This window comes from Nocardioides pollutisoli (genome assembly GCF_040045055.1).
Taxonomy (GTDB): Bacteria; Actinomycetota; Actinomycetes; order Propionibacteriales; family Nocardioidaceae; genus Nocardioides; species Nocardioides tweenelious.
Genome location: NZ_JBDZDU010000001.1, coordinates 1,349,910 through 1,405,385 on the forward strand (window position 1 = coordinate 1,349,910; position 55,476 = coordinate 1,405,385).

A 55,476-nucleotide genomic window follows, 5' to 3' on the forward strand; every position below is an offset into this window, starting at 1 on the left:
GACAACCGGGAGCGACTGCTCGACGGCCTGCCCCGGCTCGGGATCACCGAGCTCGCCCCGGCCGACGGCGCGTTCTACGTGTACGCCGACGTCGGCCACCTGACCGACGACACGATGCGGTTCTGCCACGAGATGCTGGCGACCACCGGGGTCGCGATGGCGCCGGGGATCGACTTCGACACCGTCGACGGCAGCAGGTTCGTCCGGCTCAGCTTCGCGGGCCCCGGTGCCGAGATCGACGAGGCTCTCAGGCGGCTGTCCACAGCCCTCGACCGCTGACGTTTCTCCACAGCCGCTCGTCGGCGACGCTCCTCGGCAACCAACCCGAGGGGGCGACATGTACGGAGATCCGGACGCCATCCGTGGCCTGGCCCGCGCGCTGCGCGACCGCGCCGACGAGATCCGCGACCACGCAGCGCGACTGTCCGCGAGCGCGGTCGAGGTGCCGTGGGAGGGGTGCGCCGCCGACGCGATGCGCCACCACCTCCGGGACCAGGTCGGCGCGCTCTTCCGCACCGCCCGGCTCCACGACGACGCTGCCGAGGCGCTCGACCGGCACGCCCGCGAGGTCGAGCGGCTCCAGGACCTGATCGCGGCGATCGAACGTCGTGCGTTGCACCTGCTCGATGCCGCCCGCGACACGATCACCGGCCTGGTCGACAAGGTCACCGGCGACGACCTGCTCGACCGGTTCGTGCCACCCCCACCCGGCAGCCGCGAGTGGCTCACCGTCGACCTGCAGGCCCTCGCATGAGCGCCGACATCGCCGACGTCCGGGGCGGAGTCGCCGGCGTCGCTGCGACGTACGACGCCGTGCGGGCCCTCGCCGACACCTGCGACGCGGCCGGCAGCGTGCTGCGCGGCTGGGCCGGCCTCGGCGCGCGGGTCATGGCCGACCCCGACCTCGTCGCCTCCGCGATCCTCTCGCCGCTGACCTTCGCCGAGGCGGAGCACGCCGTGGTCGCGGCGACGACCGGACCCGACGGCCTGCTGCCGGAGTCCCTGGGCTGGGAGGCCGATGCGGCGCTGGTGCGTTGCGCGGTCGACCGCCTCCAGCTGGCGGACGCGCTCGTCAGCGCCACGGTCGGCTCGCTCGACCGCGAGGTCTGCCTGGCCGTCGTACCCGCCGCCCTCGGCATCGCAGCCGTCCTCGGGCCCGACGCCCTCGAGGACCAGGTCGTCGCCCATCCCGGCCTCGTCCAGCACGCCGTCCACGGCGCCGGCGCGGGCACGACCGGAGCCCTGCTCGCCCTGGCGTACGGCGACGACGGCACGCCCCGGACCACCGCCCGTCCCGACCTCGTCGTGCCGTCCGGCGGCGAGCAGCCCCACGACCTCACCGGCCTGATCGACCACCTCCACCAGGTCGCACTCTTCTCCCAGGGGCCGGACTCCCCCGACAACGGCACCATCGAGATCCAGTCGTACGACGCCGGGACGGACGGGGCGCGCCACGTCGTCTACCTGCCCGGCACCGACGACCTGGCGACGTTGCCGTGGACCAAGGACGACGACATCCGCGACCTGCCCACCGACCTGCGCTCCGACGCGGGTCTGCCGACCGGCTACCAGCAGGGCATCCTCGACGCGATGCACCAGGCCGGCATCGGACCGCACGAGCCCGTCCTGCTCGTCGGTCACTCGCTCGGCGGCATGGACGCGGCGGCGCTCGCGAGCCACGCGCACGGCTTCGACATCACCAACGTGGTCACGGCGGGATCACCCACCGCACAGGTCCACGGCTTCCCCGAGGGCACCCACGTGCTGTCGCTGGAGCACCAGGGCGACATCGTGCCGACGCTCGACGGCGCACCCAACCCGGACACCGTCGGCCAGGTGACCGTGACCTTCGAGGACGGGGGCACGAGCATCGTCGACCACCACGACTACGGGCACTACCTCGCGGGCGCCGCAGCGGTCGACGCATCGACGGATCCGTCCGTGGTCGAACAGCTCGACAGCCTGTCCACACACGGGTTCCTGGCCACCGACGGACGGCCGCCGAGTGTGACCAGTCACGTCTTCCAGGTCGTCCGCGCACGGTGAGAGCGCGTTTCACGAGGAGTGGTTGGGGGCATGCGACGAGACATGTACGGCGAGACCGAGGTGATGCGCAGGCGCTCGGGAGAGCTCCGCGAGCAGGGTGTCGACCTGCGCGCGCTGGCCGACCGGCTGGTCGCCCAGACCGAGGGCGCTCGGTGGACCGGCCGCGCCGCGGCCGCCCTCGGCGAGCGGATCCGCGAGCGGGCCAGCCGGCTGCGCGACCTCGCCGGTCGACACGACACCGCAGCTGACTCGCTCGACGCGCACGTGGTCGAGGTCGAACGGCTCAAGGACGCGATCGCCGGCATCGAGCGCAAGGCCGACTCCCTCGTCGCCGACGCCCACACCCGCATCGCTCGCACCGACGCCGCCACGCACGACGTACGCATCGCGCCGGCTCCCGAAGACGCACTGCTGGCTGCCTTCACCCGACCGCCCGCGGGCCACCGAGACTGGCTCTCGGTCGAGCTCCCCGGGCTCTGAGGACCCATGCCGACCATCGACCTGGGCGCACCGCCGCCCACCCGCCGTCACGCACCCGGCACGCTTCCGGCCCTCCCCCGGCGGATCACGGTGACGCTGCCCGAGCTGTGCCTGGTCGCCGAGCGCGCCGGCGGCGCTCCCCTGCCCTTCGAGGTCTCCGACCCCACCACTGCCGACGCCACGGGTCTCGGCGGGCGGCTCGGCGTCTCCCCGGCGGCCGTCGACGCCGAGGCGTACGCCGCGGCCCGCAGCGCGCTCCACGACCCGCAGTCGTCGCTCTCGCGCCGTGGCCTGCTCGTCGACACCGTCCTCGACGAGGGCCTGCTCGGCGCGGTCGGGCTGCTCGCGAAGGCAGACGTCGCCGTCGACCTCGACGTCCGAGCCGGCACCTCGCGCGTGGTCGCGTGGCACCGCCAGCGCGGCGGCGCGGTGGCCTCGCTCGCGACCGCCGACGGACTCGTCTACGAGATCGCCTGGTTCGCCAGCGACCAGTGGGCCGGCGAGCTGGCCCGCGTCGCCCGGCTCCCCGAGGACGTCGCGCTCCGCAGCTCCGTCGTCCCCGACCGCGCCGACCTGCCCTACGAGCTGCTCGACGCGGCCGTCGAGGCCGGCCGCACCGGCCGCAGCGACCTGCTCTCCGTGCTGGTCTCCGACCTGAGCGTGATCACCGTGCTCACTGCTCTCACCAGTGAGTCGCAGGGGCGGCTCCGGGCGATGGTCGCCGACGTGTCGGGCGACGACACCTCCGTCGTGGGCGTCGTGTCCTGGGTGCTGCTCGCCGACGGCTGGCGAGCCCTGCGGCCACGACGCGCTGACGGTGTCGACCGCGTGGTCGTCGACCGCGTCGAGCCTGCCGACCTGGCGAGGGAGCTCGCGCCCGTCCTCGCCGAGGTGAAGCGATGACCTCCCTCGACGAGCGCTACGACGAGATGCTCCGACTGGCCGACCTCTTCGACGCGGCCGGTGCTGACATGCGCACGCGCGCCGGGCTCGGGGAGCAGCTGACCCGCGACCCGGCGGTCGCCGAGTCGGCGGAGCTCGCGCCCGCGACCTACGCCCGCTTCGACGACGACGTCCGCGCGGCCACGACCGGACAGGACGGGCTCCTGTCCCGGTCGGCCGAGCTCGACGCCGACGCGCTGGTGGTGCGCGCGACCGTGCTCACCTACCGCTGGATCGACCAGCTGCGGGACGCCGCCTACCGCACCATCGGCTCGGTCGCCGGCCGCGCGCTCGGCTACCTCGCGCCCGAGGTCGCCCTCGGCGGCGCGGTCGTCTCCGCCGGACTGATCGAGACCGACGCGCTCGACCGCGACGGCGTCACGGCCTATCTCGACGAGCTCGCCGCCAACAACCCCGAGCTGATGGAGCACGCCACCAGCGGAGGTGGCCTGCTCGACGGGCTGCAGATGCGCTCGCTGCTCACCTCGCCGGCCCTGGCCGCCGACTCCGGACCGTCGGCAGCGCGCGGCGGGCTGGCGGCGATCGGCGTGCTGCCGTTCACGATCGACCTGGGCGCGGCGTTGCGCGACGTCGCCGGAGGGGTCGTCGACCCACCGCCTCCTGACGGCCCTGACGACCCGGACGGCGGCGACGAGGCCCCCGGCGACCGGCCGCCCGGCCTCGAGGGCCTGATGACCACGCTGTTCTCGCAGACCCGCGCGATCGGCGTCGACCACGTGGCGCCGGGGCGCTACATCGTCTACCTGCCCGGTCCCCACGGTCGGTCGGGCTCCGGCCTGCGCCTCGTCGGCGGTGACCACGTGCCGTACGCCGAGCGGGTGGAGCGCGCGATCGAGGTCGCCGTACGCCAGCACGACGACGGCCCTGCCCACGTGATGCTCGTCGGCTGCGCCCAGGGTGGCCCGACCGCTCTCGACATCGCCGGCATGGCCGAGTCCGAGCTCTTCGACGTCGACCGGGTCGTCACGGCGGGCGCCCCGTCGGCCCTGGTGCCGCGCGTCCCGAAGGACACCCGGATGCTGTCGATCGAGGACCGCGACGACCCCGTCGCGCTGCTCGGCTCACTCGTCAACGCAGCGGCCGACAATCGGCTGACCGTGGTGTTCGACGGCGCCGAGATCGAGGGGACCGAGCGCTACATCGCCGGGGCCCGGGTGGCCGACCGCTCCGACCACCCCGACCTGCGCGCCGAGCTCGACGCGATGCGGGAGGACGGTTACCTGCACTAGCCGGTGCGGTTCACTGGTTCCGTGGCCGCACACGAGCAGCGCTGGGGCACGGCGCACCTGGACGACGGCACCGAGATCGCCTACGCGCTCACCGGCAGCGGGCCTCTCCTGCTGGTGGTGCCGGGATGGCTGAGCCACCTCGAGCTCGGCTGGTCGATCCCGGCGGAGCGCATGTTCCACGAGGCGTTGTCGTCGGGCCGGACGCTGGTGCGCTACGACCGCCCGGGCTGCGGTCTCTCCGGTCCCTACGAGGGTCCCCGCACCATGGCGCTGGAGCTGGCCACCCTCCGCGCGGTGACCGAGGCGCTCGACGCCTCCCGCTTCGACCTGTTCGGCTGGTCGCTCGGCGCCGCCGTGGCCGCGCAGTGGGCGGCCGAGCGGCCCGAGACCGTCTCGACGCTGGTCCTCTACGGCGGCTGGGCGACCGGCGCCGCGATCGGTGACGACGACAGCCGACGCCACGTGCTCGGCCTGCTCGCCACCCACTGGGGACTCGGCTCGGACCTGCTCACCGATGTGTTCGCACCGGACACGGACGCCGGGACGCGGCGCGCCCTGGCGCAGTACCAGCGCGCCGCCTCCTCGGCCGACACCGCGGTCGCGCTCCTCGGGCTCGCCTACGACCTGGACGTGCGCCCCGCGCTTGCGGAGATCACCGCGCCGACCCTGGTGCTGCACCGGTCGCACGACCGCGCCGCCCCGATCGCTCAGGGCAGGGCGCTCGCCGAGGCGATCCCCACCGCCGAGCTGGTCGAGCTCGAGGGCCGCTCCCACCTCCCGGCCCTGGGCGACGCCGACGCGGTGGTCGACCAGGTCCGCCGATTCCTCGGGCTGCCGCGCCTGCGACGTGCCGTGCCCACCGGCCTCACCCCCCGCCAGCTGGAGGTCGCGGCGCTCGTGGCGGACGGCCTCACCAACCGGGAGCTGGCCGACCGTCTCGGCATCTCCGAGCGGTCGGCCGAGTCCCACCTCGAGCGGATCCGGCTGCGGCTCGACTTCCGGTCCCGGGCCCAGGTGGCCGCCTGGTACGTCGCCCGCGAGCCGGGCAAGTGAGGTAGTTCCACGCCTGCGCCGGGTGGTCGGACCGCCCGAGCATGAGGGCATGACCCGATTCCTCTCCGCCGTCGCCTGGGCCGGCTTCAACGCCGTCATGGCGTGGACCGTCCTCTTCCTCGCCGACGTCGTGGTGCCGCGGACCGTCGACGGCCCCGCCCGGACCGGCACCGCGGCCGCGGTGGGCACCGACCTCGCCCTCCTGCTTCTCTTCGCCGTCCAGCACTCGCTGATGGCCCGCCCCGGCGTCAAGGCGGTCCTCCGTCGCTGGGTCCCGACTCGCCTCGAGCGCACGACGTACGTGCTCGCCACCGACCTCTGCCTGGCCCTGCTCCTCCTGCTCTGGCAACCCTTCGGCGGCGAGGTCTGGCACGTCGAGGGACCGGCCGCCGTCGTGCTCTGGGTCCTGTGCGGTGCCGGCTGGCTGCTGGCCGTCGCCGCGACGTACGCCGTGGACCACTTCGAGCTGACCGGCCTGCGTCAGGCCGGCTGGTTGGGGCCGCGCGCGGCGAGCGACGAGCTGCAGGTCGGTGGGATGTACGCCGTGGTGCGGCACCCGCTGATGACCGGGCTGCTCCTGGCCTTCTGGGCGACACCGCACCTGGGCGCCTCGCACCTGCTCTTCGCCGCCGGCGCGAGCGCCTACGTCGCCATCGGCATCCACTTCGAGGAGCGCGACCTGCGACGGACGTTCGGTCAGGCGTACGACGACTACGCAGCGCGCGTCCCCGCCCTCGTCCCCGGTCTGCCCCGGCGCCGGGCCTACGTCTAGAGGATGTCGTGGACGAACTCCTGGAGCTGCACCAGGTTGCGGCACTCGACCATCGGCACGACCTCGCCGTACCTCGTCGCGACGGAGTCGCCGGTGTCCCAGTGGCGCCGGTGCTCGGGGTTGAGCCACCACGCGTGCTTCGAGGACCCGGCCAGCCGCTTGAGGACGTCGAGCTGCAGGTCGGCGTAGTTGGACCGGGCGTCGCCGAGGATCAGCAGCGACGACTTGGGGCCGAGCGCGTCGGCGTACGACTCCTCGAACTTCACGAGCGCGCGGCCGTAGTTGGTCCGTCCCCACAGGGCGGCGTGGGCGGTGCTGGCGGCGAGGTCGGCCATCACGTCGGCCACGTCGGCGCCCGGCTTGAAGTGCTCGGTCACCTCGTGGACGTGGTCGATGAAGGTGAACGCGCGGACCTTCTCGAACTGGTCGCGCAGCGCGTAGACGAGCAGCAGCGTGAACTGCGCGAAGTTGGCGACCGACCCGCTCACGTCGCAGAGCACGACCAGCTCGGTGCGGTGCGGACGCTTCGGCTTGTGGTGGGTGACGAGCGGGACGCCGCCGGTGGAGATCGAGGCGCGGACCGTACGCCGGAAGTCGAGCGGACCGCGCCGCTTCGCATGGTGCTCCTGGGTGAGCCGCGTCGCGAGCCGCCGGGCGAGCGGGTAGATCTCGCGCCGCATCTCCTCGAGGTCGGACTTGCGCGCAGCGGTGAAGTCGAGCCGGTCGATGGACGGGCGGATCGCCACGTTGGCGACGTGCTCGGGCCCCTTCTCCTCGGCGATCCGTCGGCGCGCGTCGGCCTCGACCATCGAGGTGAACGAGCCGATCCGGCGGCCGGCCTCGCGGCGTGCCTCCTCGTCGAGGCGACCGTCGGCCATCAGCGCCTGCACGATCTTGTCGACGAGCTCGGACGGCGAGACCCGTTGCAGGGCGGTGTACGCCGACCACGACGAGAGACCCGGTCCGCGACCGGGCATCGCCCCGAAGCGGGCCACCATCTCAGCGGCCATCTCCAGCAACGCCTGCTGGTCGCCCTCGGCCAGTGCGTCGAGCAGCTGGTCGCGGAACCCGGCCAGCGCCTCGGCGTTGTCGCGCACCCCCGGGTCGGTGTCGTCACCCTCGTCGCGCTGACCGGCCACGCCGTCGCCGACCATCCGCGGGAAGTAGACGTCGAAGAGCGCGTCGAAGGTCGGTCGCTGCGACTGCTTCTTCACCAGCGTGGCGGCGTACCCCGCCTGGACGACCGACCGGTCGTCCCAGTCGAGCGCGGAGAGCGCGGCCACCGCGTCGAGGTCCTCGGCGAGCGACACCGACAGCCCGGCGGCGCGGAGCGCCTCCAGGAAGGAGATGTGACGGTCGACGAGTCCGGAGGTCATGAGCGGAGCCGCAGCTCCTTGATCGCCCGCTGCTGGTCGGACACGTGCTTGAGCACGACGCCGAGGGTGTCGGCGATCGCCTTCTCGTCGAGCTCGCCGATCTCCAGCGAGACCAGGGTGCGCGCCCAGTCGACCGACTCGGCGATCGACGGCGCCTTCTTGAGGTCCAGGTCGCGCAGGCGACCGATCGTGGCGACCAGCTGGCCGGCCACGCGGTCGTCGAGGTCGGGCACCTGCGAGGTGACGATCTCGCGCTCGCGCTCGGCATCGGGGTACTCCAGGTGGAGGTAGAGGCACCGCCGCTTGACGGCCTCGGAGAGCTCCCGGCTGGCGTTGGAGGTCAGCACCACGAAGGGGCGGCGTACGGCGGAGACGGTGCCGAGCTCGGGGATCGTCACCTGGAAGTCGGAGAGCACCTCGAGCAGCAGCCCCTCGACCTCGACGTCGGTCTTGTCGACCTCGTCGATGAGCAGCACGGTCGGCTCCTCGCGCCGGATCGCGGTGAGCAGCGGCCGGGTCAGCAGGAACTCGTCGGTGAAGATGTCGTCGTGGGTCTCCGACCAGGTCTGGTCGTCGCCCTGGGACGACTGGATGCGCAGCAGCTGCTTCTTGTAGTTCCACTCGTAGAGCGCACGGGCCTCGTCGAGACCCTCGTAGCACTGGAGCCGGACCAGCTCGGCGTTCGTCACCGTCGCGACGGCCTTGGCCAGCTCGGTCTTGCCGACACCGGCTGGTCCCTCGACCAGCAACGGCTTCTCGAGAGCGCCGGCGAGGTAGGCCGTCGTCGCGGTCGCCGGGTCGGCGAGGTAGCCCGCCTCCGCGAGGCGGGCGGCGGCGTCGTCGGGCGAGGAGAACCAGGAGCTCGGCTGCGGCATGTGACCATCCTCGCTCATCGAGGTGCGTCACCTCGCGGTGCCCACCGTCGTTTATGGAACATGTTCTACCGACCGACCCGCACCGTGCGGCTGACCCTGACCGCGGCGAAGGCCGCCGTCGTGGCGGCGATCGTCGCCGTGGGGCTGCTCAGCTCCACGGGCGGGAGCACGCCGGTCGGGCAGCAGTCGCGGTACGTCGTCGACCAGCCCACCGCGGTGGAGCGCCTCGTGGCGCGGCACCACTGCTCGCCGAGCGGGTTCGGCTCCTCCGCGCAGCCGCGGTCCGCGATCGTCCGCTCGGCAGGGGGCACGCTCCGCTACGTCGACTTCGAGACCGGCTGGGAGGTCTACACCCGCCACGGCGCCGCGACCCTGGTCGCGGTGTGCCTGGACGACCCGCCCGCGCGGGGCTGAGGCGTAGACCACGCGGGGCGGACGGTTGGCGATCCGGCGAACTGGGTACGACGACCGGCGATGAGCATCAACGCTGACACCCAAGACCAGGCCGGTTCCCCCGCGGCAGCCCGCCTGCTCGAGATCACCGCCCGCGAGACCGATGAGTGGCGCGCCGAGGCCAGGCGCGACGCGGACGCGATCTTGGCCTCCGCCCGCGAGGAGTCCGAACGTCTGTTGGAGTCGGCGCGCCTCGAGGTCGCACACCTGCGACAGCTGGCGACCGAGCACCGCGAGCAGATGCGGCAGCACCTCACCGACATGCTCGGCCGGGTCGAGGCCTCGCCGAGCGGCGACGACCGCTAGCCACCTCGGGCGACTCGCCTAGAACGTCCCGTGCCGGCCCTCGCCGGACCCGAAGCGGGCGATCCCCTCGATCGCGTGCTCCAGCGACACGACGCCGTGCCGCAGCTCGCCCGCCATCGCCTCCTCCACGGCCAGACCCTCCTGCTCGAGCAGCGAGAGCCGGTCCTGGCGCAGGCACTCCTGGGGGAAGTCCGCCAGTGACCGGGCCAGCGCCTCGGCCTCGACACGCGCCTGGCCCGCTGGCACCACCCGGTTGACCAGTCCGATCCGCTCGGCCTCCCACGCGTCGACCGGTCGGCCCGTGAGGATCAGGTCCATCGCGCGGCTGGTGCCGATCAGCCGCGGCAGCCGGACCGTGCCGCCGTCGATCAGCGGCACTCCCCACCGTCGGCAGAAGACCCCGAGCACCGCGCCGTCAGCAGCCACGCGGAGGTCGCACCACGCGGCGAGCTCGAGCCCGCCGGCCACGGCGTACCCCTCGATCGCGGCGATCACCGGCTTCGACAGCCGCATCCGGGTCGGCCCCATCGGGCCGTCCCCGTCCTCGGTGACCTGGTTGCCGCGCTCGGTGCCGATCGCCTTCAGGTCGGCGCCCGCGCAGAACGTGCCGCCGTCGCCGTACAGCACGGCGACGGCCTGGGTCGGGTCGGCGTCGAAGGCGCGGAACGCCTCGACCAGGGCGACCGCGGTCGGCCCGTCGACCGCGTTGCGGGCCTCGGGCCGGTCGATGACGACGGTCGTGACCGCCCCGTCGACCTCGACCCGGACGCTCATCCGACGATCTCCGGGGCTCCGGCGCGGTGGCGCTTCGCGAGCTCCTGGTAGTACGGCGGGTTCTGCTCGACCCAGAACTCCGACGAGGTCCCCTCGATCGGCTTGGTCGGCTTCGCCGGGATGCCGGCGGCGACCATCCCACCCGGGATCTCGGTGCCGGGGGTGACGACCGATCCGGCGGCGACCAGGGTGCGCGGGCCGATCTTCGCGCCGTCGAGCAGCGTGGACCCGTTGCCGATCAGCGCCTGCTCACCGACCTCCGCGCAGTGGACGACGCAGCCGTGGCCGACGGTGGAGTTGCGGCCGACCACCAGGCTGGTGCCGGGCGCAGCGTGGAGCACCGAGTTGTCCTGGATGTTCGCGCCCTCGCCGATGACGATCGTGCAGATGTCGGCCCGCAGCACCGCGCCGTACCAGATGCTCGCACCGGCGCCGACGGTCACGTCGCCGATCAGGGTCGCGGTCGGAGCGACGAAGGCGTCGGGGTGGACGACGGGGCGCTTGCCCTCGAACTCGAAAAGAGGCATGGGGTCATTCCACACCCCTGGCCGGATGTCAGCGGACGCGGACCACCACCGGCTGCGCGCCGGGCGCGTGCAGCACGGCTCGGCCGGGATCGACGCCGCCGGGAAGCCGGAAGTGCCAGGTGACCCGGTTGCGCTTGTCGGCGTCAGCCGTGTCGAGGAGCCAGCGGTGACCGTCCTGGGTGATCCGCAGACGCACGTGCTTGCGCGGTGACGTCTCCTCGTACGTGCAGCCGTCGGGGGTGCAGACACCGACGTCGGCACAGCCCTTCTGGAAGTAGCGGCCCTGCACCGTCTCGTCGCTCGCCCGGTCGAGCACGACCGAGCCACCGCCGATCATGGGTCCGACGCACGAGGCATTCGCGGGAGCCGCGGCGTACGGCGTGACGGTGATCGCGAGCGGGGCGATGAGCAGGAGGGCCAGGCGCATGGGGGTGTGACGCGCCGCCGTCCGTCGAAGTTCCATCCGCGATCGAGTGGAAACGACGAAGGCCCCGGATCGAGATCCGGGGCCTTCGGCTGGCGGTGGCGGTGGGATTTGAACCCACGGTGGGTTTGACCCCACACAACATTTCGAGTGTTGCACCTTCGGCCGCTCGGACACGCCACCGCGCGGAAGATTACCGGAGGGGGTCGGCGGTCGAGAAATCGGTCAGGGCGTCCAGCCCGGATCGCGGCCGGTCGCGCCAGCCAGCCGGTCGAGGGCGGGGGCATCGGACGGGACCGCGACGGGCGGTCCGAAGGGGCCGCCGTCGGGAGCTCCCGCAGGCACCTCGAAGGACTGCGCGAAGGACAGGCTGGCCAGCACGGCCGCCGGGTCCGGGTCGTAGGCCTGCCCGGTGGCGCGGGCCAGGTCCCAGCCGTGCACGGTCACCTCGTCGAGCGCGACCAGGACCGCGATCTCCGCAGGCATCTCGATCGGACCGGCCATGGTGAGCCCGGCGTACGCCGCAGGGTCGCGCCACGCGTCGGCGAGCGCTGCCAGGTCGCGGGTGATCCGGTCGCGGAAGCCGGGCTCGAGCCGCGAGGCGTCACCGGACGCGTTGCCGCCGCCGGGCGCGGGCTCCTTGGTGGCCGCGCACCGGAAGGCGAGCGACAGCCCGCCGATGTGGTCGAGCAGGTCGCCGACGGTGTACGCCGGGCAGGGGGTCGGGTTGCCGAGCTGGTCGTCACGCACGCCGGCGACCAGCTCCGCGACGGCGGACGTGACGGGACCGAAGTCGATGATCTCCATGGGTCCTCCGACCGGGCTCGGCCGCAGGACTCATCGGTCACCCGATCGCGGGGATCGTCAGCGTCGACGGCCACAGTGGGCCGGTGCGGATGGTCAGCCCGGTGAGGCTCTTCGGCAGGGTCGGCGCGGTGGGGAGCAGGTGCGGGGCGTCGAAGGCCTGGATCGCGATCCGCAGCCGGTGGCCGGGCGCGATCTGAGCAGCTGTCGGGAAGATCTCGACGTCGACCGGCGCAACCTGACCGGACTCCAACGGCCGGACGGACGCCTTCGTGAAGGGGTGGTAGGGCTGGATCAGCTTGCCGTCGAGGTAGCGGCTGCGCTTCTTCTCCAGCGCTCGCATCGACACGACCTGCCAGCCGCCGGTGAGGCGGGTGACGGTGCCGTCGGGCGCCACGTCGGACACCGAGACCGACAGCATGCCGTCGCCGCTCGGGCTGGAGGTGAAGAGGTGGGCGTTGATCGGGCCGCGCAGGCGCACCGCGTGGGTCAGCGGGTCGGTCTGGAAGACGACGCCGGACTTGTCGTTGGGGGCGTTGTCGCTCCAGCACGGCAGGTCGGCGAGCGCGGCCTCGGGCAGCCCGGCGGTCCACTGGTTGGTGGAGCGGGTGCAGAGCCCGGAGACCGGGACCGGCGGGACGTAGGCGCGGCCGTCGACGGCCTGGCCGTCGGTCAGCACACCGATGCCGCCACCGGCCGCAGCGGAACCCGAGAGGTTGAAGGTCTCGGCGTGCTGGTCGCCCATCCAGTGCTGGGCGTGCGTCCAGTCGCCGCTGCCCTGCTCGTAGTAGGTGACCGGCGGGATGTCGGAGTCGAGCGTCGGGTCGGCGATGCCGCGCACGTAGCGGTCGAACCACCGCAGCTGCAGCTCACCGAGGCTGCCGTAGCCGGCCTGGTCGATGTCGGCGGCGGACGAACCCTCGAGGTGGTCCCACGGGCCGATGATGATCTTGGTCGGGACGTCGCGGCTCTGCAGGTTCTCGAAGAGCAGCGGGGTGCCGCGCTGGAAGATGTCGAACTCGCCGCTCACCAGGAAGGTCGGCACGGTCACCTTGTTGATGACCCGGTTGGGCGAACGGTCGCGGTAGAACGTGCCGTCGTACGCCTCGTCACCACCGGCGAGCGCCTTGAGCATCAGCGGGATCGTGAACGTCGCCGCCGCGGAGAGGTGGTCGATCAGCGCGCCGAACCCGGACTCCGGGTCGGTCGCGGTGACCGCCGGCGGGATCACGCCGGTGCCCGTGACCAGGCCGAGCCAGAGCGGGATGAACCCGACGTCGATGGCACCACCGGACGCGACGACGTCGCGGTAGACGTCGGCCGCGGGCACCTGCGGGAAGATCGCCTTGAGCCCCTTCGGCTGCGAGCCGGCGGCGAAGATCTGGCTCATGCCGAGGTACGACGGACCGCTCATGCCGATCTTGCCGTTGCTCCACGGCCGCTTGTGGGAGTGCGCCCACTCGACGATCTCGCCGGCGTCCTTGTCCTCGCGACGACTGAACGCGGCCCACTCGCCCTCCGAGCTGCCGGTGCCGCGGGCGTCGACGGTCAGCTGCGCGTAGCCACGCTGCACGAGGTAGCTCGGGCTGGGCCCGGTCAGCCCGCCGCTGACGCTGCCGGACGACTTGTTGTAGGCGGTGATCGTGACGATCACCGGGAACCGGCCCTGGACCACGTTGCCGTCGGCGTCGGCCGGGAGCTCGAGGTCGCCGCGCAGGACCACGCCGTCGTCCATCGGGATCGCGAGGTCCTTGCGGGTGACCGTCCCGGGGTAGTCGGCCGGGCGGGCCGTCCAGCCGCTCTTCGTGGTGGCCTTCGCAGCGGCCGGCGCGGCGTGGGCCGAGCCGCTGAGCGACGTCAGCACGGGCAGCGGCCCGATGAGAGCGCCGGCGACCAGGGCGGTGGCGACGCGGGCGAGGATCGTGTGGGTGCGGTTCACACGGGTGAAACGAGAACGTGTAACAGGGAGTTACGGCCCCACGACGAGGACGTGCAGGATCCGCGGCCCGTGGACGCCCTCGACCCGGTCGAGCTCGATGTCGCTGGTGGCCGACGGGCCACTGATCCAGGTGTGCGCGCGACTCGGGTCGAGCAGCGGCAGGGCGTCGGGAACGTCCTCGACCACCTGGTCGGTGCGCACGATGCAGACGTGCCGGTCGGGGACCAGCGAGATCGCGCGGCGGCCCTGGCCCGGCTGGTGGTCGAGCACGATCGTGCCGGTCTCGGCGATGCCGACGCGCGCCTCGGTCACGACCGCGTCGTAGGCGTCGAGCTCGTACGACGTGAAGCCGGCGTCCTCGTCGGCGCCGGGCACGACGACCGAGAGCCCGGCGGGTACGACGACCCGCGACCCGGCCGGGATGGCGGCGACCACCCGGTCGGCCAGCTCCGCAGCCGTGCAGCGCTCGACGACCGCCTTGTAGTCCTCAACCCGCTCGACGAAGTGGGCGACCACGTCGGCGACCGGGGTGATCCGAGGGGCCGACGGCACGGCGTACCCGCTCTCGACACCGGAGAGGGCCGACCGGACCTTGCCGAGGATGTCGTCGCGGGCGCTCACGACCGGCCCCCGTCGGTGCGCTTCCACCAGCGGCGGAAGGACTCCTTCGGCGCGGGCGGGAGGTCGCGGGTGGCGGTCCACTTCTTGGCGCCGACGCGACGGCCGATGCCGAGCCCGAGACGTGTGAACCGCTCGCCGAGCGCGAGCCGCCGGGAGTCGGAGAAGGCGAAGGTCGTGGCCTTCATCGCCGCGGCCTCGGGACTCGGCACCCCGCCCCGGTGGGCGTCGACGACCTGCGCGCGCAGGTCGACGAGCACCGAGGGGATGTCGATGAGGACCGGGCAGACCTCGAAGCAGGCGCCGCAGAGCGAGGACGCGTAGGGCAGCGAGTCGACCTGCTCGTCGGTGCCGGGACTGCGCAGCAGCGGGTTGAGGATCGCGCCGATCGGGCCGGGGTAGACCGAGCCGTAGGCGTGGCCGCCGGTGCGCTCGTAGACCGGGCAGACGTTGAGGCAGGCGGAGCAGCGGATGCAGCGCAGCGCCTGGCGGCCGACCTCGTCGGCGAGCGCGTTGGTGCGGCCGTTGTCGAGCAGGACGACGTGCACCTCCTGCGGTCCGTCGCCGGGCGTGACGCCCGACCAGGTGGACGTGTAGGGGTTCATCCGCTCGCCGGTCGAGGAGCGAGGAAGCAGGCGCAGCAAGGGATCCAGGCCGTCCCAGGTCGGGACGACCTTCTCGATGCCGACCACCGAGATCAGCACTTCGGGCAGGGTCAGGCACATCCGGCCGTTGCCCTCGGACTCGACCACGACCAGCGTCCCGGTCTCGGCGACCGCGAAGTTGGCGCCGGAGACTCCGACCTTCGCGCGCAGGAACTTCTCGCGCAGGTGCAGCCGGGCCGCGCTCGCGAGGGCACCCGGGTCGTCGGTCAGGTCCGCGGGTGCGGGCCGGCCGGCAGCCGCCATCTTGTCCAGGAAGATCTCGCGGATCTCCGACCGGTTGCGGTGGATCGCCGGCACCAGGATGTGGGAGGGCAGGTCGTCGCCGAGCTGGACGATCAGCTCGGCCAGGTCGGTCTCCCAGGCGGCGATCCCCTCCTCGGCCAGCGCCTCGTTGAGCCCGATCTCCTGGGTGACCATCGACTTGACCTTCACGACCTCGTCGACGCCGTGGTTCTTGGCCACCGACGCGACGATCGCGTTGGCCTCGGCCGCGTCGCGCGCCCAGTGGACGGTGGCGCCGTTGGCGGTCAGGGTCTCCTCGAGCCGCTCGAGGTAGGTGGCGAGGTCGACCAGCGCCGACTCCTTGACCGCGGCGCCCGACAGGCGCAGGGCCTCCCAGTCGGAGTTGGCGTTGACCTCGTCGACGAGCCGCTGCCGCTTGGCACGGATGGTGCCGGTGGCGTGCGCGAGGTTGTGGCGCAGCTGCGCGTTGCCGAGCGCCTCGTGCGCGGCGACGGGGAACGTCGGCATCCCCACGAAGGTGCCGCTCACTCGGTCGCCGCCAGGATCTCGGCGAGGTGCACGGTGCGTACGCCGGCCTGCTCGCGCATCATCAGACCGCCGACGTGGGTGAGGCAGGAGTTGTCGCCGGCGACCAGGACCTCGGCGCCGGTGTCGCGGACGTGGCGGACCTTGTCGGTGCCCATCGCGACGGAGGTGTCGGCGTTCTTGACCGCGAAGGTGCCCCCGAAGCCGCAGCACTGGTCGGCGTCCGGCAGGTCGAGGAGGGTCAGCCCGCGGACGGCCTCGAGCAGCCGCCGCGGCCGGTCGCCGACGCCGAGCATCCGCAGCGAGTGGCAGGTCGGGTGGTAGGTGACGGTGTGCGGGTAGTAGGCACCGACGTCGGTCACCCCGAGCACGTCGACGAGGAACTCGGACAGCTCGTAGACCTTCGGCGACGTCTCCGCGACGGCCACCTGGAGCGAGGCGTCACCGGAGCGACGGGCGACGATCGAGTGCTGGTGGCGGGCGCAGCCGGCGCACGACCCGGACGGGGCGACGACCGCGTCGTACCCCGCGAACGCGTCGACGAAGTTGCGCACCACCGGCACCGCCTCGTCCAGGTAGCCGGTGTTGACCATCGGCTGGGCGCAACAGGTCTGCCCCGCCGGGAACTCGACGTCGACGCCGAGCCGTCGCAGCAGCGTGACGACCGCCTTCCCGGTGTCCGGGTAGAGGGCGTCGTTGATGCAGGTGACCATCAACGCGACGCGCATGTCCCCCATCCTCACCCCAGTCGGGACGCGGCGGCATCCCAGTCCAGCCCGGAGCGGGGCTCGTAGCGGCGTACGTCGTGGGTGCGCCGGACCAGCGCGCGCATCGCGGCCAGGTCGGGCAGGTCGGCTCCGAGCGCACGCGCCTGCACCAGGCCGTTGCCGAGTGCAGCGGCCTCGGCCGGACCAGCCAGGACGGGTACGCCGAGGGCGTCGGCCGTGAGCTGGCAGAGCAGGGCGTTCTGGGAGCCACCACCGACGATGTGGACGACGTCGACGTCGCGGCCTGCCAGGGTCGCGGCCTGGCGGACCTGCTTGCGGTAGGCGAGCACCAGGCTGTCGAGGATGGTGCGGGTGATCGCGACCGGCGAGCGCGGGATCGGTTCCCCGGCCTCCTCGGCGAGCGCTTGGATGCGGGCCGGCATGTCGCCGGGGGTCAGCAGGCGCGGGTCGTCGATGTCGACGACCGTGCGCAGCGGCGGCGACTCCACCGCGCCCGCGAGCAGGGCCGGCAGCGTCGCGTCCCGGAGCCGCCGGTCCGACCACGTGCGCAGCGACTCGGAGAGGACCCAGAGGCCCATCACGTTCTTGAGGAAGCGGACGGTGCCGTCGACGCCGCCCTCGTTGGTGAAGTTGGCCGCGCGTGCCTCCTCCGAGAGCACCGGGGCGTCGAGCTCGAGCCCGACCAGCGACCAGGTGCCCGACGAGATGTAGGCGAAGCTCTCCTCGCCCGCCGGGACACCGACGACCGCGGAGGCGGTGTCGTGGGAGCCGACCGAGATGACGGGGACGTCCGCGCGCCCGACGTAATCTCCCACCTCGGGGAGCAGCGGTCCGACGACCGAGCCCGGGTCGCGCAGCGGCGGCAGGATCGCCCACGGCAGACCGAGGCGCTTGGCGAGGTCGAGCGACCACTCGCGCGAGCGGACGTCGTAGAGGCCGGTCGTCGAGGCGTTGGTGCGCTCGGCGCCGACCTCGCCCGTCAGCCAGTAGGACAGCAGGTCCGGCAGCAGCAGCAGCGTCTCGGCCGCCTCGAGCGCGGCCGTTCCCTGGGACGCGACCAGCTGGAAGACCGTGTTGAACGGCAGCAGCTGCAGCCCGGTCACGGCGTACAGCTCGGTGGCACTGACGGTCTCCAGCACCTGCTCGGGTACGCCGAGGGTGCGGGCGTCCCGGTGGGAGTAGGGGTTGCCGAGCAGCACGCCGTCGTGGTCGAGCAGGCCGTAGTCGACCGCCCACGAGTCGATGCCGATGCCGTCGAGGCGACCGGTGCGGGCGACCTCACGGATGCCGGCGAGCACCTCGCGGTGGATGCCGAGCGCGTCCCAGAAGAGCGAGCCGCGCACCGGCACCCCGCCGTTCGGGAAGCGGTGCATCTCCTCCAGGTGGAGCGTGCGCGCGCCGACGCGGCAGGCCATGACGCGACCGCTGGTCGCGCCCAGGTCGACCGCGGCGACGCGGATGGGCTCAGTCATCGCAGGAAGGCCGCCGCCACACCAGCGTCGACGGGCACGTGCAGTCCGGTGGTGTGCGTCATGTCGGGACCGCAGAGCACGAAGACCGCGTTGGCGATGTTCTCCGGCAGCACCTCGCGCTTGAGGATCGTGCGCTGCGCGTAGAACTTGCCGAGGTCCTGCTCCTTGACGCCGTAGACGGCGGCGCGGTTGGCGCCCCAGCCGCTGGCGAAGATGCCGGAGCCCTGGACGACGCCGTCGGGGTTGACGCCGTTGACCTTGACGCCGTGCTCACCGAGCTCGGCGGCGAGCAGCCGGACCTGGTGGGCCTGGTCGGCCTTGGTGGCGGAGTAGGCGATGTTGTTGGGCCCGGCGAAGACGGAGTTCTTCGACGAGATGTAGATGATGTCGCCGCCCATGCCCTGGTCGATGAGCACGCGGGCGGCGGCCTTCGAGACGAGGAACGAGCCCTTGGCCATCACGTCGTGCTGGAGGTCCCAGTCGGCCGCGGTGGTGTCGAGCAGGGACTTCGAGAGCGAGAGCCCGGCGTTGTTGACGACCAGGTCGAGACCGCCGAACGCGAGCACCGCAGCGTCGACCATCGCCTGCACGGCAGCCTCGTCGGACACGTCGGCGGCGACACCGATCGCGACGTCCGTGCCACCGATCTCGGCCGCGGCGGCCTGCGCCCTCTCCAGCGACAGGTCGGCGATGACGACGCAGGCACCCTCGGCGGCGAGGCGCTTGGCGGTGGCCTTGCCGATGCCACCGGCGGCGCCGGTCACGAGCGCGATCCGGGTCGCGAGCGGCTTGGGCTTCGGCATCCGCTGGAGCTTGGCCTCCTCGAGCGCCCAGTACTCGATGCGGAACTTCTCCGACTCGTCGATCGGTGCGTACGTCGAGAGGCCCTCGGCCCCGCGCATCACGTTGATCGCGTTGATGTAGAACTCGCCGGCGACGCGGGCGGTCTGCTTGTTGGCGCCGTACGAGAACATGCCGATGCCCGGCACCAGGATGATCAGCGGGTCGGCGCCGCGCATGGCGGGCGACCCCTTGACCTTGTTGCGGTCGTAGTAGCCGGCGTAGTCGGCGCGGTAGGCCTCGTGCAGCTCGGCGACGCGCGCCTTGACCTTCTCCAGGGGCGCGTCCGGCGGCAGGTCGAGCACCATCGGCTTGACCTTGGTCCGCAGGAAGTGGTCGGGGCACGACGTGCCGAGCTCGGCCAGGCGCGGGTGGTTGCGGCTGGCGAGGAAGTCGAGGACGACCTTGTCGTCGGTGAAGTGACCGACCATCGGCCGGTCCTGCGACGCGACGCCGCGGAGGGTCGCGCCGATCTCGGCGGCACGGGCACGCCGCTTGGCGGGGCTGAGCGGCTCCCACTTCTTGACCCGGGCGCCGAAGGGCAGCTTCTTGGCGTTGGCCTTGATGTACTTCTCGGCGGTGCGGATCATCCAGAGCGAGTTCTTCTCGCACTTCTCGCTGGTGTCACCCCAGGCGGTGATGCCGTGACCACCGAGGATGCAGCCGACCGCCTGCGGGTTCTGCTCCTTGATCGCGGCGATGTCGAGGCCGAGCTGGAAGCCCGGACGACGCCACGGCACCCAGACGACCTTGTCGCCGTAGATCTTCTGCGTGAGCTGCTCGCCGTCGACGGCGGTCGCGATCGCGATCCCGCTGTCGGGGTGCAGGTGGTCGACGTGGGCCGAGTCCACGAGCCCGTGCATCGCGGTGTCGATCGACGGAGCGGCACCGCCCTTGCCGTGCAGGCAGTAGTCGAACGCCGCGACCATCTCGTCCTCACGGGCGACGCCGGGGTAGACGTCGACGAGCGCGCGCATCCGGTCGAGGCGCAGAACGGCGAGGCCGGACTCCTGCAGCGTGCCGAGGTCACCGCCGGATCCCTTGACCCAGAGCAGCTCGACGTCCTGGCCGGTGACGGGGTCGGTCTCCGTGCCCTTGGCGGACGTGTTGCCCCCGGCGTAGTTGGTGTTCTTCGGGTCCGCGCCCAGTCGGTTGGACCGGGCGATCAGCTCCTGTGCGGTGCTCACTTCAGTTCCATCCTGCCTGCGTGCCGCCCACGCGGTCCGCTTCGATCTGCTCCTGGTAGCCGCTCTCGAGGAAGGCCCGCATCGGGTCGGCGGGCAGCCCCCGGCCCTCGCGCCAGGCGGCGAGGTCGGCGCGGACGTCGGTGTAGAAGGCGTCCATGAAGATCTCGTTGGCCAGCAGCACGTCGCCGGCCTCCTGGGCCTGGGTCAGCGCGTCGGTGTCGACGAGCAGCGCGCGGGCCGTCATCTCCTGCACGTTGAGCACCGACCGGATCTGGCCGGGGATCTTCTTCTCGATGTTGTGGCACTGGTCGAGCATGTAGGCGACGTCGCTGTCCGGTCCGAACGCTCCGCCGCGGATGCACTCGAAGAGGATCCGGAAGAGCTGGAACGGGTCGGCCGCGCCGACGATCAGGTCGTCGTCGGCGTAGAACCGGCTGTTGAAGTCGAAGGAACCGAGCTTCCCGAGCCGGATCAGCTGGGCGACGATGAACTCGATGTTGGTCCCCGGCGCGTGGTGACCGGTGTCGAGGCAGACGAACGCCTTGTCGCCGAGGGCGCTGACGTGGGCGTACGACGTGCCCCAGTCCGGGACGTCGGTGTGGTAGAACGCCGGCTCGAAGAACTTGTACTCGAGCACCAGTCGCTGCTCGTCGCCGATCTGCTCGTAGATCGTGGCGAGGCTCTCGGCGAGGCGGTCCTGACGGCCGCGCATGTCGCCCTGGCCCGGGTAGTTGGTGCCCTCGGCCAGCCAGATCTTCAGGTCGCGCGACCCGGTCGCGCCCATCACGTCGATGCAGGCGAGGTGGTGGTCGATCGCCTTCTGGCGGATCGCCTTGTCCGTGTGGGTCAGGGCGCCGAGCTTGTAGTCGTCGTCCTGGAACGTGTTGGAGTTGATCGTGCCGAGTCCGACGCCGAGGTCCTCGGCGTACCGGCGCAGGGCGGCGAAGTCGTCCACCAGGTCCCACGGGATGTGCAGCGACACCGTCGGCGCGAGGCCGGTGAACCGGTGCACCGTGGCGGCGTCGGCGATCTTCTCCTCGACGGTGCGCGGGGTGCCCGGGCTGCCGAACACCTTGAAGCGGGTCCCGGAGTTGCCGTAGGCCCAGGACGGGACCTCGATCGCCTGGCTCGCGAGGAGCGGCGCGATGTCGCTGAACGTCTTCATCTCACATCACTTCTTGGATACGTCGGTGGGGAGCTGGTCCTCGAGGTGGAAGACCTCCTCCAGGAGCAGGAAGCCTTCGTCGGGCGCGCGGCCGTCGATGCCGGTGAAGAACTCGGCCATCTCGGCCTGCCAGCGGGCGTTGACCTCGGTGCGGGCCATGGCTGCCTGGGCGTCCTCGATGGAGGTGGGCGTCTCGACGTAGCCGATCAACAGCCCGTCCTCGCGGAGGAACAGGGAGTAGTTGTGCCACCCGGTGTCGTGCAGGGCACGGACCATGTCGGGCCAGACCGCGGCGTGCCGGGTCTTGTACTCCTCGATCCGGTCCGGCCGGACCTGGAGCTGGAAACAGGCGCGAGGCATCGATCCGCTCCTTCCGGGACGTTGCGGGTGGTGGCGTGCGGGTGGTGGCGTGCGGGTGGGTGCTGCCGGCCGGCCCCGACGAGGTCGAGGTGCCGGGGCCGGACGGCAGCGGGTGGTGAGACGAGCGACGACTCAGAAGTCGAAGTCGTCGATGTTGGACTTGTCGTACGTGAAGGGCTCACCCAGGAGGACGACACCGTCGGCGCCGACCTTGAAGGAGCCGAGGTCGCCGGCCTCGAAGGAGTCACCCTCGGCGCCGGTGATGTCGCCGTCGACGAGTGCCTTGGCGGCGAAGGCGGCCAGGGTGCCCAGGTCGCCCGGGTTCCAGAGGGCGAACGCGGTGACGGTGCCGTCCTTGACGAACTCACGCATCTGGTTCGGGGTGCCGAGGCCGGTCAGCGCGACCTTGCCCTTGGCGTCCGAGGTCGAGAGGTAGCGAGCCGCTGCAGCGATGCCGACGGTGGTCGGCGAGATGATGCCCTTGAGGTTCGGGTGGGCCTGCAGGAGCGCGGCGGTCTTGTCGAAGGACGTCTGGTCGTCGTCGTCGCCGTAGACGGTGTCGACGAGCGTGATGTTCGGGTGGTTCTCCTCGAGGTCCTTCTTCATGAGGTCGATCCACGCGTTCTGGTTCGTCGCGTTGGCGGCGGCGGACAGGATCGCGACCTCGCCGGAGTCACCGATCTGGTCGGCGATCAGGTCGACCTGCTTCTTCGCGATGCCCTCGGAGGTGGCGGCCTGGACGTACAGGTCGCGGCAGTCCGGGTTGGTGTCGGAGTCGAACGTGACGATCTTGGTGCCGGCGTCACTGGCCTCGTTGAGGGCGTCGCAGAGGGCCTCGGGGTCGTTGGCCGACACGACCAGGGCGCTGACGCCCTGCTGGGCTGCGGTGTTGATGAACGGGACCTGGGCGTCCGGCGAGGCGGCGTCGGGGCCGACCTGCTCGTAGGTCCCACCGAACGACTCGACGGCCTTCTGGCCGGCCGCGTCGCTGATGTCGAAGTACGGGTTGCCGAGGTTCTTGGGCAGGAAGGTCACGGAGATGTCGCCGCTGGCGCTGCCACCGTCGCTGCCTCCGTCACTGCCGCCGTCGCTGTCGCTGCCGCAAGCGGTCAGGGCCAGGCCGGCGACCAGGGCCACCGCAGCCAGGGCGGAGATCCGCCGGTTACGCAACTTCATGGTGCTCACCTTTCGTTGGTGCTTTCTTGGGCAGCGACCGCTTGCCGGTGCTGGCCTGGTTCCGAGCTGGAGGGGCTGCTCCCACGACCTCGACGGGACCAGAGGCCCTTCATCCAGGAGAGGAGAGTCGTGGAGATCACCGAGAGCACGAGGAGTGCTCCGATCACGATGTTGATGACGTTGACGGTGTAGTTCTCGAGGCGCATGGCACTGGAGATGACGCCGATCAACATGACGCCGGCGATCACGCCGTGCAGAGCACCGCGGCCACCGAAGATGGAGACGCCGCCGAGGAGCACCGCCGCGATCACCTGGAGCTCCAGGCCCGTGGCGTTGTCGCCACGAGCGCTCCCGAAGCGCAGCGTGTAGTAGATGCCGGCGAACGCCGACACCACGCCCGCCATGACGAACAGCAGGAACTTGGTGCGGGCGACGTTGACCCCGGTGAAGTGCGCTGCCTCGTCGTTGAGCCCGATCTCGAAGACTCCGCGACCGAACGACGAGAAGTGGAGCAGCAGCGCGAACGCGATGGCCAGCACCACGAACGGGATCAGGATCATCGGGAAGGAGTGGCCCTCGACGATCCGCTCCTTGGCCAGGTCGGTCCACTTCTCCGGGAAGTCGGTGACCGCCTTGGTGCCGAGCAGGCCCACCGCGATGCCGCGGTAGAGCGCGAGCGTGCCGATGGTGACGGCCAGCGACGGGAGGCCGACGTACGCCACGAGGAAGCCGTTGAAGGCTCCGCACACGGCGCCGACCAGGATCGCGATCAGGCCGGCCACGGGGATCGACAGCCCGGCGTCGGCGTGGAGCTGGCCGACCAGCACGCTGCTCAGGCCCACGACGCTCGCGACCGAGAGGTCGATCTCGCCGGTGATGATCACCAGGGTCATGGGCAGGGAGATCAGCAGGATCGGCGCGATGTCGAGGAAGAGGTAGTAGAACGTCAGCGGGCCGTCGAAGAACTCGACGTTGGCGTTGGAGTAGAAGATCACGGCCACGAGGAGCGCGATCACCGCGAACTCGCGGGTGAAGAGCGCGCGGCGCCACAGCGGACGCGAGTACGCCGGGTAGCTGCGGGCCGAGCCTTCCGGGCGGCTCAGGATGGAGGTGCTCATCAGGACTCCCTCGTCTCGTCGCGGGCGGCGACCAGGCGGCGCTCTTGTCGGGCCGACAGCACCCGGTCGAGGACGACCGCCGCGATGATCAGCGCACCGACGACGGCGCGCTGCCAGAAGTCGGAGATGCCGACGACCGGCAGGGCCCGGTTGATGGTGACCAGCAGGAAGGCGCCGATCGCGGCGCCCCAGACGGTGCCGGAGCCGCCGAAGATGGCGACGCCACCGATGACCGCGGCGCCCACCGCCTGGAGCTCCATGCCGTAGCCGGCACCGGAGCTGACGGTGCCGTAGCGCGCGGCGTACACGACACCGGCGAGACCGGCGAGCGCACCGCAGAGCACGAACGCACCGAGCACCCGGCGCTTCACGGGGAGGCCGTAGAGGACGGCGGCGTCGGGGTCGGAGCCGATCGCGTAGAGTTCACGGCCGCCGCGGGCGGTGTAGAGGTAGTAGCCGACCAGGCCGAGCACGGCCAGGCCGATGATCGTCAGCACCGGGATCGTCAGGATCTGCTTGGTGCCGAGGTCGAGGAACGAGTGCGGCATGTCCGAGGCGTTGATCCGGCTGCTGCCGGCCCAGCTCAGGAAGATGCCGCGGTAGATGTAGAGCGTCCCGAGCGTGATCACCAGCGCCGGCACGTTGAAGAACGTGACCAGGAAGCCGTTGACGAAGCCGAGGAACGCGCCGAACGCCAGGCCGAGGACGAAGACCAGGACGATCGGGATGCCCGGGTGGTCGACGAAGAGGTTGCCGGTGAAGTACGCCGTGAGCCCCAGCGTCGAGCCGACGGAGAGGTCGACGTTGCGGGTGATGATCACGACGGCCTGACCGACGGCGAGCAGGAGCAGCAGCGACGGTGTGAGCAGCAGGTCGCGCCAGCCGTTGGAGCTGAAGAGGAAGTCGGGGCTCTTGAGCGTGGTCAGCGCGACCACCACGACCAGGACCGCGGCGACGGCGATCTCGCGGGAGCGCAGCAGGTCACCGACGATCCGCTTGGCGGGCGAGACGGTGCTCGGCTCGACGAGCAGGGTGTCGCTGCTCATGCCGTCACCTCCGGGGTGTCGAGGGGGGTGTCGAGGGGGGCGGCGTGGGTGACCCGTGCCGTCGCGGCGTGCATGACGGCCTCGGGCGTGGCGTCCTCGCGGGACAGCTCGGCGGTGATCCGGCCCTCGCAGACGACCAGGACGCGGTCGGCCATGCCGAGCACCTCGGGCAGCTCGGAGGAGATCATCAAGATCGCGAGACCCTCGCCGGCGAGGTCCGAGAGCAGGCGGTGCACCTCGGCCTTGGTGCCGACGTCGATGCCGCGGGTGGGCTCGTCGATGATCAGCAGCCTGGGCTGGGTGGCCAGCCACTTGGCCAGCACGACCTTCTGCTGGTTGCCGCCGCTCATCGTGGTGGCGGTGGCGTCGAGGGCGTTGGTCTTGACCTCGAGGCGCCCGGCCCAGGGACCGGCCGCCCGGTTCTCGTCGGCGTTGGTGAGCAGGCCGGCATGGGTCAGCCGGCCGCGGATCACGCCTGCGACGTTGCGAGCGACGGAGCTCTCGGTGACCAGGCCCTGCTTGCGGCGGTCCTCGGGGACGAACGCGATGCCGGCCTTGATCGCGGCCCGCGGCTTCTTGGGGGGTACGGCGGTCCCGGAGATGTGGACGGAGCCGGCGTCGTACCCGTCCACGCCGAAGACGGCGCGTGCGATCTCGCTGCGCCCGGCGCCGACGAGGCCGGCAAGTCCCACGATCTCGCCTGCGCGGACCGAGAAGGAGATGTCGTGGAAGGTGCCGGTCGACGACAGGCCGGCGACGTCGAGGACGACGTCGCCGATCTCGGCAGGGGTCTTCGGGAAGAGCTCGCCGACCTCGCGGCCGACCATCCGGGAGACGATCTGCTCGACGGAGGTCTCGGCGATCGAGTCCGTCGAGACGTACTCGCCGTCGCGCATCACCGTGACGGTGTCGCACAGGGCGAAGACCTCGTCGAAGCGGTGGGAGATGAAGACCAGGGCACGACCCTCGTCGCGGAGGCTGCGCGCGACGGCGAAGAGCCGGTCGACCTCCACGCCGCTCAGCGCGGCGGTCGGCTCGTCCATGACCAGGACGCTGGCGTCGAGCGAGATGGCCTTGGCGATCTCGATGATCTGCTGGTCGGCAATCGAGAGACCGCGGGCCGGACGACGCGGGTCGATCGCGACACCAAGGCGCTGGAAGAGACCGGCGGCCTCGGCGTACATCGCGGGCCGGTCGATGCGTCGGCCGCGGCCGACGGGCTGGCGGCCCATGAAGATGTTCTCCGTGACCGAGAGGTCGGGGAAGAGCGTCGGCTCCTGGTAGATGACCGCGACGCCGGCGGACTTGGACTCGGCGGTGGAGCCGAAGTCGACGTCCGCGCCGTGCAGGCGGAAGACGCCCGAGTCGCGACGGTGCACGCCGGCGACGATCTTGACCAGCGTCGACTTGCCGGCCCCGTTCTCACCGACGAGTGCGTGGATCGACCCGGGTGCGACGGCGAGGCTGCCCGAGCGCAGCGCGACGACCGACCCGAAGGACTTGGCCACGTCACGCAGCTCGAGGGCGACGGACGCCTCGGGTGCGGTTCCCGGCATCAGGACTCCTTCGATGTGAACAGAATTGAAAGGTTTCAATCTCGAACGCGCCCAACGTAGGTGACCGCCATCACAAGCGTCAACCGGTTCGCCGAAACTGGATGGAAACAATTCGGTCTCGATCGCCCGGCGCCAGCCTCGGCCAGCCCCTACTCTGTGCTTGATCGTTTCAGCGAGATCACCGGGAACGAGCGGGAGGAGGGTCATGGCGCGCAGCGCTTCGGTGAAGGACGTCGCAGCCGCGGCCGGCGTGTCCCTCGGCACCGTGTCCAACGTGCTCAACCGCCCGGACCGGGTCAGCCCCGACACCCGGGAACGGGTGCTGCGCGCGATGGCCGACCTCGGCTTCGTGCGCAACGAGTCGGCCCGTCAGCTGCGGGCCGGGAGCAGCCGCACGCTCGCCTACGTGATGCTCGACGCGAGCAACCCCTTCTTCACCGACGTCGCCCAGGGCATCGACACCGCGGCCGAGGCCGCCGACCTGTCGTTGGTGCTCTGCAACAGCCGCAACTCCGGCGACCGCGAGCAGGCCCACCTCGCCCTCCTCGAGCAGCAGCGGGTGCAGGGGATCCTGGTCACGCCGGTCGATCCCGACTCCGCCTCCCTGGACGAGGTCGCCCGTCGGGGGACCCCCGTGGTGGTGGTCGACCGGACCCGCGCCGACCAGTCCTTCTGCTCGGTCGCGGTCGACGACGTGCTCGGCGGCCGTCTGGCCATCGAGCACCTGGTCGAGCGCGGCCACACGCGGGTCGCCTACATCGGCGGACCGCCCGGGCTCGGTCAGGTCGAGGACCGGTGGCGCGGCGCCCAGGAGGCCTGGTCGGCGCTCGGCCGCCCGGGTGCCGACCTGGTCCAGCTCCCGACCACGGTCCTCTCGGTCGCCGAGGGTCGCGAGGCCGGCCAGCGCCTCGCCGGGCTTCCGGCGCGTCGCCGGCCGACGGCCGCGTTCTGCGCCAACGACCTGGTCGCGCTCGGGCTCCTCCAGCAGGCGATCGGCTCCGGGATCCGGGTCCCCGAGGAGCTGGCGATCGTGGGCTACGACGACATCGAGTTCGCCGCGGCGGCCGCCGTACCTCTCACCTCGGTGCGTCAGCCGCGCCAGCTGCTGGGGCGTACGGCGGCGGAGCTCGTGCTCGACGAGGCGACCAACGCCGAGCACACCCACCGGCAGGTGCTCTTCACCCCCGAGCTGGTCGCTCGGGCGTCGACCACGTCCTAGCGCTGGGCCCGGAAGAACTCCTCGAGCAGGGTCGTCGACTCGTCGGCCAGCACCCCGCTGACCACCTCGGGGCGGTGGTTGAGGCGGCGGTCGCGGACCACGTCCCAGAGGCTGCCGACGGCGCCGGCCTTGGGGTCGAAGGCGGCGAAGACCACGCGCTCGACCCGGCTGAGGACCGCGGCGCCGGCGCACATGGTGCAGGGCTCGAGCGTGACGACGAGGGTGTGGCCGTCGAGGCGCCACTCGCCGCGGGCGCGGGCGGCCTCGCGGAGCGCGACCACCTCGGCGTGGCCGGTCGGGTCGTGGTCGGCCTCGCGCACGTTGCGGCCGCGGCCCACCGTCGTACCGTCCGGCGCCAGCACCACGGCGCCGATCGGCACGTCGCCGGTGGCCAGCGCGGCGCGCGCCTCGTCGAAGGCCTCCCGCATGGGCGCCGTCCAGCGATCGGTGGTCACGCCGACGTGAGGCCGACCGCGTCGTCGAAGGCCTCGCCGAAACCGGCCCGGCGGGCGATGTCGGAGAGCATCTCGTCGGGGTAGAGGTCGAAGTCGTCGAGCAGGACGCCCATGTCCATGGCGTGCATGCCGAGGTCGCCGAGCAGGTCGAGGTCCCCGGCGGGGACCTGGTCGTCCTCGTCCTCGGGCATCGGGAGGCCGAGGAACTCCACGGCCGAGCTCGCGAGCTCCCACTCGTCGGCGGCGGTGATGTCGGAGAGGAGCACCCGGGTGGTCGCGCCGGCCACGCGCATGATGATGAAGAAGTCCTCGTCGATCGCGATCATCCCGACCGCGCCGCCGTCGCCGGGGAAGCGGCGCAGCGCGTGGGAGAGCGACGAGACGTCCTCGAGGACGTCGTGGGCGAGCTCCTGGACGGTCCAGACGCCTTCCTCGCGATAGGCCGCGAGAGCGAAGTCGATCCCGTCGATCTGGTCGGCCATGTCGCGTCCTCCGATCGGGTCGTCTACGTCAGGTCGCACACATCGCTTCCAGAGTGGCAGACCGGGCCCCAGGGGCCAACCCCTTTGCGGCTGGTCTCCACTAGGGTTTCGGCATGCGCACCCACGTCGTCGACCACCCCCTCGTCGCTCACAAGCTGACCGTCCTGCGCGACGAGCGGACCGACTCCCCGACGTTCCGCAGCCTCGCCGACGAGCTCGTCACCCTGCTGGCCTACGAGGCGACCCGCGACGTGCGCGTCGAGCCGGTCGACATCGTCACCCCGGTGTCCCCGACGACCGGCACCGCGCTGGCGCGTCCGCGTCCGCTGGTCGTGCCGATCCTGCGCGCGGGCCTGGGCATGCTCGACGGGATGATGCGGCTGCTGCCGACGGCCGAGGTCGGCTTCCTCGGCATGATCCGCAACGAGGAGACGCTGGAGGCCTCGACGTACGCCGAACGCCTCCCCGAGGACCTCCAGGGCCGCCAGTGCTACGTGCTCGACCCGATGCTGGCCACCGGCGGGACCCTCGCGGCGGCGATCAAGTTCCTCACCGACCGCGGCGCCGACGACATCACCGCGATCTGCCTGCTCGCCGCGCCGGAGGGCTGCGCGCGGCTCGAGAAGGACCTCGAGGGCCTCGACGTGCCCGTCACCGTCGTCACCGCCGCGATGGACGAGAAGCTCAACGAGAAGGGCTACATCGTCCCCGGTCTCGGCGACGCCGGCGACCGCCTCTACGGCGTGGTGGGCTGACTTCAGGCGTCCCGTCTGTCCCAGGAATACCCGGTTAACCGGGGAAACCTGGACTTATGGGGTTTGCAACACCCGAGAAGTTCAGGGATACCCGGTGAACCGGGTATTCCTGCTCCGCACTCCTCAGCCCGGGAAGATCTGCACCGTGCCCGTGGCGACGAGCACCATCAGGACCAGCACCAGGATGCCGAGCGCAAGGTAGGCCCACTCCTTGTTGACCCGGGTCTCGTCGGACTCGGGCGCGTCGTAGCGATGGCCGTCGGGGCGACCCAGGCGCTCGTCGTCGTCACTCATGCCCCGTCAACGACGCAGACCGCCCGGGGTCCCGGGCGATCTCCGACCCGCTCCGCGGGGTCCGTACGGTGGAGGGGTGACCGCAACGCCCCCACAACTGCCGGACGAGGACTTCCGCCGGTTCATGCTCGAGCACCGCTTCGGGATGGACGAGGTGGTCACCAAGCTCAACATCCTGCGTGACGAGTTCATGCACCTGCACGACTACAACCCGATCGAGAGCGTCACGTCGCGCCTGAAGTCGCCCGAGAGCCTGCTCGAGAAGATCCAGCGCAAGGGTCTGGTGCTCGACGAGCTCGACTCGTTCGACGAGGTGCGGGAGCGGGTGGTCGACATCGCGGGCGTCCGCGTCGTCTGCAGCTTCACGTCCGACGTCTACCGGGTCTTCGACGTCCTCGCCCAGCAGCCGGACGTGCGGATCGTCGAGGTCCGCGACTACATCATCGAGCCGAAGCCCAACGGCTACCGCAGCCTGCACGTGCTGTTCGAGGTGCCGGTCTTCCTCTCGGAAGGCCCGCGCCCGGTGCGGGTGGAGGTGCAGTTCCGGACCGTCGCGATGGACTTCTGGGCGAGTCTCGAGCACAAGATCTACTACAAGTACCGGCGCGACGTGCCCCCTGAGCTCCTCGCCGGCCTGCGGGACGCGGCCGCCACGGCGTACGCCCTCGACTCCGACATGGAGCGCCTGCACGAGGAGGTCCGCGGGCTGGACCCGCTGTCGACCGAGCTGGTCCACGAGCTCCAGGACGGCGGCCGCGGACCCGACGACTCGCTCGTCGACGCCCTGCGGAGGATCGGCAGCCAGCCGCCGAGCTCGAGCTCCTCGACGACCTCGTAGCGCGGCCGGCCGCGCGGACCCTCGCCGAGGTACGACGTGGTGAGGCTGCGGCGTTTCGAGACGGGCCTAGCGGCCCTCCTCAACCACCGCGGAGACGAACGCCCTCACCCGATCTGGGTGCCGAGGGCGGACCCGATGCCGTAGGTGACCGCCATCGCGAAGAGCCCGCCGGCGACGTTGCGGAGGACCGCACGGCGGGGGCTGCCGTAGCCGAACCGGGCGCTGGCCCAACCAGTGAGGGCAAGCGCGGCGACGACCGAGAGAACGGTCACCCAGAGCCGGATGGACGGCGGAGCGAGGGTCATCGTGAGCAACGGCAGCAGCGCACCGATCGTGAAGGACACGGTCGAGGCGAGAGCGGCGTTCCACGGGCTGGTGATGTCGTCGGGGTCGATGCCGAGCTCGGCCTCGGCGTGCGCACCGAGGGCGTCCTTCTCGGTCAGCGCGGTCGCGACCTCGAGGGCGAGCTCCTCGTCGAGCCCCTTGTCGACGTAGAGCCCGGCGAGCTCGGCGAGCTCCTCCTCGGGCTCGTCGCGCAGCTCGCGCCGCTCCTTCTCCAGCAGCGCCAGCTCGGAGTCGCGCTGGGTGCTGACCGAGACGTACTCCCCCGCCCCCATGCTCATCGCGCCGGCCGCGAGACCGGCGACTCCGGCGATCACGATCGCGGACCGGTTGCTGGTGGCCCCGAGTGCGCCGATCACGATGCCGGCCGTCGACACGATGCCGTCGTTGGCGCCGAGCACGGCGGCGCGCAGCCAGTTGAGCCGGTTGTTCAAGCCGGTCTGGTGCGGCTCGTCGTCGTGCGGCCCGACCGGCACGTCCAGGTCACTCAAGGTCATGCCTCGATCCAAGTCCTCAGGAGGCGGTGCACGCAACCAAGGCAAGGCTGCGCTCGCGGCCGGTGAGGCCGAGGGTTCCAGCGGTGATGCACGCGAGCGCGACGGCCAGCGAGAACCACGGGAAGATCGCCGCGAGGCCCCAGGTCGTGGCCGCCCACCCGGCGAGGATGGTCGGCACGATCATCGCGCTGTAGCCGAGCACGTAGTAGGCCGACATCACCTGCCCGCGCTGGTCGGCCGGCACCACGCTGCCGAGGTGGCGCAGCGAGCCGCCGAAGGCCAGCCCGAAGGACAGGCCCATGAGGACCGCGGCCGCGCCGACGAGTCCGGCGTGCCCGCTGTCGAGCGCCAGGACGCTGAAGCCGAGCGCCGCGGCCATGCCGAAGTCGCCGGTGATGGCAGCGCTCTTCGCGCCGTACCGACCGCTGAACGCCTGGCTGAGCGCTGCCGAGCCCGCCATCGCAGCGACCACTGCTCCGCCGAAGACCAGGCTGTGCACCCCGGTCGACTGGCCCGCGAAGGTGGGGAAGAGCGAGAGGTAGACACCCAGCACCGACCACGCGGCCATGATGCCGAGCACCGAGAACCGGAAGTCCGCCGCGATCGAGGCCGGTACGTGCGGCCGGGTGAGGTGGAGCCGGCCCGACGCCCGGCCGGTCCGGCCGGCGTGGGGCTCGATCATCGCGACCAGGCCGAGCAGGAGGGCGAGCACGACCACCGCGACGGCGGCGTACGGCGCGACGTAGGGGTGCGGCGCGAACTGCGCCAGCAGGGACGCAGCGAGGATGGTCGTGGCGATGCCGATGTTGAGCATGATCCCGGTCAGGTGCCCGGTGCGCGCTCCTCGTGAGGGCCGCAGGTCCAGCAGCGCGGCGCTGCCGACGACGACCGCGGTGCCGACCGAGGCGCCGTGCAGGATCCGCGCGACGAAGAGCGCGGCGACTCCGTTCGCGGTCATGAAGACCACGAGGCCGGCGATCATCCCGACCGCGGCACCGATGAGCAGCGGCTTGCGGCCGTACTTGTCCGACGCCTGGCCGGCCATCAGGACCGCGCCGAGCGCGGCGACGGCGTACGCCGCGAAGACCAGGGTGGTCGTGATCGGGGCCAGCTGCCAGCGCTGCTCGTAGAGGCCGTAGAGCGGCGCCGGGGCACCGGAGACGCCCATGGCCGCGGCGAGGAGGGCGATGAGGAGCGGATAGGCCCACCGCTGGCCGGTGGTGTGGTCCGCCTGCGGAGTCTGCTGCGTCACGATCGTGCTCATCTCGTCCTCCTGGGTGCTAAGTTCGACGTAGATCGAACAGCACTCACCGTAGGACGCGGTTCGATGTTTATCAAACCGATGTGAGGAGGAGCACGTGACTGACACTGCGGAGACCACCGAGGTCGGCACGCTCCAGGAGGTGCTCGCCGCACTCTCCGACCCGGTGCGCCTCGAGATGGTCCGGCGCATGCACGCCGAGGGCGGGCCCGCGCCCTGCGCCCGGCTCTACGACGAGGTGAGCAAGTCGACCGCGAGCCACCACTTCAAGATCCTGCGCGAGGCGGGCGTGACGAACCGCAGCGTGATCGGCGGGCAGACCCACCAGGAGCTGCGCCTCGACGATGTCGAGGCGACGTACCCCGGGGTGCTCAGCTCGATTCTCGCGGCTCCGGCTCGCTGACCCGCTTCGGCATCAGCAGGCCCACCCCGAGCAGGGCGACCGCGGTGATCGCCGACGCGATGAAGACGTCGTGGATCGCGGGATGCAGGATGTCGGCGGTCAGGCTCGAGACGTCGGGGACGCCTCGACCCAGTCGCTGCGCGACCTCGTGGTTGACGATCGCGCCGAAGACGGCGACACCGACGGCACTGCCGACGGAGCGGGCGAACATCGTCGACCCCGTGGCCACGCCGCGGTGCTGCCAGGTGACCGCGGTCTGCGCGGCGACGATCGACGGGCTGGCGATCAGACCGAAGCCCAGGCCCATCACGAAGGACGGCAGGGCCAGCAGGATGAAGGGGCTGCCGGGACCGATCAGCAGCAGCAGCGCGGTGCCGGCCGCACCGATCGCGCCGCCGATGAGCATCGTCGCGCGGAAGCCGATCGACAGGTAGAGCCGCCCGGAGTTGGACGCAGCGATCGGCCAGCCCAGCGTCATCGCGGCGAGCGCGAAGCCCGACACGACCGCGCCGTACCCGAGCACGCTCTGCGCGTAGAGCGGGATGTACGTCGTGAGGCCCATCATCAGCACGCCGACGACGAGCGAGGTGGCCATCGCCGCCACGACGACGCGGTGCTGGAAGAGCCACAGCGGCAGCACCGGCTCGACCGCCCGGCGCTCGACGAGCACGAAGCCGACCAGCAGGACCGCGGCCACCACGAAGAGCACGATGCTGGTGGGCGAGTCCCACTCCCAGCGCACGCCGCCCTCGAGCAGGCCCAGCAGGAGCAGGATCGCGCCGCCGGTCAGCAGCGCCGACCCGGCGTGGTCGATGCGGTGCGAGCGACGCTCGACCTTCTCGTCGAAGTTGCGCCAGATCATGAACGCCGCGAGCACGCCGAGCGGAAGGTTGACCAGGAAGATCCAGCGCCAGGACAGGTAGTCGGCGAAGACGCCGCCGAGCGTCGGCCCGATCACGGCCGACAGCGCCCACACGGACGCGACGTACCCCTGGACCTTGGCGCGCTCCTCGAGCGTGTAGATGTCGCCGACGATCGTCATGCTCATCGGCTGCACCGCGCCGGCACCGAGGCCCTGGACGGCTCGGAAGGCGATCAGCGCGGGCATGCTCCAGGCGACGCCGCAGAGCAGCGAGCCGAGCACGAAGAGGCCGATCCCGGCGAGCATGACCGGCTTGCGGCCGTACTGGTCGGCGAGCTTGGAGTAGACCGGCACGGTCACGGCCTGCGCGAGCAGGTAGATCGAGAAGAGCCACGGGAAGGACGTGAACCCGCCGAGGTCGTCGACGACGGCCGGGACCGCGGTCGCGAGGATCGTCGAGTCGATCGCGACGAGGCCGAGACTGAGCATGACGGCGAGGAGGATCGGCCCCCGCTCGCTGCGCAGGCCGACACTGGCTCGGGTGATCTCGGTCTCGGTCACGTGGAGCGGCAACCGCCGGACACCGACAGATGTTCCCGGGGTCGACAAGGGGAGGTTCAGCGGACACCCTGGCGGGGTACTCATCCTTTGAACGTTCCAAGGGAGGGTCTACGTGGTGGAGGAAGTCGTGGAGAGCTGGCCGGGTCAGGCATATCCGTTGGGGGCGACGTTCGACGGGAGCGGCACCAACTTCGCGATCTTCAGCGAGGTCGCCGAGAGGGTCGAGCTGTGCCTCTTCGACGCGGCCGGCGAGGAGACGCGCGTCGAGCTCACGGAGGTCGATGCCTACGTCTGGCACTGCTACCTGCCGTCGGTGCAGCCGGGGCAGCACTACGGCTACCGCGTGCACGGACCGTGGGACCTCGAGAAGGGCCAGCGCTGCAACCCCAACAAGCTGCTGCTGGACCCCTACGCCAAGGCCACGGCCGGCGACATCGAGTGGGACCAGTCGCTCTTCGGCTACGACTTCGGCGACCCCGAGTCGCGCAACGACGAGGACTCCGCCGCCCACATGATGAAGAGCGTCGTGATCACGCCGTTCTTCGACTGGGAGGGCGACCGCCGCCTCGACATCCCCTACAACGAGTCGGTCATCTACGAGGCCCACGTCAAGGGGCTGACCCAGCTGCACCCCGACCTGCCCGAGGAGATCCGCGGCACGTACGCCGGGCTCGCGCACCCGGCCGTCACGGAGCACCTCACCAAGCTCGGGATCACCGCGATCGAGCTGATGCCGGTGCACCAGTTCGTCCAGGACAGCACGCTGCTCGAGAAGGGGCTGCGCAACTACTGGGGCTACAACACGATCGGCTTCTTCGCGCCCGAGGCGTCGTACGCCGCCAGCGGCGAGGGCCAGCAGGTCCAGGAGTTCAAGTCGATGGTGAAGGCCATGCACATGGCCGGCATCGAGGTCATCCTCGACGTGGTCTACAACCACACCGCCGAGGGCAACCACCTGGGCCCGACGCTGAGCTTCCGCGGCATCGACAACGAGGCCTACTACCGCCTGGTCGAGGACGACCAGCAGTTCTACATGGACTACACCGGCACCGGGAACTCCCTCAACGTCCGGCACCCCCACTCGCTGCAGCTGATCATGGACTCGCTGCGCTACTGGGTCACCGAGATGCACGTCGACGGCTTCCGCTTCGACCTCGCCTCCACGCTGGCGCGCGAGTTCTACGAGGTCGACCGGCTCGCGACGTTCTTCGAGCTCGTGCAGCAGGACCCGGTCGTCAGCCAGGTGAAGCTGATCGCCGAACCGTGGGACATCGGCCCCGGCGGCTACCAGGTCGGCGGCTTCCCGCCGCAGTGGACGGAGTGGAACGGCGCCTACCGCGACTCGGTCCGCGACTTCTGGCGCGGCGAGCCCGCGCTCGGCGAGTTCGCGTCCCGTCTGGCCGGTTCGTCCGACTACTACGAGCACTCCGGCCGTCGGCCGGTGGCGAGCATCAACTTCGTGACCGCCCACGACGGCTTCACGCTCCGCGACCTCGTGTCCTACAACGAGAAGCACAACGACGCCAACGGCGAGGACAACAACGACGGCGAGAGCCACAACCGGTCCTGGAACCACGGCGTCGAGGGACCCACGGACGACCCGGAGATCCAGGCGTTCCGGGCCCGCGAGCAGCGCAACTTCCTCGCGACCCTGCTGCTCAGCCAGGGCGTCCCGATGATCCTGCACGGCGACGAGATGGGCCGGACCCAGGACGGCAACAACAACACCTACGCCCAGGACTCCGAGATCGCCTGGATGCACTGGGACAAGGCCGACAAGCCGCTCATGGAGTTCACGTCCGCGCTGATCCGGCTGCGGCGTACGCACCCGACGTTCCGTCGCAAGCGCTTCTTCACCGGTACGACGGTCCGCACCGGCGACGGCGAGCGCCTCAACGACATCGTGTGGCTGCACCTCGAGGGCCGGCCGATGGAGGACGGCGACTGGGACGGTGGTGCGCAGGCGATCGGGATGTACCTCAACGGCGACGGCATCGCCGGCAAGGACGCCCGCGGCCAAGCGATCAGCGACGACCACTTCCTGATCTACTTCAACGCCGACGGCCCCGCGGAGGTGACCCTGCCCCCGGAGGAGTACGCCGCGGCGTGGGACATCGTGATCGACACGGGCGGCTCGGCCGACGAGACCGAGGTCTGCAAGGCCGGCACGACGATCCACATGGAGCACCGCAGCCTGATCGTGCTCCGGGAGTTCACCGAACCCGAGGCCGAGCCGGACCACTCGGTCGCCGCGTCGGTCGCCGCACTGACCCAGAACTCGTGAGCGCGATGAAGGCTCCGGTCAGCACCTACCGGCTCCAGATCACCGAGGACTTCGACCTGTTCGCCGCCGCCGGGCGGTTGCGCTACCTCCACGACCTCGGGGTCGACTGGGTCTACCTGTCGCCGCTCCTGGCGGCGGAGCCCGGGAGCACGCACGGGTACGACGTGGTCGCGTTCGACCACGTCGACCCGTCCCGGGGCGGGGCCGAGGGGCTCGGCACCCTCGCGGCCGAGGCGCGCCGGCTCGGCATGGGGGTGCTCGTCGACATCGTCCCCAACCACGTCGGCGTGGCCACCCCGGCCGAGGACGCGTGGTGGTGGGACGTGCTCCAGCACGGTCGGGAGTCCGAGCACGCCACGGCGTTCGACATCGAGTGGGGCGCCGGCGACGGTCAGCTGCTGATCCCGGTCGTCGGCGACGGCGACGAGGACGCGATCCAGGTCAAGGGCGGCGAGCTCTGGTACCACGACCTGCGCTTCCCGCTCGCGCCCGGCACCAGCACCCACGAGGAGCAGCACTACCGTCTCGTCAACTGGCAGGAGGCCGACGACAACCTCAACTACCGACGCTTCTTCGCGGTCAACAGCCTGGCCGCGGTCCGGGTCGAGGACCCGGAGGTATTCGCCGAGACCCACATCGAGATCCGGCGCTGGTTCGACGAGGGGCTCGTCGACGGGCTCCGGGTCGACCACCCCGACGGCCTGCGCGACCCGAAGCGCTACCTCGACGACCTGGCCCTGCTGACCGGTGACGCGTACGTGCTCGTCGAGAAGATCCTCGAGCCCGGCGAGTCCCTGCCCGCCGACTGGGCGACCCAGGGCACGACCGGCTACGACGCGCTCGGTCTCGTCGACCGCGTGCTCACCGACCCGGCCGGGCAGCAGCCCCTCGACGAGCTCGAGACGCGGTTGCGCGGACACTCGGTCGACTGGGCCACGATGATCCACGGCACCAAGCGCGAGGTCGCCGACGGCATCCTGCACTCCGAGGTCCGGCGGATCACCCGAGAGGTCCGGCGGATGACGACCGAGGCGCCGTTCACGGCCGTCGAGGACGCGATCGCCGAGCTGCTCGCCTGCTTCCCGGTCTACCGGTCCTACCTGCCCGAGGGCCTGGAGCACCTGGAGCAGGCGTTCGCCCTGGCGCGGGAGCACCGGCCCGACCTGGCGCCGACGTACGACGTCCTCCACCCGATCCTCAGCGACGGCTGGTCGCCGCCGGCCCGACGCTTCCAGCAGACGAGCGGGATGGTGATGGCCAAGGGCGTGGAGGACTGTGCGTTCTACCGCTTCTCCCGGCTCACCTCGCTCAACGAGGTCGGCGGCGACCCGAGCGTCTTCTCGGTCGGCGTCGACGACTTCCACTCCGCCATGGCGACCCGGCAGGCCGACTGGCCGCACGCGATGACCACGCTCTCGACCCACGACACCAAGCGCGGCGAGGACGTGCGCGCCCGGATCACCGCGCTGGCCGAGGTCCCCGAGGTCTGGGCGGCCGCGCTCGAGGAGCTCCTCGAGCTGGCGCCCCTGCCCGACCCGGGGTTCGGATCCCTGCTGTGGCAGGCGATCCTCGGCGCGTGGCCCGCGTCGCGCGAGCGCCTGCACGGCTACGCCGAGAAGGCGATGCGCGAGGCCGGCGACCGCACCACCTGGACCGACCCGGACGAGGCCTACGAGGCCGCGGTGCACGCCGCGGTCGACGCGGCCTTCGACAGTGACGGCGTACGACGCGTGCTCGACCGCCTGCTCGCGGCGGTGGACGAGGCCGGCCGGTCGAACGCGCTGGCCGCCAAGCTGGTCGCCCTCACCATGCCCGGCGTGCCCGACGTCTACCAGGGCAGTGAGCTGTGGGAGCAGTCCCTGGTCGACCCCGACAACCGGCGACCTGTCGACTTCGACCACCGCGCCGAGGTGCTGGCCGGCACGGCCGAGGACGACGCCGCGGCCAAGCTGCAGCTGACCCGGGCGGCGCTGACCCTGCGACGAGACCGGCCCGAGCTCTTCACGTCGTACGCCGCCGTGCCGGCCACCGGACCGGCCGCCGCGCACGTGCTCGCCTTCGACCGCGGTGGCGCGATCACCGTCGCGACCCGGCTCCCGGTCGGGCTGGCCGCTCGCGGCTGGGACGACACGGAGCTGACGCTGCCCGCGGGATCGTGGCGCGACGTCCTCACCGACCGCCCCGCATCCACGTCACTGGCCGAGCTGCTCTCCGAGCACCCGGTCGCCCTGCTGGTGAAGGAAGACGCATGAGCTACGGACCCTTCGACGTCTGGGCCCCCCGGCCAGCGCGCGTGCGGCTGGTCGCCGCCGGCGAGACCATCGACATGGTCAAGGACGAGGACGACTGGTGGTCGCCGGTCGGACCCGTCCCGGACCCCGAGGGCGAGGAGGTCGACTACGGCTACCTCCTCGACGACGACGAGACGCCCCGGCCCGACCCGTGGTCGCGCCGCCAGCCCGACGGGGTGCACGGGCTGTCCCGCACCCACGACGCGACGCTCCACGAGTGGCAGGACTCCGGCTGGACCGGCCGCCAGCTCGCGGGCACCGTCATCTACGAGCTCCACATCGGGACCTTCACCCCCGAGGGCACCTTCGACGCCGCGCTGACCAAGCTCGACCACCTGCGCGACATCGGTGTCGACTTCGTCGAGGTGATGCCGGTCAACGCCTTCAACGGCACCCACAACTGGGGCTACGACGGGGTGCTGTGGCACGCCGTCCACGAGGGGTACGGCGGTCCCGCGGGCTACCAGCGGTTCGTCGACGGCTGCCACGCCGCGGGCCTCGGTGTCATCCAGGACGTGGTCTACAACCACCTCGGTCCCTCGGGGAACTACCTGCCGCTCTTCGGTCCCTACCTCAAGAGCGGCAGCAACACCTGGGGCGACCTGGTCAACCTCGACGGCGCCGGCTCCGACGCCGTACGCCGCTACATCCTCGACAACGTCCAGATGTGGCTGTCGGACTACCACGTCGACGGGCTCCGGCTCGACGCCGTGCACGCGCTCGAGGACTCCTCCGACGTGCACCTGCTCGAGGAGATGGCGGTGGAGGTGGCCGCACTCTCGGCACACCAGCGCCGTCCGCTGACGCTGATCGCCGAGTCCGACCTCAACGACCCGACGCTCGTGACCCCGCGCGAAGCCGGCGGCTACGGGCTCGACGCCCAGTGGAGCGACGACTTCCACCACGCCGTCCACGTCGCACTGACGCGGGAGACGACCGGCTACTACGCCGACTTCGAGCCGCTCGACGCGCTGGCGAAGGTCATCGAGCGCGGCTTCTTCCACGACGGCACCTACTCCTCCTTCCGCGGACGCGACCACGGCCGCAAGATCGACACCGACAAGATGCCGAGCTGGCGGCTCGTGGTCGCGAGCCAGAACCACGACCAGATCGGCAACCGCGCCGTCGGCGACCGGATCACCGAGACGCTCGACGACGACCAGCTGGCGTGTGCTGCCCTGCTGACGATGGCCGGCCCGTTCACGCCGATGCTCTTCCAGGGCGAGGAGTGGGCGGCGTCGACGCCGTTCCAGTTCTTCACCTCGCACCCGGAGCCGGAGCTCGGCAAGGCCACGGCGGAGGGCCGGATCGCGGAGTTCGAGCGGATGGGCTGGGACCCGGCGGTCGTGCCCGACCCGCAGGACCCCGAGACGTTCGTGCGCTCCAAGCTCGACTGGGCCGAGCTCGACACCGGTCGCCACGCCCGGCTGCTCGACGTCTACCGCCGGCTCGCCGCACTCCGCCGCGAGCTGCCCCAGCTGAGCGACCCGTCCTTCGCCAACAACCTCTGCCTGGTCGACGACGACGCGCGGCTCTTCGAGATGTGGCGCGGCGACATCCACCTCGCGCTCAACCTCGGCGACGCCGAGGTCGTCGTCGAGCTGGACGGTCCGGGCGAGCTCCTCTTCGAGACCGGCGCGGGCGTCAGCCTGGACGGCGTACGCCTGGTCCTGCCGCCGCACGCCGGCGCCGTGGTCGGCTGAGCGTCAGCCCGCGAGGGTGCTCAGGTCGACGATCTCGTCGTCGGGCGGGGCAGCGACGTCGAACTTCTCGTCGAAGGCGGAGAAGGTGACGCTGCCGGTGTCGTCGCCCTCGGTCTTCTCGACCTTCACCAGGTAGTGCGGGTCGTCGGTCAGCACGTAGCCGGTCGAGGTCCCCTTGGAGTCCTTGTTGTCGACCTTGACGACCTCCTGGCCGTCGACCTCGTCGGTGCCGGTCTTCGTGTACGTCGAGTCACCGGACTCGGTGTCGTCCTTGAGGAGGTTCTCGAGGAGGCTGCTGACGTCGCAGAACTCGTCGAACGAGTCGTCCTCGGCGGGCAGCACGACCCAGTTGTCGCCGACCAGCGAGATGATCTGGTCGGCGGAGTCGCCGGCCGAGGTGCGCCAGAAGGCCTCGTTGGGCTTGATCCAGACGGTGCCGTCGACGCCGAGGAGCTCGGCGGTGCCGTCGTCGACCGCGATGGAGCCGGTGCAGTTGCCGTCCTCGCCGACCTGCAGGTCGAGGGTCGTGTCCTTGCCTTCGGACGTGATGGTGCCTGACACCTTCAGGGAGGTCAGGTCGGCCATGTCGGCCTTCGCCGTCTTCGCGATGTCCTCGGCCGACTTGTCGCCGAAGCCGTTGTCGTCGCTGCCGCCGCTGCAGGCCGTCAGGCCTGCGGCGAGTCCCGCACCGGCCAGGATCAGTCCGATCGTTCTCACGCGTCCTCCTCGAGTAGGCGACCCACCGTGCCAGACGGCCGGTGGGTAGTCACGGACGATCGGACCACCTTGACGCAGAGAAATGGGTCCGAACGTCCGTGACTATCCCAGCAGAGAGTCGACCCACTCCGGCACCAGCACCGATGCCGACCCGTGACGGGCCTCGTGGAAGAGGTGGGTGCCGTCGCTCGGGACGAGGTTGAGCTCGAGCGTGCGGGCGCCGTGGTCCGCGGCGTACTGCACGAAGCCGGCGGCCGGGTAGACCGCGCCGGACGTGCCGATCGAGACGAACAGGTCGGCGCGCTCGAGGGCGACCAGGATCCGGTCCATCTCGTAGGGGATCTCGCCGAACCACACCACGTCGGGCCGCAGCTCGCTGACCCCGCAGCGCGGGCAGGGCGGGAAGTCGACGAGGTCGCCGAGCCACTCGATGCGGGCGCCGCACCCGCGGCAGAGCGCGGAGCGCAGCTCGCCGTGCATGTGGAGGACCCGGGTCGCGCCGCCGCGCTCGTGGAGGTCGTCGATGTTCTGCGTGACGACGAGCAGGTCGTCACCGAGGCTGGCCTCGAGCCGCGCCAGGGCGAGGTGGGCCGGGTTGGGCTCGACGGCGTGGAGGGCGGCGCGGCGGGCGTCGTAGAACCGGTGCACCGCGGTCGGCTGGTGGTCGTAGGCCTCCGGCGTCGCGACGTCCTCGACCCGGTGGCCCTCCCAGAGCCCGTCGGCGTCGCGGAAGGTCGGGACGCCGCTCTCCGCGGAGATCCCGGCGCCGGTGAGGACGACGATCTTCATCGGGACATCATCGCCGAGGCTCGGCGTACAGCGTCACGGCGTAGCCGTCCGCCGGGTCGAAGGCGCCGCCACCCCAGGTGCCGTAGCGCGTGACGGGGTCGAGACCGTGCGCACCGAAGGCGGCGTCCACGTCGGCGAGCGGGGTGACCGGGCAGTCGCCCGGCAGGTGGGCGGCGTCGATGCCGTAGCCGCAGACCACGACCCCGCCGGGGACCAGGTGGTCGACGAGCCGCTCGACGGCGTCGGGCAGCGTGCCGGGCTCGAGCAGGGGGATGGTGTTGCCGGCGACCAGCACCACGTCGAACTCCTCACCCAGGTCGAAGGAGGCCAGGTCGCCGAGCCGCCAGTCGAGTCCGGGCGCCTCGGCCCGCGCGACGTCGAGCATGGTCGCGTCGACGTCGACCCCGACCACGTCGTACCCCAGCTCCGCCAGGCGTACGGCGACCCGCCCGGTGCCGCAGCCCGCGTCGAGGATCCGCGCGGGCGGTGCGACCAGGTCACCGACGAAGGTGGCCTCCCCGTGGATGTCGTCGCCGCGCGCGGCCATCGCGCGGAACCGCTCGGCGTACGTCGTGGCGTAGTGATCGCCCACGGTCTCCCGGGCGATCCGCTCCCAGCGGCTGGTCATGCGGTCCTGCGCCGGCTGGCTTGGGACTTGAACTCCTGGATGAAGAGCCGGTGGATCGAGTCGCTGTCGAGGGCCCCGCCGACGGTGCGCAGATCACCGCGGGCCAACCGCTCGCAGACCCGCAGCCAGGCCTGGCCCATCGCGAAGGTGAAGGTGCCGGCGATCGTGGCGTTGATCCCGCCGGCGACCGCCGTACCCGCGCCGGGCACGAACTTGATCAGGTTGCCCACGAGCGAGCGCCCCATCGTCGTCGCCGCTGCGGTCGCGGCCATCGACGCGGCCGTCGAGCGCTCGATGGAGATCCCGTAGGTGACGGCGATCGACGCCATCATCGTCAGCTGGAGGGGGACGAGGATGGCGGCGTCGGAGAAGGGGATGGGGGAGGCTCCGGCGGTCGTCGCAGCACCCGTCGCGAGCTTGATCGCAGCCTCTGCGCGATCGCGCTTGCGCTGGAAGTCGATGGTCTGCGCCGCCGTGAGAGCGTGGGCCACTCCGTCCGGAGCACCGCGAAAGGTGGCATCGAGGACTTCCTGCAGCCCGTACGCCGTCTGCCCGCTGAACTCGTCCTCGAGCGCCATCGTGTAGTGGATCAGCCCGTCGGCGATCGGCAGCCCGAGGTCGGCGATCCGGGCGGCGAGCGCCTCGGCGTCCGGGTGGACGCGGTCCCCCGACCGGGGCACCTGGGTCAGCACCAGGATCACCGGGAGACCGAGGCCGTGGAGCGCCCGGATGAAGTCGGCCTCGGTGTCCTCGAACCGACGGTCGCCGGAGCGCACGCAGTACCAGGCGACGTGGATCTGGTCGGCGAGCGGCTTGCGACGCATGTCGCGCAGGTAGTCCTCGAGCTCGGCGATCAGCGCCGCGTTGTCGCGCCCGACCTCGAGCCCGCGGGTGTCGAGCACCCCGAGCGTGCCGCTCTGGTGGAGGTAGAGGTGCTCGGCGCGGGTGACGGGTGCACCGATCCCGGTGGCCGCGATCTCGGTGCCGAAGATCGCGTTGACCAGGGTCGACTTGCCCACGCCCGTCTTGCCGAAGATGGCCAGGTTGAAGCGGCCGATCTCCTCGGCCTTGTCCTTCCAGGCCCTGGAGAAGGCCTTCCCGAACCAGTCGTCGGTCGCGCTCGGCAGCTTTGCCATGTGCCCAGCGTCTCAGGAGTGCGCAAGAGTGTGTCCCGTGGACAACCAAATGGTGCGCGTGCACAACTTCGTGGTCTCCAGCGACGGGTACGGCGCGGGCGAGGGCCAGAGCCTCGAGACGCCGTTCGGCCACGCCAACCCGGGCGAGCTGATGGCCTGGGCGGGCGCGACCGCGAGCTGGCCGAACCGCGCGGACCCCGGCGGCAGCCGCGGCCTCGACGACTACCTGGTGCGCGACTTCCACCGCAACATCGGCGCCGAGATCATGGGCCGCAACAAGTTCAGCCCCTACCGCGGGCCGTGGGAGGACCACCCCGAGTGGGAGGGCTGGTGGGGCGAGGAGACGCCGTTCCACACCCCGGTCTTCGTGATGACCCACCACGAGCGGCCGCCACTGACGCTGACCGACACGACGTTCCACTTCGTCACCGGCTCGCCCGAGGAGGTCCTGGCACAGGCCTTCGAGGCCGCCGACGGCAAGGACGTCCGGCTGGGCGGTGGCGCGACGACGATCCGCGAGTTCCTCGACGCGGGTCTGATCGACACGCTGCACGTCGCGGTCTCCCCCGTCGAGCTCGGCGCCGGTTCGCGCTTCTGGAGCTCGCCCGACGACCTGCTCGACCGCTACCACCGCGACGTCGTGCCCAGCCCCGGCGGCAGCGTCGTGCACCACCTCTTCTGGCGGGACTGACGTCTCGGGACCGGTGCAGGTCGAGGATCACGCTGGAGCGTCGCGACGCGTGAGGTCCTACCTGCCGAGCGACCCGTAGCCCGGGACCTGGTCGTCGCCTGCCCCGCTGACCTCGACGAGGTAGCGACCCGGCTCCAGGGCCAGCTCGACCGAGGCGGGGTCGCCGCCCGATCCGGTCTGGGACGCCAGGACGGCTCCGGACGGGTCGCGCAGGACGAGGCGAGGTTCGAGGTCTGCGACCGGAGGGCCGACGGCGTTGCCGAGGACGAGCGTGACGGTAGCCGGGCTCCGCACGACGACCTGGACCCGGTCGACGTCGTCCGGCGCGCTGATGGTCCCGGCGAGCTGGCCGGCGTCCTCGAGAGCCCGGAGGTCCGGCTCGTCGACGGCCCGGCCGGCGTGTGCCGCGATGATGTCGAGGTCGTCCTCGTGGTTGTTCGCGTCGGGGTAGTCGCCGTTGCTCCACTGGCTGTAGGCGTCGGCGTACGGCGCGCCCATGAGAGGGCCCCAGGTGCCGTTCCCGGTGGTGTAGCCCGAGTTGCTCGTCGGCGACTCCGGCAGGACGCCGTCGTGCCACAGACCGAAGGTGTGACCGACCTCGTGCGACGCCGCGTCCGCGAGGTACGTGGCGCTGGTGAGCATCGCTCCGGTGGCGAAGACGAAGGCGGGCTCGTCGACGCCTCGTGGGGTGATGAGCACACCAGTACTGCCGATCTGCGCCACACCGCCCGTGAGCCGGGTCGAGTACCACGCGTGGTCGGGGCTGATGACGACGCGGACGCCGTACCTCGGGTCCCCGGGCCGTCCGTAGCGCAGGGCGGCGGTGCCGGGCGGCTGGGTGGTGACGTCGACGGCGAACGGCGAGAAGTCCTCGGCGACGGCGAGCCAGACCTGCTGGATCCACGCGTCCTCGGTGGTGCTCCAGCTGGTGGGGTCGCCGTCGAGGTCGAACGGGGTCGAGTCGATGACGTCACCACCGGTGTAGGCCTCGTTCCACCGGGTGTTCTCGGTCGTGCTGCCCGTGAAGTCGAGATAGATCGTCACCGCAGCACGCGCGCGGGTGTGCAGACGGAACGTGCGCGCCGCGGGTCTGACCAGCGCCACGTGGGCACGGGCAGCTGCTCGGGGTGGTTGCGGGTCCCGCATGACGACCGAGGCGGGCGACGCCGACGGCTGCGCCGTCACCGCCCGGGGTGATGGCGAGGGGAGGACCCCGACGCTCAGCAGGCCCACGGCCGACAGCCCGGCCACCCACGCGCGGACCGCGGTGCTCATGGCGTGAGCCAGGAGCCGCGGCACGGCGTGGGGGTCGAGGTGGGGTCAGCGGTCATGACCTCACTGTGTGCGGCCCCTGAGGGTGCCGGGCAGGGGCCGACGACTCGTCCTGGCTAGTACGTCGGTGCCATCTTCATGCAGTGCCGGAAGTCCTCTGCACCACCACCGGCTAGTGGTACCAGGGGAACGGCGACCAGTCGGGCGTCTGCCTCCGGCGGGGCTGACGTCGCGAGCCGATCACGGTGGGCAGCCGCCGCCCCGCTCGATGCTCGTGCAGCTGTCCCCCGGGTAGCGGTGCAGGTCGGCGGTGTCTCTGCCGGGACCGCCGTCGTAGGAGCGCTGGGCGGTTCGGTCCAGGTCCGAGGCAAAGCTGAGGTGCGTCGCCACGGTGTCGTCGCCGACTCCGAGGTGGACCGTGATGTCGTTCGGGCTCTGGAACGAGGCCCGGTCGTCGCCGGCGCCGGTAGCGAGCGTGACCGAGTGGAACGCGCCAGCGATGACCCTGTCGGACCCGCCGCCCGTCGTGACGGTGAAGTCGTCGTACGGCTGGGACTCGTCATAGCGGAGCGTGGTCAGACGGATCTCGTCGGCGCCGTCGGTCCCGTGCACGCTCACCGTCTGGCCGGTAGGCGCCTCGACCCACCAGGGGCCGTCGACTCCGGTGACGGCACCCGTGACACCGTCGACGGTGACCCGCTCGGCGGCAAGGTCCGCGTGGACCTCGGATCCACGGGCTCCCAGGCGCAGGGAGTCGGTGCCCGTGCCGCCCTCGACGAGGTGGGTGGCGTCCCAGCCCCGGACCACCATGAGGTCGTCGCCTCCGTCACCCTTGAGGACCGCGTTGCCGCCGTCGGTGAGCAGTCCGTCGTCACCGCGTCCGCCGTGCATCTCCCCCTGGCCGCGGGTGTCCACCTCGTCGGGACCTGGCCCGCCGTGGCCTTCGTCGTCACCCTCCCGCAGGTCGATCAGGTCGTGGCCCCCGTCGCCGTAGACACGGTCGTCGCCGGTCGGACCGTCGCCTGCGAAGTCGGGATAGAACTCCGAGACGATGTCGCGCCCACCACCGGCGTGCACGAGGTCGTCACCGTCCTCGGGGTAGATGACGTCCTTCTCCCGGCTGCCCCGGATGACGTCGTCGTGACGGCTGCCGAGCGTGGTGATGTGGACGGGCGCCTTGCTCAGCACGAGGGTGTCGTGACCTTCGCCCGTGGCCACGCCCTTGGCCAGGTCGACGTGCACCGCGGTGGTGCTGTTGATCCAGGAGAACGTCTCGGTGCTGTCGCGGCTGGGCTTCTCCATGGAGCCGGACCGGGTCTCGGTGCCCTGGTCGAGCAGGTCGTCGCCGGGCCCGCCCTCGAGGGTGTCGCCGTCGTAGACGTAGAAGCCCTGGTTGGTAGCCGGCCGGTTGAGCTGCCCGTACAGCTGGTCGTCCCCCGGTCCGCCGATGAGGTGGTCGTCCCCGGTCCCGCCGCAGAGCAGGTCGTTGCCGCCGAGACCCGCGAGGGTGTCGTCACCGCCGAGACCGACGATCACGTCCCGGTGGGAGGTGCCGACCAGGTGATCCGGACCCGAGGTGCCCTCGATCGTCGCCCTCGCACCGTGGCAGGTGGGGGTGGCCGCCTCCGCCGGGCTCAGGAGCACCGAGGGCAGCATGGCCAGAGCGGCAGCGCCGGGAATGCCGGCAAGGCAGGCGCGGGAGTACGGGCTCACAGAGGTGCCGCCAGAGGTAGTAGAGGAAAGATCCAGGCTAGCCCGGGCGCATCGGACCGGCTCAGTAGTACCAGGGGAACGGCGACCAGTCGGGCTCGCGCTTCTCGAGGAACTGGTCGCGACCCTCGGCGGCCTCGTCGGTCATGTACGCGAGGCGGGTCGTCTCGCCGGCGAAGATCTGCTGGCCGACCAGGCCGTCGTCGATGGCGTTGAAGGAGTACTTCAGCATCCGCTGCGCGGTCGGCGACTTGCCGTTGATCAGCCGGCCCCACTCCAGGGCCGTGGCCTCGAGCTCGGCGTGCGGGACGGCGCGGTTGACGGCGCCCATCTTCACGCCGTCCTCGGCGGAGTACTCCTGGCCGAGGAAGAAGATCTCGCGGGCGAACTTCTGGCCGACCTGGCGGGCGAGGTACGCCGAGCCGAAGCCACCGTCGAACGAGCCGACGTCGGCGTCGGTCTGCTTGAAGCGCGCCTCCTCGGTCGAGGCGAGGGTCAGGTCGCAGACGACGTGCAGGCTGTGGCCGCCGCCGGCCGTCCAGCCGGGCACCACGCAGATGACGATCTTCGGCATGAAGCGGATCAGCCGCTGCACCTCGAGGATGTGCAGCCGGCCGAGCTTGGCCTTGTCGACCGTGTCGGCGGTCTCGCCCTCCGCGTACTGGTAGCCCGCGCGGCCGCGGATCCGCTGGTCGCCGCCCGTGCAGAACGCCCACTTGCCGTTCTTGGCGCTCGGGCCGTTGCCGGTGAGGATCACGCAGCCGACGTCGCTCGACGTACGCGCGTGCTCCAGGGTGCGCAGCAGCTCGTCGACGGTGTGCGGCCGGAAGGCGTTGAGGATGTCGGGCCGGTCGAAGGCGATCCGGACCGTGCCGTGCGCCTTCGCGCGGTGGTAGGTCAGGTCGGTCAGGTCCTCGAAGCCGGGGACGTCGTCCCAGGCGTCGGCGTCGAAGATCTCGGACACCCCGTCGATGGCGCTCATGGTCGGACCCTACCGACGCTGGAATATCGAGCAGACGAGTGGTCTTCTGGACTACATGACTCTTGAAGGCGAGTACGAGCCCAGCCCCGCTGACTGGGTGCGGGAGCAGGTCGAGAAGTACGAGGCCTCCGGCGGCAAGGAGGCCAACACCCTCCAGGGCCACCCCGAGTGGCCGATCGTGGTGATCACCTCGAAGGGTGCCAAGTCCGGCAAGCTCCGGAAGAACCCCGTGATGCGGGTCGAGAAGGACGGCGTCTACGCCGCGGTCGCGTCGAAGGGCGGCACGCCCGAGAACCCGACCTGGTACTACAACTTCGTCGAGCACCCCGAGGTCGACCTCCAGGACGGCCCGGAGCCGCACACCTACAAGGTCCGGGTGGCCGAGGGCGCCGAGCGGGCCGAGTGGTGGGAGCGCGCGGTCGCGCAGTACGCGCCGTACGCCGAGTACCAGGAGAAGACCGACCGCGAGATCCCGGTGTTCCTGCTCGAACGCATCTGATCGGCTCCACAATGCGGGAGTGACCACCGACACGCCCGCGCGCCGCTCGGCGCTCGCCGAGCCCACCGCGAACCCGCCGGGCCGATGGGTCGCGTTCGTGACCCTGGCCAGCATCGGCCTGTGGGCGGGGTTCTTCGGGCCCATCCAGGTGCTGCTCGCCCAGCAGGCGGAGGCGATCTCGGCCGACGACAAGAAGCTGATCCTGGCCGTCGTCACCGGCCTCGGCGCCTTCGTGTCGGTGGTGTGCAACCCGGTCTTCGGCGCCTTCTCGGACCGAACCACGCTGCGCGCGGGCCGACGGCTGCCGTGGGTGGTGGCCGGTGCGGCAGGGGGCGCGCTGTCGTTGTTGCTGCTCTCGGTCGCCGACAACGTCGTGGTGATGGCGCTCGGCTGGTGCGGCGTCCAGGCAGCGCTCAACGCGATGCTCGCCGCGGTGACCGCGACCGTCCCCGACCAGGTGCCGGTCGCGAGCCGCGGCAAGATCGGCGGCATCCTCGCGATCGCCCAGACCATCGGGGTGGTCGCCGGCACCGGCATCGCGTCGGCGACGGGCAGCATCGCGGCGGGGTACGTCGTGGTCGCGGCCGTCCTGGTCGTGCTGACGCTGCCCTACTGCTTGGACTCCCGCGACATCCCGCTCGCTCCGGAGGAGCGGCCGGCGGCGTTCGACTGGGGCGCGTTCCTCAAGTCGTTCTGGGTGTCGCCGCGGCAGCACCCCGACTTCGCGTGGGCCTGGCTGACCCGCTTCCTGGTCAACCTCGGCAACGCGCTCGGGCTGCTCTACCTCCTCTACTACATGCAGGACGTGCTCGGCTTCGACAAGGACGAGGCGGCCAACCGGGTCTTCCTGCTCACCGCGATCTACGCGGTCGTGATCATGGCGACCGCCGTGACCTTCGGCATCTGGAGCGACCGCAGCGGCAAGCGCAAGGTCTTCGTCATCTGGTCGGGCCTGGTCGGCGCGACGGCGTCGATGCTGCTCGCCTTCGGGCAGAGCTGGCCGGCCGCGATCGTCGCCGCGGTCCTGATGGGGGTCGGCTACGGGATCTACACCTCGGTCGACTTCGCGCTGATCACCCAGGTGCTCCCCGGCGCCGAGGACCGCGCCAAGGACCTCGGTGTCATCAACATCGCGAACGCCCTGCCCCAGGTCTTCGCCCCCGGCATCGCGGCGATCATCCTGCTCGTCGTCGAGGGGCTCGGCGGCGTGACCGAGACGAACGGCGACGGGTTCTCGACGGGCTACTGCGTGCTGTACGGCGGCGCGACGCTGGCCGCGATCCTCGGGTCGGTCTTCGTGACCCGGATCAAGTCGGTCCCCTGACCCGTCAGTGCGTGTGGGCCTTGGCGCCGCGGGTGATCGACATGGCGAGGCCGACCAGGTGGCCGAGGCGGGCGATCTCGGAGTCGAGGAACTCCGGGCCGCCGCGGCGGCCGATGACGACGATCTCGGACTTGTTGAGCCGGGCGCCGCAGTGGATGGCGTTCTCGTCGGCAGCGGCCAGGAGCTCGGCGCGCTCGATCTGGCTCCACCGCAGGTCACCGGGAGCGGCGGGGGTCGAGTAGACGACGCCGTCGGCCTTGCTCACCCGGGCGGCCCAGTCGGAGCGGAACGTGACCGGGAGCAGGTCGATGAGGCGGTCGAGCGCACCCTCGGGATCGGCGGTCAGCTCCTCGACGGCCTCGAGGTCGAGGAAGAGGTTGCCGCCGGGGCCGTACCTGCTGATCCACAGGACCTTCACCCCGTCGAGCGCGTTGCAGGCCGAGACCACCGAGTCGGGCATGGCCGTCGGCGCCATCTCGAGGAGGACATCGTCGACTGCGGTGCCGTCGTGGCGCTTCTCGACGATCTCGATCGCCTCGATGTCACCGCCGGCCTCACCGATGGTCGTCGCGACCCGTCCCAGGGAACCCGGGACGTCGGGCAGCTCCACGCGCAGCAAGAAGGGCATCACAGACTCCAATCTGGCTTCGACCCTAGCCGCACCACGTTGCGCGGGGATTACCGCTCATCGACCCGCGAGACGGAGCCTCAGACCGGTCGCACGCTGTGCTCGCGTCTCGACCGCGGCGCGTACGGCGGCCTCCGACCCCACCACGCGCACGTGGTGCCGGGCCCGCGTGGCCGCCGTGTAGAACAGCTCGCGGGTCAGCAGCCGTGACCCCGCGTCTGGCAGCAGCACGGTCACCCGGTCCGCCTGGCTCCCCTGGCTCTTGTGGATGGTCATCGCGTGCATGGTCTCGACCGCGTCGAGCCGCCCGGGTGCGAACTCCTTGAGCCGCTCCGACCCGGCGACGAACGCCCGCGGCCGTCCAGCCTGCCGGACGACCACACCGGTCTCGCCGTTGTAGACGTCGAGCGCGTAGTCGTTGCTGGTGACGAGCAGCGGACGCCCGACGTACCACTGCCCGTAGACGTCCACCTCGGGGTCCTCCGCGAGCCAGCGCTCGACGAGGGAGTTCCAGCGGCGTACGCCGTAGGGCCCCTCGCGGTGGGCGCACAGCAGGCGGTAGCGGTCGAGCTCGGCGAGGGCGCGGGCCGGGTCCTCGTCGGTGGCGGCCTGCCAGACCGCGCGGGCCGCCGCGACCGAGTCGGGCCGCAGCGCCTCCTCGATCGCGGCGTCGTCGGCGGCCTCGACGAACGACACCTGCTCCGACGGGCTGCGCAGCACGGCCAGCACGTCGTCGGCGTCGCCGTCGCGGAGCGCGGCGGCGAGCGCCTTGATGTCGGACTCGGAGCGGAAGTTCTCGGTGAGGGCGGCGACCGGGGAGTCGGGTCTGCCCTCGAAGCCGGCGACCAGGTCGCTGAGCACGGCACCGGCGCCGACGGAGGTCAGCTGGCGCGGGTCGCCGACCAGGATCAGCCGGGACTCGGGACGCAGGGCCTCGAGCAGCCGGCCCATCATCGTGAGCTCGACCATCGACGACTCGTCGACCACGACGACGTCGTACTTGAGCCGGTTGGAGCGGTCGTGGCGGAAGCGGGTCGCGTTGTCGGGGCGCCAGCCGAGCAGCCGGTGGAGCGTGAGCCCGTCGAGCCGGCCGACCAGACCCGGCGCCTCCGGCCAGGTGGCGGCGACCGCGTCGAGCTCGGTGACGACGGCCTCCTGGAGTCGTGTCGCCGCCTTGCCGGTCGGGGCCGCGAGCGCGATCGCCAGGCCGCCGCCGGCCTGGTCGGCGAGGAGGGCGAGCAGCCGGGCGACGGTGGTGGTCTTGCCGGTGCCGGGACCCCCGGTGAGGATCGTCGTACGCCGGCGCACGGCCGCGACGACGGCGGCCTCCTGTTCGGGGCTGAAGTGTCCGGCGCGGACTTTGGCGACCGCGGCGTCCAGCCGCGCCTCGTCGACGACGGGCGCGTCCTGCGCGAGCCGGACGCCGAGGTCGTCGTGGACTTGGGTCTCGAGCCGGTGGTAGCGGTCGAGGTAGAGCAGCCCGAGCTCCCAGCGGACCACGCCCGCGGCGACGAGGGACGAGCCCGCGATCGCGGTCTCCCAGTCGTCGGGCCAGGCGAGCTCGGGCGCGGTCTCGCGGACGGTCGCGAGGTCGAGGCAGACCGAGCCCCGGCGGACGGCGCGCACCGCGAGGGCGACCGCGAGCAGTACCGACTCGTCGGCCTCGTCGCCGAGCGCACCGATGCGGGACGCGACGTGGATGTCGGACGAGGTCAGCACGCCGGCCGCGTTGAAGTCGGCGAGGAGCCCGGTCGCGGTGGTGGCGATGCGCCAGTCGTGGTCGCCGACGGGCTCGAAGAGCTCGGTCATCGCGCACCGTCCAGGAGGTCGGAGAGGGCCTCGACCAGCGCGACCGGAGGACGCCAGGCGAAGACACCGCAGGGCGCCCCGTCGACGAGCGGGGTGTCGGGGCCGCACATGCCGCGCAGGTAGAGGTAGAGCACGCCGCCGAGGTGCTGCTCGGGGTCGTAGCCGGGCTGGCGCCAGCGCAGGAACCGGTGGAGCACCGCGGCGTACAGCAGCGCCTGCAGGGGGTAGTCGGAGTGACCCATCGCCGCGTCGAGCGCCTCGGGGCGGTAGCTGTGGGCCGTGAGCGGCTCGTCGATCGGGCCGAGCCAGTTGGTCTTGTAGTCGACGACCAGGTAGCGCGGCCCGGCCTCGGTGCGGAGCCTCAGGACGACGTCGACCGAGCCGGTGAGGTAGCCGCTCAGGCTCTGCTCGCCGAGCGGTCCGGCCAGCGCCGCGGCGTACTCACGCACCGGGTCACCGACCGGGAGGTGGCGTTCGAGCAGCGGGCCGATCTCACCGAGGGTGCGGCCACCGAGGGGCAGCTCGAAGTCCATCTCGCGGAGCCGGTCGGTCAGGGGCACGCCGCGCAGAGTGGTGCCGGCCAGCGGGCCGAGGGGCGAGTCGCAGACAGCCACCAGGGCATCGGCCAGCTCCTCGCGGTCGAGCTCCACGGGCCACCACCCGAGCTGCTCGTCGATGTGGCCGAGCAGCTCCGCGCGCAGGTCGACGGCGTCGGGGTCGGTGTGCTCGAGGACGGCGTGGACGAGGGAGCCGAAGGTCGCGCCGACCGGGAGTCCTGCCATCGGGGAAGGCACGTCGTCGGGCAGCGGCGCGGCCGGGACGTCGACCACGGGCTCGGTCGGCTCGTCGTCCTTGGCGCCGACCTCCGGCTCGCTGGTGACCGTGGCGGTCACCTCCACCTTGCTCAGGGAGGAGTACGACGCTCGCCGCCACTCGGTGTCGACCTCGCGCGTGAAGATCCGGGCGGCGAGGGCGGGAGTCTCGGGGCGCGGCGGGTCGGCGCCGGGCTCGGCGTGGATCGCCGGCTCCGGCGAGGGGCCGCCGCGGTCGCGCCACGTCGCGAAGAGGGCGACCACGTCGTCATCGTGGGGCACCGGCGGCGTCTCGGGCACGTCGACCGACGCGGGGTCGCGCATCAGCATCCGGTGGAGCGGCGAGGCGACGGCGTTCTTGGTCGGCGCCCACCAGGCGACCACCTGCGACTGGGCCCGGGTGATCGCGACGTACAGGAGCCGGAGCCACTCACCGGCCTCCTCGTCGGCCCACCGGCGGCAGTGGTCGGACCAGTCGGCGCCGCCGCCACCGACGTTGAGGCAGCGCTGGCCGTCGTCGTCGTGGAAGAGCGGCCGGGTGGGCTTGGGCACGAACCGGTCGGAGAGCGCGGGGAGGTAGACGACGGGGTACTCGAGCCCCTTGCTGGCGTGGATCGTCACCAGCTGCACCGCGGCGGCGTCGGAGTCGAGCCGGCGGGTGCGCTCGACCCCACGACCGGCCCGCCCCTCGGACACCTGCTGGCGCAGCCAGGTCAGCAGCGACACCAGGCCGTGGTGCTCGGTGAGCGTGACCTCGTGCAGCGCCTCACCGATGTGGCGCAGGTCGGTCAGCCGCCGGTCTCCCCCGACCTCGGCGAGCACGCGCTCGGGCAGCCCGGCGACGTTGGCCGCCTCGAGCACGGCCGCCAGCCCGCGGGTCGTGAAGAGCTCGACCCAGGCACGCAACGTGTCGGCGACCTCGTCGGTCAGGTCGTCGCCGCGCGCGTCGAGGTCCGCGGCGGTGTGGCCGAGGAAGCAGGTCAGCGCGGCCGAGCGCACGCGGGCGCTCCGGTGTGGTTGCTCGAGCGCCTCCAGGAGGGTCAACCACTCGACCGCAGCCGGCGTCGAGAAGACGCTGCCGCCGCCGGCGATCACGGCCGGGACCCCGACCTCGAGCAGCGCCTCCCGGACGGCGGCCAGGTCGGCGTGGCGATAGCTGATGACCGCGACGTCGCGCGGCAGGACCGGGCGACCCTCGAAGGTCGCTCCCGACGCGAGCAGGCGGCGTACGTCGAGCGCAAGGTCGCGCGCGACGTGGGGCCGGACCTGCCCGACGGCGAGCGTCGCGCTGCCGCTGCGACGGAACTGCTCGCGGCGGACCACCCGGACCCGGAACGGCGCCGGAGCCGGGGCTCCGACGAGCCGGCTCTCGCCGTGGTGTGCCTCGACGTCGCGCACGACGATCCGGTCGTCGCCGAGGGCGGCACCGGCGAGCAGCCGCTGGAAGGAGTCGAGGAGCGGGGCGTCGCTGCGCCAGTTGACCGACAGCGTCTGCTTGGTCGCGGCGGTCTC

The 55,476-nt window shown here is 71.5% G+C and carries 54 protein-coding genes and 1 tRNA gene (2 of these 55 running past the window's edge); 20 read left to right on the forward strand and 35 right to left on the reverse strand.

Features of this window, described 5'->3' with window-relative positions; genetic code table 11:
• The 8 genes in view from ABLE68_RS06630 to ABLE68_RS06665 are tightly spaced (at most 58 nt apart) and all read left to right on the forward strand, a layout consistent with a single transcriptional unit that may run on beyond the window.
• Window positions 1–279, forward strand: the final stretch of a protein-coding gene (locus ABLE68_RS06630) for a pyridoxal phosphate-dependent aminotransferase (protein ID WP_348870524.1). The gene continues 906 nt to the left of window position 1, outside the view; 279 of the gene's 1,185 nt are visible here — the last part of the coding sequence; its start codon lies off the left edge, out of view; its stop codon occupies window positions 277–279.
• A 58-nt stretch (window positions 280–337) separates the two neighbouring features.
• Window positions 338–754, forward strand: coding sequence for a WXG100 family type VII secretion target (locus ABLE68_RS06635; RefSeq protein WP_348870525.1), 417 nt, complete (start codon window positions 338–340; stop codon window positions 752–754).
• The gene (locus ABLE68_RS06640) at window positions 751–2,046 is read left to right on the forward strand and encodes an alpha/beta hydrolase family protein (RefSeq protein ID WP_348870526.1); all 1,296 of its coding nucleotides are present in this window, start codon (window positions 751–753) and stop codon (window positions 2,044–2,046) included. The genes ABLE68_RS06635 and ABLE68_RS06640 overlap by 4 nt, the downstream gene beginning before the upstream one ends.
• 30 nt (window positions 2,047–2,076) lie before the next feature.
• Window positions 2,077–2,526 (forward strand): hypothetical protein, encoded by a 450-nt coding sequence (locus ABLE68_RS06645; RefSeq protein ID WP_348870527.1) that lies wholly within the window; start codon window positions 2,077–2,079, stop codon window positions 2,524–2,526.
• Window positions 2,527–2,532: 6 nt separating this feature from the next.
• Complete coding sequence (locus ABLE68_RS06650; RefSeq protein WP_348870528.1) at window positions 2,533–3,429, forward strand: hypothetical protein; 897 nt, start codon at window positions 2,533–2,535, stop codon at window positions 3,427–3,429.
• Window positions 3,426–4,718: a hypothetical protein gene (locus tag ABLE68_RS06655; protein ID WP_348870529.1), complete on the forward strand. Its 1,293-nt coding sequence runs from the start codon at window positions 3,426–3,428 to the stop codon at window positions 4,716–4,718. Before ABLE68_RS06650 ends, ABLE68_RS06655 begins: the two co-directional genes overlap by 4 nt.
• 21 nt (window positions 4,719–4,739) lie before the next feature.
• Window positions 4,740–5,771, forward strand: a complete 1,032-nt coding sequence (locus ABLE68_RS06660) for an alpha/beta fold hydrolase (RefSeq protein WP_348870530.1) — start codon at window positions 4,740–4,742, stop codon at window positions 5,769–5,771.
• 49 nt (window positions 5,772–5,820) lie between these two features.
• Entirely contained in the window at window positions 5,821–6,543 is a 723-nt protein-coding gene (locus tag ABLE68_RS06665; protein ID WP_348870531.1) for a methyltransferase family protein, read from the forward strand.
• Here ABLE68_RS06665 and ABLE68_RS06670 read toward each other — a convergent pair.
• A complete protein-coding gene (locus ABLE68_RS06670) occupies window positions 6,540–7,919 on the reverse strand; it encodes a vWA domain-containing protein (protein ID WP_348870532.1) in 1,380 nt (459 codons plus the stop codon). The two genes, ABLE68_RS06665 and ABLE68_RS06670, sit on opposite strands and share 4 nt — an antisense overlap.
• The gene (locus ABLE68_RS06675) at window positions 7,916–8,794 is read right to left on the reverse strand and encodes an AAA family ATPase (RefSeq protein WP_348870533.1); all 879 of its coding nucleotides are present in this window, start codon (window positions 8,792–8,794) and stop codon (window positions 7,916–7,918) included. Before ABLE68_RS06675 ends, ABLE68_RS06670 begins: the two co-directional genes overlap by 4 nt.
• Before the next feature lie 60 nt (window positions 8,795–8,854).
• Here ABLE68_RS06675 and ABLE68_RS06680 point away from each other — a divergent pair, with 60 nt between their 5' ends.
• Window positions 8,855–9,208 carry a hypothetical protein gene (locus ABLE68_RS06680; protein ID WP_348870534.1) on the forward strand — a complete coding sequence of 118 codons (354 nt, stop codon included), beginning with the start codon at window positions 8,855–8,857 and terminating at the stop codon, window positions 9,206–9,208.
• A gap of 60 nt (window positions 9,209–9,268) precedes the next feature.
• Window positions 9,269–9,553: a hypothetical protein gene (locus tag ABLE68_RS06685; RefSeq protein WP_348870535.1), complete on the forward strand. Its 285-nt coding sequence runs from the start codon at window positions 9,269–9,271 to the stop codon at window positions 9,551–9,553.
• Between the two features lie 18 nt (window positions 9,554–9,571).
• On the opposite strand, the gene ABLE68_RS06690 is transcribed toward ABLE68_RS06685, so the two are convergent.
• From ABLE68_RS06690 to ABLE68_RS06770, 17 genes are all read right to left on the reverse strand, one after another.
• Window positions 9,572–10,327 (reverse strand): crotonase/enoyl-CoA hydratase family protein, encoded by a 756-nt coding sequence (locus ABLE68_RS06690; protein ID WP_348870536.1) that lies wholly within the window; start codon window positions 10,325–10,327, stop codon window positions 9,572–9,574.
• Complete coding sequence (locus tag ABLE68_RS06695) at window positions 10,324–10,854, reverse strand: gamma carbonic anhydrase family protein (RefSeq protein ID WP_348870537.1); 531 nt, start codon at window positions 10,852–10,854, stop codon at window positions 10,324–10,326. Before ABLE68_RS06695 ends, ABLE68_RS06690 begins: the two co-directional genes overlap by 4 nt.
• Before the next feature lie 28 nt (window positions 10,855–10,882).
• Window positions 10,883–11,281, reverse strand: a complete 399-nt coding sequence (locus ABLE68_RS06700; RefSeq protein ID WP_348870538.1) for a hypothetical protein — start codon at window positions 11,279–11,281, stop codon at window positions 10,883–10,885.
• Between the two features lie 90 nt (window positions 11,282–11,371).
• Window positions 11,372–11,461, reverse strand: a tRNA-Ser gene (locus tag ABLE68_RS06705).
• Window positions 11,462–11,503: 42 nt separating this feature from the next.
• Window positions 11,504–12,085, reverse strand: coding sequence for a TIGR03086 family metal-binding protein (locus ABLE68_RS06710; RefSeq protein WP_348870539.1), 582 nt, complete (start codon window positions 12,083–12,085; stop codon window positions 11,504–11,506).
• 37 nt (window positions 12,086–12,122) lie between these two features.
• Window positions 12,123–14,021 (reverse strand): CocE/NonD family hydrolase, encoded by a 1,899-nt coding sequence (locus ABLE68_RS06715; RefSeq protein WP_348870540.1) that lies wholly within the window; start codon window positions 14,019–14,021, stop codon window positions 12,123–12,125.
• Between the two features lie 30 nt (window positions 14,022–14,051).
• Window positions 14,052–14,642 (reverse strand): LutC/YkgG family protein, encoded by a 591-nt coding sequence (locus tag ABLE68_RS06720; protein WP_348870541.1) that lies wholly within the window; start codon window positions 14,640–14,642, stop codon window positions 14,052–14,054.
• Window positions 14,639–16,054, reverse strand: coding sequence for a lactate utilization protein B (locus ABLE68_RS06725; RefSeq protein ID WP_348870542.1), 1,416 nt, complete (start codon window positions 16,052–16,054; stop codon window positions 14,639–14,641). Before ABLE68_RS06725 ends, ABLE68_RS06720 begins: the two co-directional genes overlap by 4 nt.
• A 17-nt stretch (window positions 16,055–16,071) precedes the next feature.
• Entirely contained in the window at window positions 16,072–16,800 is a 729-nt protein-coding gene (locus tag ABLE68_RS06730; RefSeq protein WP_348870543.1) for a (Fe-S)-binding protein, read from the reverse strand.
• An 11-nt stretch (window positions 16,801–16,811) separates the two neighbouring features.
• The gene (locus ABLE68_RS06735; protein WP_348870544.1) at window positions 16,812–18,272 is read right to left on the reverse strand and encodes a rhamnulokinase; all 1,461 of its coding nucleotides are present in this window, start codon (window positions 18,270–18,272) and stop codon (window positions 16,812–16,814) included.
• Entirely contained in the window at window positions 18,269–20,299 is a 2,031-nt protein-coding gene (locus tag ABLE68_RS06740; protein WP_348870545.1) for a bifunctional aldolase/short-chain dehydrogenase, read from the reverse strand. Before ABLE68_RS06740 ends, ABLE68_RS06735 begins: the two co-directional genes overlap by 4 nt.
• A 1-nt stretch (window position 20,300) precedes the next feature.
• Window positions 20,301–21,464: an L-rhamnose isomerase gene (gene rhaI / locus ABLE68_RS06745; RefSeq protein WP_348870546.1), complete on the reverse strand. Its 1,164-nt coding sequence runs from the start codon at window positions 21,462–21,464 to the stop codon at window positions 20,301–20,303.
• 6 nt (window positions 21,465–21,470) lie between these two features.
• Window positions 21,471–21,824 (reverse strand): L-rhamnose mutarotase, encoded by a 354-nt coding sequence (locus ABLE68_RS06750; RefSeq protein ID WP_348870547.1) that lies wholly within the window; start codon window positions 21,822–21,824, stop codon window positions 21,471–21,473.
• A gap of 132 nt (window positions 21,825–21,956) precedes the next feature.
• On the reverse strand, window positions 21,957–23,000 hold the full coding sequence (gene rhaS, locus ABLE68_RS06755; RefSeq protein WP_348870548.1) for a rhamnose ABC transporter substrate-binding protein: 1,044 nt from the start codon (window positions 22,998–23,000) through the stop codon (window positions 21,957–21,959).
• Window positions 23,001–23,005: 5 nt separating this feature from the next.
• A complete protein-coding gene (locus ABLE68_RS06760) occupies window positions 23,006–24,118 on the reverse strand; it encodes an ABC transporter permease (protein ID WP_348870549.1) in 1,113 nt (370 codons plus the stop codon).
• Window positions 24,118–25,164, reverse strand: a complete 1,047-nt coding sequence (locus tag ABLE68_RS06765) for an ABC transporter permease (protein ID WP_348870550.1) — start codon at window positions 25,162–25,164, stop codon at window positions 24,118–24,120. The genes ABLE68_RS06760 and ABLE68_RS06765 overlap by 1 nt, the downstream gene beginning before the upstream one ends.
• A complete protein-coding gene (locus tag ABLE68_RS06770) occupies window positions 25,161–26,720 on the reverse strand; it encodes a sugar ABC transporter ATP-binding protein (protein ID WP_348870551.1) in 1,560 nt (519 codons plus the stop codon). Before ABLE68_RS06770 ends, ABLE68_RS06765 begins: the two co-directional genes overlap by 4 nt.
• Window positions 26,721–26,925: 205 nt before the next feature.
• Between ABLE68_RS06770 and ABLE68_RS06775 the strand changes: the two genes are divergently transcribed.
• Window positions 26,926–27,939 carry a LacI family DNA-binding transcriptional regulator gene (locus ABLE68_RS06775; protein WP_348870552.1) on the forward strand — a complete coding sequence of 338 codons (1,014 nt, stop codon included), beginning with the start codon at window positions 26,926–26,928 and terminating at the stop codon, window positions 27,937–27,939.
• Here the strand turns inward: ABLE68_RS06775 and ABLE68_RS06780 are convergent.
• Window positions 27,936–28,367, reverse strand: coding sequence for a nucleoside deaminase (locus ABLE68_RS06780; RefSeq protein WP_348873235.1), 432 nt, complete (start codon window positions 28,365–28,367; stop codon window positions 27,936–27,938). The two genes, ABLE68_RS06775 and ABLE68_RS06780, sit on opposite strands and share 4 nt — an antisense overlap.
• Window positions 28,368–28,390: 23 nt before the next feature.
• Complete coding sequence (locus ABLE68_RS06785; protein WP_348870553.1) at window positions 28,391–28,876, reverse strand: tRNA adenosine deaminase-associated protein; 486 nt, start codon at window positions 28,874–28,876, stop codon at window positions 28,391–28,393.
• 113 nt (window positions 28,877–28,989) lie between these two features.
• Between ABLE68_RS06785 and upp the strand changes: the two genes are divergently transcribed.
• Window positions 28,990–29,631 carry a uracil phosphoribosyltransferase gene (gene upp, locus ABLE68_RS06790; RefSeq protein ID WP_348870554.1) on the forward strand — a complete coding sequence of 214 codons (642 nt, stop codon included), beginning with the start codon at window positions 28,990–28,992 and terminating at the stop codon, window positions 29,629–29,631.
• A gap of 123 nt (window positions 29,632–29,754) precedes the next feature.
• Here the strand turns inward: upp and ABLE68_RS06795 are convergent, their stop codons facing one another.
• The gene (locus tag ABLE68_RS06795) at window positions 29,755–29,925 is read right to left on the reverse strand and encodes a hypothetical protein (RefSeq protein WP_348870555.1); all 171 of its coding nucleotides are present in this window, start codon (window positions 29,923–29,925) and stop codon (window positions 29,755–29,757) included.
• A 76-nt stretch (window positions 29,926–30,001) separates the two neighbouring features.
• Between ABLE68_RS06795 and ABLE68_RS06800 the strand changes: the two genes are divergently transcribed.
• Window positions 30,002–30,763 (forward strand): GTP pyrophosphokinase, encoded by a 762-nt coding sequence (locus tag ABLE68_RS06800; protein WP_348870556.1) that lies wholly within the window; start codon window positions 30,002–30,004, stop codon window positions 30,761–30,763.
• Window positions 30,764–30,867: 104 nt separating this feature from the next.
• Here the strand turns inward: ABLE68_RS06800 and ABLE68_RS06805 are convergent, their stop codons facing one another.
• Both ABLE68_RS06805 and ABLE68_RS06810 read right to left on the reverse strand, forming a co-directional pair.
• Window positions 30,868–31,602 (reverse strand): VIT1/CCC1 transporter family protein, encoded by a 735-nt coding sequence (locus tag ABLE68_RS06805; RefSeq protein ID WP_348870557.1) that lies wholly within the window; start codon window positions 31,600–31,602, stop codon window positions 30,868–30,870.
• A 16-nt stretch (window positions 31,603–31,618) separates the two neighbouring features.
• The gene (locus ABLE68_RS06810) at window positions 31,619–32,866 is read right to left on the reverse strand and encodes an MFS transporter (protein WP_348870558.1); all 1,248 of its coding nucleotides are present in this window, start codon (window positions 32,864–32,866) and stop codon (window positions 31,619–31,621) included.
• A 94-nt stretch (window positions 32,867–32,960) separates the two neighbouring features.
• On the opposite strand from ABLE68_RS06810, the gene ABLE68_RS06815 reads away from it, so the two are divergent.
• The gene (locus ABLE68_RS06815) at window positions 32,961–33,266 is read left to right on the forward strand and encodes an ArsR/SmtB family transcription factor (protein WP_348870559.1); all 306 of its coding nucleotides are present in this window, start codon (window positions 32,961–32,963) and stop codon (window positions 33,264–33,266) included.
• Here ABLE68_RS06815 and ABLE68_RS06820 read toward each other — a convergent pair.
• Entirely contained in the window at window positions 33,235–34,689 is a 1,455-nt protein-coding gene (locus ABLE68_RS06820; protein WP_348870560.1) for an MDR family MFS transporter, read from the reverse strand. The genes ABLE68_RS06815 and ABLE68_RS06820 overlap by 32 nt on opposite strands.
• 127 nt (window positions 34,690–34,816) lie before the next feature.
• Between ABLE68_RS06820 and glgX the strand changes: the two genes are divergently transcribed.
• The 3 genes from glgX to treZ are packed head-to-tail and all read left to right on the forward strand — an operon-like array spanning window position 34,817 to window position 40,967.
• On the forward strand, window positions 34,817–36,973 hold the full coding sequence (gene glgX, locus ABLE68_RS06825; RefSeq protein WP_348873236.1) for a glycogen debranching protein GlgX: 2,157 nt from the start codon (window positions 34,817–34,819) through the stop codon (window positions 36,971–36,973).
• 5 nt (window positions 36,974–36,978) lie between these two features.
• Window positions 36,979–39,225 carry a malto-oligosyltrehalose synthase gene (treY, locus tag ABLE68_RS06830; RefSeq protein ID WP_348873237.1) on the forward strand — a complete coding sequence of 749 codons (2,247 nt, stop codon included), beginning with the start codon at window positions 36,979–36,981 and terminating at the stop codon, window positions 39,223–39,225.
• A complete protein-coding gene (gene treZ / locus ABLE68_RS06835; RefSeq protein WP_348870561.1) occupies window positions 39,222–40,967 on the forward strand; it encodes a malto-oligosyltrehalose trehalohydrolase in 1,746 nt (581 codons plus the stop codon). The genes treY and treZ overlap by 4 nt, the downstream gene beginning before the upstream one ends.
• A 3-nt stretch (window positions 40,968–40,970) precedes the next feature.
• Here treZ and ABLE68_RS06840 read toward each other — a convergent pair whose 3' ends face one another.
• From ABLE68_RS06840 to ABLE68_RS06855, 4 genes are all read right to left on the reverse strand, one after another.
• A complete protein-coding gene (locus ABLE68_RS06840; RefSeq protein WP_348870562.1) occupies window positions 40,971–41,684 on the reverse strand; it encodes a LolA-like protein in 714 nt (237 codons plus the stop codon).
• Window positions 41,685–41,786: 102 nt separating this feature from the next.
• Entirely contained in the window at window positions 41,787–42,473 is a 687-nt protein-coding gene (locus ABLE68_RS06845) for an NAD-dependent deacylase (protein WP_348870563.1), read from the reverse strand.
• Between the two features lie 7 nt (window positions 42,474–42,480).
• Window positions 42,481–43,101 (reverse strand): class I SAM-dependent methyltransferase, encoded by a 621-nt coding sequence (locus ABLE68_RS06850; RefSeq protein ID WP_348870564.1) that lies wholly within the window; start codon window positions 43,099–43,101, stop codon window positions 42,481–42,483.
• Entirely contained in the window at window positions 43,098–44,237 is a 1,140-nt protein-coding gene (locus ABLE68_RS06855; RefSeq protein ID WP_348870565.1) for a GTPase family protein, read from the reverse strand. Before ABLE68_RS06855 ends, ABLE68_RS06850 begins: the two co-directional genes overlap by 4 nt.
• 37 nt (window positions 44,238–44,274) lie before the next feature.
• On the opposite strand from ABLE68_RS06855, the gene ABLE68_RS06860 reads away from it, so the two are divergent.
• Window positions 44,275–44,928 carry a dihydrofolate reductase family protein gene (locus ABLE68_RS06860; RefSeq protein ID WP_348870566.1) on the forward strand — a complete coding sequence of 218 codons (654 nt, stop codon included), beginning with the start codon at window positions 44,275–44,277 and terminating at the stop codon, window positions 44,926–44,928.
• 57 nt (window positions 44,929–44,985) lie between these two features.
• Here ABLE68_RS06860 and ABLE68_RS06865 read toward each other — a convergent pair whose 3' ends face one another.
• The 3 genes from ABLE68_RS06865 to ABLE68_RS06875 all read right to left on the reverse strand — a co-directional run bounded on the left by ABLE68_RS06865 (window position 44,986) and on the right by ABLE68_RS06875 (window position 48,892).
• A complete protein-coding gene (locus ABLE68_RS06865) occupies window positions 44,986–46,203 on the reverse strand; it encodes a zinc metalloprotease (protein ID WP_348870567.1) in 1,218 nt (405 codons plus the stop codon).
• Window positions 46,204–46,440: 237 nt separating this feature from the next.
• The gene (locus ABLE68_RS06870; protein ID WP_348870568.1) at window positions 46,441–47,913 is read right to left on the reverse strand and encodes a calcium-binding protein; all 1,473 of its coding nucleotides are present in this window, start codon (window positions 47,911–47,913) and stop codon (window positions 46,441–46,443) included.
• A gap of 61 nt (window positions 47,914–47,974) precedes the next feature.
• The gene (locus ABLE68_RS06875) at window positions 47,975–48,892 is read right to left on the reverse strand and encodes a 1,4-dihydroxy-2-naphthoyl-CoA synthase (RefSeq protein ID WP_348870569.1); all 918 of its coding nucleotides are present in this window, start codon (window positions 48,890–48,892) and stop codon (window positions 47,975–47,977) included.
• Between the two features lie 55 nt (window positions 48,893–48,947).
• Here ABLE68_RS06875 and ABLE68_RS06880 point away from each other — a divergent pair, with 55 nt between their 5' ends.
• Both ABLE68_RS06880 and ABLE68_RS06885 read left to right on the forward strand, forming a co-directional pair.
• Window positions 48,948–49,391 (forward strand): nitroreductase family deazaflavin-dependent oxidoreductase, encoded by a 444-nt coding sequence (locus tag ABLE68_RS06880; protein ID WP_348870570.1) that lies wholly within the window; start codon window positions 48,948–48,950, stop codon window positions 49,389–49,391.
• A gap of 19 nt (window positions 49,392–49,410) precedes the next feature.
• On the forward strand, window positions 49,411–50,715 hold the full coding sequence (locus ABLE68_RS06885) for an MFS transporter (RefSeq protein ID WP_348870571.1): 1,305 nt from the start codon (window positions 49,411–49,413) through the stop codon (window positions 50,713–50,715).
• A 4-nt stretch (window positions 50,716–50,719) separates the two neighbouring features.
• Here the strand turns inward: ABLE68_RS06885 and ABLE68_RS06890 are convergent, their stop codons facing one another.
• The 3 genes in view from ABLE68_RS06890 to ABLE68_RS06900 are tightly spaced (at most 57 nt apart) and all read right to left on the reverse strand, a layout consistent with a single transcriptional unit that may run on beyond the window.
• Entirely contained in the window at window positions 50,720–51,343 is a 624-nt protein-coding gene (locus tag ABLE68_RS06890; RefSeq protein ID WP_348870572.1) for an ACT domain-containing protein, read from the reverse strand.
• 57 nt (window positions 51,344–51,400) lie between these two features.
• The gene (gene recD / locus ABLE68_RS06895; RefSeq protein ID WP_348870573.1) at window positions 51,401–53,152 is read right to left on the reverse strand and encodes an exodeoxyribonuclease V subunit alpha; all 1,752 of its coding nucleotides are present in this window, start codon (window positions 53,150–53,152) and stop codon (window positions 51,401–51,403) included.
• A protein-coding gene (locus ABLE68_RS06900) for a UvrD-helicase domain-containing protein (protein WP_348870574.1) crosses the window boundary here: on the reverse strand, window positions 53,149–55,476 show its 3' portion. The gene runs 936 nt beyond the window's last position; 2,328 of the gene's 3,264 nt are visible here — the last part of the coding sequence; its start codon lies off the right edge, out of view; its stop codon occupies window positions 53,149–53,151. Before ABLE68_RS06900 ends, recD begins: the two co-directional genes overlap by 4 nt.

What these genes read in the sequence shown, in the direction of transcription:
- ABLE68_RS06635 (WP_348870525.1), top strand. Translation starts at nt 338, where the DNA reads ATGTACGGAGATCCGGACGCCATCCGTGGCCTGGCCCGCGCGCTGCGC.
- ABLE68_RS06640 (WP_348870526.1), top strand. Translation starts at nt 751, where the DNA reads ATGAGCGCCGACATCGCCGACGTCCGGGGCGGAGTCGCCGGCGTCGCT.
- ABLE68_RS06645 (WP_348870527.1), top strand. Translation starts at nt 2,077, where the DNA reads ATGCGACGAGACATGTACGGCGAGACCGAGGTGATGCGCAGGCGCTCG.
- ABLE68_RS06650 (WP_348870528.1), top strand. Translation starts at nt 2,533, where the DNA reads ATGCCGACCATCGACCTGGGCGCACCGCCGCCCACCCGCCGTCACGCA.
- ABLE68_RS06655 (WP_348870529.1), top strand. Translation starts at nt 3,426, where the DNA reads ATGACCTCCCTCGACGAGCGCTACGACGAGATGCTCCGACTGGCCGAC.
- ABLE68_RS06665 (WP_348870531.1), top strand. Translation starts at nt 5,821, where the DNA reads ATGACCCGATTCCTCTCCGCCGTCGCCTGGGCCGGCTTCAACGCCGTC.
- ABLE68_RS06670 (WP_348870532.1), bottom strand. Translation starts at nt 7,919, where the DNA reads ATGACCTCCGGACTCGTCGACCGTCACATCTCCTTCCTGGAGGCGCTC.
- ABLE68_RS06675 (WP_348870533.1), bottom strand. Translation starts at nt 8,794, where the DNA reads ATGCCGCAGCCGAGCTCCTGGTTCTCCTCGCCCGACGACGCCGCCGCC.
- ABLE68_RS06680 (WP_348870534.1), top strand. Translation starts at nt 8,855, where the DNA reads ATGTTCTACCGACCGACCCGCACCGTGCGGCTGACCCTGACCGCGGCG.
- ABLE68_RS06685 (WP_348870535.1), top strand. Translation starts at nt 9,269, where the DNA reads ATGAGCATCAACGCTGACACCCAAGACCAGGCCGGTTCCCCCGCGGCA.
- ABLE68_RS06690 (WP_348870536.1), bottom strand. Translation starts at nt 10,327, where the DNA reads ATGAGCGTCCGGGTCGAGGTCGACGGGGCGGTCACGACCGTCGTCATC.
- ABLE68_RS06695 (WP_348870537.1), bottom strand. Translation starts at nt 10,854, where the DNA reads ATGCCTCTTTTCGAGTTCGAGGGCAAGCGCCCCGTCGTCCACCCCGAC.
- ABLE68_RS06700 (WP_348870538.1), bottom strand. Translation starts at nt 11,281, where the DNA reads ATGCGCCTGGCCCTCCTGCTCATCGCCCCGCTCGCGATCACCGTCACG.
- ABLE68_RS06710 (WP_348870539.1), bottom strand. Translation starts at nt 12,085, where the DNA reads ATGGAGATCATCGACTTCGGTCCCGTCACGTCCGCCGTCGCGGAGCTG.
- ABLE68_RS06725 (WP_348870542.1), bottom strand. Translation starts at nt 16,054, where the DNA reads ATGCCGACGTTCCCCGTCGCCGCGCACGAGGCGCTCGGCAACGCGCAG.
- ABLE68_RS06730 (WP_348870543.1), bottom strand. Translation starts at nt 16,800, where the DNA reads ATGCGCGTCGCGTTGATGGTCACCTGCATCAACGACGCCCTCTACCCG.
- ABLE68_RS06735 (WP_348870544.1), bottom strand. Translation starts at nt 18,272, where the DNA reads ATGACTGAGCCCATCCGCGTCGCCGCGGTCGACCTGGGCGCGACCAGC.
- rhaI (WP_348870546.1), bottom strand. Translation starts at nt 21,464, where the DNA reads ATGAAGACGTTCAGCGACATCGCGCCGCTCCTCGCGAGCCAGGCGATC.
- ABLE68_RS06750 (WP_348870547.1), bottom strand. Translation starts at nt 21,824, where the DNA reads ATGCCTCGCGCCTGTTTCCAGCTCCAGGTCCGGCCGGACCGGATCGAG.
- rhaS (WP_348870548.1), bottom strand. Translation starts at nt 23,000, where the DNA reads ATGAAGTTGCGTAACCGGCGGATCTCCGCCCTGGCTGCGGTGGCCCTG.
- ABLE68_RS06760 (WP_348870549.1), bottom strand. Translation starts at nt 24,118, where the DNA reads ATGAGCACCTCCATCCTGAGCCGCCCGGAAGGCTCGGCCCGCAGCTAC.
- ABLE68_RS06765 (WP_348870550.1), bottom strand. Translation starts at nt 25,164, where the DNA reads ATGAGCAGCGACACCCTGCTCGTCGAGCCGAGCACCGTCTCGCCCGCC.
- ABLE68_RS06770 (WP_348870551.1), bottom strand. Translation starts at nt 26,720, where the DNA reads ATGCCGGGAACCGCACCCGAGGCGTCCGTCGCCCTCGAGCTGCGTGAC.
- ABLE68_RS06775 (WP_348870552.1), top strand. Translation starts at nt 26,926, where the DNA reads ATGGCGCGCAGCGCTTCGGTGAAGGACGTCGCAGCCGCGGCCGGCGTG.
- ABLE68_RS06780 (WP_348873235.1), bottom strand. Translation starts at nt 28,367, where the DNA reads ATGCGGGAGGCCTTCGACGAGGCGCGCGCCGCGCTGGCCACCGGCGAC.
- ABLE68_RS06785 (WP_348870553.1), bottom strand. Translation starts at nt 28,876, where the DNA reads ATGGCCGACCAGATCGACGGGATCGACTTCGCTCTCGCGGCCTATCGC.
- upp (WP_348870554.1), top strand. Translation starts at nt 28,990, where the DNA reads ATGCGCACCCACGTCGTCGACCACCCCCTCGTCGCTCACAAGCTGACC.
- ABLE68_RS06795 (WP_348870555.1), bottom strand. Translation starts at nt 29,925, where the DNA reads ATGAGTGACGACGACGAGCGCCTGGGTCGCCCCGACGGCCATCGCTAC.
- ABLE68_RS06805 (WP_348870557.1), bottom strand. Translation starts at nt 31,602, where the DNA reads ATGACCTTGAGTGACCTGGACGTGCCGGTCGGGCCGCACGACGACGAG.
- ABLE68_RS06810 (WP_348870558.1), bottom strand. Translation starts at nt 32,866, where the DNA reads ATGAGCACGATCGTGACGCAGCAGACTCCGCAGGCGGACCACACCACC.
- treY (WP_348873237.1), top strand. Translation starts at nt 36,979, where the DNA reads ATGAAGGCTCCGGTCAGCACCTACCGGCTCCAGATCACCGAGGACTTC.
- treZ (WP_348870561.1), top strand. Translation starts at nt 39,222, where the DNA reads ATGAGCTACGGACCCTTCGACGTCTGGGCCCCCCGGCCAGCGCGCGTG.
- ABLE68_RS06845 (WP_348870563.1), bottom strand. Translation starts at nt 42,473, where the DNA reads ATGAAGATCGTCGTCCTCACCGGCGCCGGGATCTCCGCGGAGAGCGGC.
- ABLE68_RS06850 (WP_348870564.1), bottom strand. Translation starts at nt 43,101, where the DNA reads ATGACCAGCCGCTGGGAGCGGATCGCCCGGGAGACCGTGGGCGATCAC.
- ABLE68_RS06855 (WP_348870565.1), bottom strand. Translation starts at nt 44,237, where the DNA reads ATGGCAAAGCTGCCGAGCGCGACCGACGACTGGTTCGGGAAGGCCTTC.
- ABLE68_RS06865 (WP_348870567.1), bottom strand. Translation starts at nt 46,203, where the DNA reads ATGAGCACCGCGGTCCGCGCGTGGGTGGCCGGGCTGTCGGCCGTGGGC.
- ABLE68_RS06875 (WP_348870569.1), bottom strand. Translation starts at nt 48,892, where the DNA reads ATGAGCGCCATCGACGGGGTGTCCGAGATCTTCGACGCCGACGCCTGG.
- ABLE68_RS06880 (WP_348870570.1), top strand. Translation starts at nt 48,948, where the DNA reads ATGACTCTTGAAGGCGAGTACGAGCCCAGCCCCGCTGACTGGGTGCGG.
- ABLE68_RS06890 (WP_348870572.1), bottom strand. Translation starts at nt 51,343, where the DNA reads ATGCCCTTCTTGCTGCGCGTGGAGCTGCCCGACGTCCCGGGTTCCCTG.
- recD (WP_348870573.1), bottom strand. Translation starts at nt 53,152, where the DNA reads ATGACCGAGCTCTTCGAGCCCGTCGGCGACCACGACTGGCGCATCGCC.